Origin of the sequence: Mycolicibacterium septicum DSM 44393 (assembly GCF_000455325.1) — a bacterium.
GTDB classification, from domain to species: domain Bacteria; phylum Actinomycetota; class Actinomycetes; order Mycobacteriales; family Mycobacteriaceae; genus Mycobacterium; species Mycobacterium septicum.
In genome coordinates this window covers 3,343,829-3,397,630 of record NZ_HG322951.1, presented here as the reverse complement: position 1 = coordinate 3,397,630, position 53,802 = coordinate 3,343,829, and the positions used below count along the sequence as shown (strand labels likewise).

Below are 53,802 nucleotides of genomic sequence, written 5' to 3'. Positions count from 1 at the left end.
CGCGCACGTCGAACAACGCCTGCTGCGCCCGGGAGCTGCGATAGGCGGCCAGCACGCCGTCGACGTCCACACCGGTGTCCGCGGCTACACCGGTGGCTTGGGCGGACTCCGGTGAGCCATTCGCACGTAGAACCATCAGTGAAGAACGGTACGCACCCGGCGAAGATCCAGAATTCCGGGCGCGCCGACGTCGGTGGATTGGCGGGCCTGCTTCTCCCTCAGATCCGACAGGTCGATGGTGCCCGGGGTGAATCCGGTCGCTTCGAATCGACGGCCACGCCGCGACTCGGCCTCGACCGCGTTGACGGGCGGGGTGTCGTAGGACCGCCCACCCGGGTGAGCGACGTGGTAGGTGCAGCCACCGCGGGAGGTACCCGTCGCGGTGTCGACGAGTTCGAACCGCAGCGGGGAGTCCACGGTGATGGTCGGGTGCAGCGCGCTGGGCGGCTGCCAGGCACGGAACCGCACGCCGCCCACCTGGATGTCGGGATTGTCGGTGGCCAGCAACGGGATCGGGTAGCCGTTGGCGGTCACGATGTAGCGGTGCCGGTCCGCCCCGACCAGCCGCACCTGGACCCGCTCCACCGACGAGTCCACATAGCGGGCGGTGCCCCCGGCAGTCGACTCCTCCCCCAACACATTCCACGGTTCGATCGCGCCGCGCAGCTCGATCTCCACGCCGTCGCAGACCGTCGTCCCCACCCGCGGGAACCGGAACTCGGTGAAGGGATCCAGCCAGCTGGTGTCGAAGTTGACGCCGTGCGTCCGCAGGTCGGCCGCGACCTGGGCGATGTCCTGAATCAGGAAGTGCGGCAACAGGTATCGGCCATGAAGATTCGCCCCGTGCCGGATCAGCGGGGCCCGCAACGGCTCGTCCCAGAACCTGGCGACCAGTGCCCGCACCAACAGCGACTGCACCATCGCCATCTGGAAGTGCGGCGGCATCTCGAAACCGCGCAACTCCAACAACCCAAGACGCCCCCGCGCGCTGTCGGGGCTGTAGAGCTTGTCGATGCAGAATTCGGCGCGGTGCGTGTTGCCGGTGATGTCGGTGAGTAGATGGCGCAGTGCCCTGTCGGTGACCCAGGCCTGTGAAGACCCGCCTGCGGCGGAAAGCCGCGCGATCTCGGCGAAGGCGATCTCCAGCTCGTAGAGCGCTTCGGACCGGCCCTCGTCCACCCGCGGCGCCTGTGAGGTGGTGCCGATGAACCGGCCGGCGAACAGGTAGGACAACGAGGGGTGCCGCTGCCAATAGGTGAGCAGCGACACCAGCAGATCGGGCCGGCGCAACAGTGGCGAGTCGGCCGGTGTGATGCCGCCGAGGGTGATGTGGTTGCCGCCGCCGGTACCGCCGTGCGTTCCGTCCACGTCGAACGATTCGGTCGACAGCCGGGCCTGCCGGGCCTGCTCGTAGAGGGTCTCCAGCTGGGCCTGCTGTTCTGCGAAGCTGGCGGTCGGTGCGACGTTGACCTCGATGACGCCGGGATCCGGGGTGATCGACATGGACGCGATGCGGGGGTCCGGCGGTGGCCCGTACCCCTCGATCACCACCGGCGTGTCCAGCTTGGTGGCCGCGGATTCGACGCGGGCCACCAGGTCGACGAAATCGTCGAGCTCCTCGGTCGGCGGCAGGTAGACGTAGAGGAACCCGGATCGGATCTCGGCGACCAGCGCCGTGGTGGGCGCGTCGTCGGCGGGCTCGAGCGCGGCCTCGTCGGGTTCGGTGCGCTCATCGGTGCGCCCCGACAGCGGGTCGGCGTCGTAGGACGGGCGCGGCGGACGCCAGCTGATCGCACCCAGCGGCAGCCGCAGCCCGGCCGGCGAATCGCCCTCCGTGAGCACGATCCGCCCGCGCCGCAGCTGCCAGTCCGCGCTGGCCCAGCCGGAGCCGTCGGCGCGGCGGTGCAGGGGCAGGACGTAGGCGGCGGGCTGATCGACCGGGGTGTCGAGCCGGGCCAGCAGCTCGGCCCGGGCGTCGGGGGTGTCATCGGCCAGATCGTCGGCGGTGGCCACCGGCTCGCCGGCCGGCTGCCGCGCCGCGGCCGCCAAGCGGCTCAGCGCGTCCTCATATGCCGGGCGAACCTGACGGGCGGGCAGCCCGAAATCGGCGGCGACCGCGGCGAGGATGCGCTGACCGGCGTCGTCGGCCAGGGCGGGCACGTCACCACCCCACGGATCGGCAAGCAGCGCCGCGTCGTTCCACAGTGGCTGGTCGTCGGTGCGCCAGAACAGGCCGATCTGCCAGCGCGGCAGGGGTTCTCCCGGATACCACTTGCCCTGGCTGCGCTGGATCAGCCCGGCCGGGGCCCACACCGCCTTGAGGCGCGCCGCGAGCACCGAGGCCCGTTCGCGCTTGTGCTCGCCGTCGGCGTCGGTGGTCCATTCCGGGTCGACCTGGTTGTCGATCGAGACGAAGGTCGGCTCGCCCCCGACGGTGAGCCGCACATCGCCGTCGGTCAGGCGCTGATCCACCTCCGCACCCAGTTTCGTGATCGCCGCCCAGGCGGCGTCGGTGTACGGGAGCGTCACCCGCGGGTCCTCGTGGATCCGGGTGACCACGTTGGAGAACTCCAGCGTGGATTCGCACGGCCCGGTGGCGCCGGTGATCGGGGCCGCCGATTCCGGGTGCGGGGTCGCCGAGAGCGGGATGTGGCCTTCCCCGGCGAACAGTCCCGAAGTCGGGTCGAGGCCGATCCAGCCCGCGCCCGGGATGTAGGCCTCGGCCCAGGCGTGCAGGTCTGTGAAATCCGCGGTGGGACCGGAAGGACCGTCGAGGGCCTGCACATCCGAGGTCAGCTGGACCAGGTAACCCGAGACGAAGCGGGCCGCCAGCCCCAGCTGTCGCAGGACCGACACCAACAGCCATGCCGAGTCGCGGCACGAGCCGATTCCGGTGCGTAGCGTGACGTCAGGAGTCTGCACACCCGGTTCCATCCGCACGGAGTAGCCGACATCGGCGTTGACAGCCCGGTTGAGCGCCACCAGATAATCGATCGTGCGGGTGCCCGGCGGCACGGTGAAATTGCTCACCCACGCCTTCACGAGTTCGCCCGGACCGGATCCCTCATCCGCCTCGTCGACCGGGCGCAGGTAGGGCTTCAAATCCTCGAGCAGGGCCTTGGGGTACTCGAAGCCGAAAGTCTCCGCGTAGTCCTCGATGAAGAAGTCGAACGGGTTGATCACCTTGAGATCGGCGATGAGCCCGACAGTGATGGTCAGCGTGCGCGCCCGGTCCGGGAACACCAGGCGGGCCAGGAAGTTCCCGAATGCGTCCTGCTGCCAGTTGATGAAATGGCCGGCCGGCTCGACGGTCAGCGAGTACGCCTCGATGGGGGTGCGCGAGTGCGGCGCGGGGCGCAACCGGATGACGTGTGGATGCAGCTCCACCAACCGGTCGAAGGTGTAGCTGGTGCGGTGCTCCAGCGCCACTTTGATCCCCATCTGCAAATCCCACCACACGGCGCACTCCCCCGCACTGCGTGCGACAGGCGGCCCCCGTCGACACGCCGGGATTCGGCCGGATTCGGTCGGCGCTGGTTGAATTCAGCGGTGGAGTGACTGAGGTGAAGGGATGTGGCCGCCCGCGATGTGGAGCACCGTGCTGGTGATGGCCGCCGTGGCGGCAATCGACCCCCTGAGAATCGGGGTCGTTGCCTTCATGCTGTCGCGGTCGCGGCCGGTGCGGTTGCTGCTCCCGTTCTTCCTCTTCGCCTTCACCGCCAACGTCGCAGTGGGCGCCGCGGTGGTGTTCGTGTTCAAGAACGCCACGGGCGGCGGCGGAAGCACGATGCCACCGGGACTGGAGATCGGCATCGGCGCCGTGGCGCTGGTGATCGCTGTCCTGTCGGCGACAGGACAGCTCGAACGCCTGGTCAACCGGGTGCGCGCGCGCCGGGCCGTACCGGCCGCGGTGGGCGACGGCACCGATGCGCAGCCCACCGAGGACGCGGTGCCGGGACTGTCGAAGCTGCCGGCAGGGATGCAGGCCGCGCTGCGTGGCGAGGCACCATGGGCAGCCGCCCTGCTGGGCCTCATCAACGGTTTCCCCACGCCCTACTACCTGGCGGCGATGGCTGCGGCCCTCACCTCGGGCGCGGCATTGGCCGAGCAGATGGCCGCTCTGGTCGTATTCAACCTGGTCGGTTTCCTGGCGGCGCTGATCCCGATCATCAGCTTCTGGGTCGCCCCGGAAGCCACCCGCTCAGGTGTCGAGCGGCTCTATGCCTGGATGGGGCGGCACCATCGACTCGTGGTGGCCGTGATCGCAGGCGCGGTCGGAGTGTTCTTCGTCGCCTCGGGCGTCAGCCACTTGTGACGGCGCGGCCGATCTTCGCGCGACGGTAGACCGCGAGCGTGAGGACGCCGGCCGAGGTGATACCCACCAGGTTCACCAGCAATTGCAGCACGGATTCGGCGGCGACGTCCCAATCACCCACGGTGGCCGCCACCACGGCGAAACCGGCGGCGGGCACGGTCGTCACCGAGATGAAGACCCCCACCAGCGCCTCGGATTTCGACGACACGAGCGACAGCATTCCGGCGGCGCCGGCCAGAAGTGCGACGACGAACGAGAACGGTCCCACCTGGAAGATGAAGTCGACCTGGGTGAGTTCACTGAACGTGGTCAGCTGCACCCATCCCAGTGCCTCGAAACCCAGCGTCGCGACCGCGGTGACGATCATCGCCAGCGGGAACCCCACCAGCAGCGCTGCGCCGGCCCGCCGCGCCAGCGACATCCGGCGTTGGACAAGGGCGACCGCGAGCGCAGCGAGCGGGCCGAACTCCGGCCCCACCACCATCGCCCCGACCACGGTGATCGCCGAATCGGTCACCACACCGATGGCGGCGAGCAGGCACGCGATGCAGAGGAACATCAGGAACGTCACGCTGAGGCTGGACTCCTCGCGGGTGCGCGCCACCAGTTCATCCCAGATCACCGCATCGGCCGCGTCACCACCCGCGACGTCCTCCGCGTGATGGGCCGCGCTCGACAGCACGGTGTCGAGCGGCTCGAGGGTGATGGCGCCGAAGTGCTGCACATCAAGGGATTTCAACCGCTGGACGATCTCATCGGCCGCTTCGCGGGCGACGTCGGCGGTGATCTGGTCACCGGCGGGGTCAACCGCGGCATCGGCCAACAACACAATGTGGGCGACGCCGGGCTGTTCACGCAGGACATTGAGAATCGGTTCGCGCAGATCGGCCGGCGCTATGACGCGTAAGTGCAGCACGCGCCGAGAGTAGCGCTGATCACGACGTGCGACGCTCGACGCGGACGACGAGTTCGTCCGGCGGCACCTGGTGGCCTTCCTCACAACGGATCTCGACTCCGGCCAGCGCACCGCACCCGTCATGGGCGAGCCGCAGCCCGGTGTCGTTGAGATGCTTGCGACCCCACTCGAACATGGCCCACACCACCGGCATGAAGTCAGTTCCGGATTCGGTGAGCACGTATTCGTCGCGCTCCCGCTGACCGGGCTCGCGATAGGGCCGTTTTGCCAGCAGCCCGGCTGCCACCAGGTCGGACAACCGTGCCGAGGTTGCCGCCTTGGTGATCCCGACCCGGCGGGCGAAGTCGTCGAATCGGGTCGTGCCGTAGAAGGCCTCGCGCATGATCAGCATCGCCGACTTGGTGCCGGCGAACGCCATGGTCCTCTCGATCGGGCAATGGCCCACCGCCGACCAACTGTCCCGGTCGGCGAGCTTGCCCTGCAGCATTCCCACGGAATCAAACCCCATCCCTGAGTTGTTCTTACTATACCCAGGTGTTATACCTGGGTAGCCATAACAATACTCAGCGTCGAGCACCAGGAGGCACGGAATGACCGGATATGCAGACCGGGACGCAGTCATCGTCGGAGCGGTCCGGACCCCGATCGGCAAAGGCAAGGCCAACGGCGCACTGCACGGCGTCCTGCCCGCGGATCTCCTGGCCCACAGCCTGCGCGAGCTGATCACCCGAACTGGTGTCGACCCGGTACTCGTCGACGACGTCATCGCCGGCGCCGTGACCCAGGTCGGCGATCAAGCCGTCAACATCGCGCGCAACGCCCTGCTGGGCGCCGGATTCCCCGAATCGGTACCCGGGACCACCGTCGACCGCCAGTGCGGCAGCAGCCAGCAGGCGATCAGCTTCGCCGCCCAAGGTGTGCTGGCCGGCGCCTACGACATCGTGATCGCCGCGGGCGTGGAGTCCATGTCGCGGGTGCCGATGGGCAGCTCGGTGCTGCCGGGCAGCGACCCCTTCGGCCTTGCCTTCGCCGAACGCTACTCCGAAGGTCTTGTCCCACAAGGGATCAGCGCCGAGTTGATCGCAGCCAAATGGGGCTTCTCCCGTGCCCAGCTCGACGAGTTCTCGGCGGGCAGCCACGAGAAGGCCGCCCGGGCCACCAAGGACGGACTGTTCGAGGCCGAACTCGCGCCGATCGCCGGTCTGAGCACCGACGAGATCATCCGGCCGGGTACCACGGTCGACACCCTGTCCGGGCTGAAGCCTGCGTTCTACAACGAGGCATATGCCGCCCGGTTCCCGCAGATCAACTGGGAGATCACCCCCGGTAACTCGTCACCTCTGTCCGACGGCAGCGCGGCGGTGATGATCACCAGCGGTGCGACGGCCAGGAAGCTCGGGCTCAAGCCGCTCGCGCGTATTCATACCACCACCGTCGTGGGATCCGATCCGCTCTACATGCTGACCGGCGTCATCCCGGCCACCGAAAAGGTGCTGACGCGTGCGGGTCTGACGCTGGCGGACATCGACCTGTTCGAAGTCAACGAGGCGTTCGCACCCGTGGTGCTGGCCTGGGCGCACGACACAGGTGCCGATCTGGGCAAGACGAATGTCAACGGCGGGGCGATTGCGATCGGGCATCCGCTGGGTGCCAGCGGGGCACGCATCATGACCACCCTGGTCAATGCGCTCGAGCAGCGCGGCGGGCGCTACGGCCTGCAGACCATGTGTGAGGGCGGCGGCATGGCCAACGCCACCATCATCGAGCGGCTGTAACCCCGATCCCGCCGAGACGGTATTCCGGCAGCCGAGCTGCCGGAATGCCGTCTCGACTCACGGGTTAAGCGCGGACCAACTCGAACAGCGGGATGGCCCGGGTGGTCTTGGACTGATACTCGGCGAAGACGGGGGCGCGCTCGATGATCTTCGGGTACGCCGCGTCGCGCTCGTCGGCGGGCAGCTCCCGGGCCGTCGCGTCGTAGGCCTCGGTGCCCACCTCGACGCGCACCTTGGGGTTGGCCCGCAGATTGTGCACCCACGCCGGGTCTTTCGGCGCACCGGCGTAGGAGCCCACGATCAGCATCCGGTCGTCGACATCCAGGTAGGCCAGCGGCGACAGCCGGGGCTGACCGGATTTGGCCCCGGTGGTGTGCAACAGGAGCAGCGTGCCGCCCTCGAACGGCCCGCCCACCTTGCCGCCGTTGGCGCGGAATTCCTCGACCACGTTGCGGTTGAAGTCATCGAGAGCCGCCGCGTCGGCGACCAATTCGCTCTTGTCGAAGTCAGGGTCGATATCGCTCATGACTTCTTGAGCTCCTCGGGCTTGGCGTCTATTCCCGATTCCTTGCGCTGCTGCGGGGTGATGGGCGCGGGCGCATCGGTCAGCGGGTCGACGCCGCCGCCCGACTTGGGGAACGCGATGACCTCGCGGATCGAGTCCACCCCGGCCAGCAGCGCGGTGATGCGGTCCCAGCCGAACGCGATGCCGCCGTGCGGCGGCGCCCCGAAGGCGAAGGCGTCCAACAGGAATCCGAACTTGTCCTGGGCCTCGTCGTGGTCGATGCCCATCATGGCGAACACCCGCTCCTGGATGTCGCGCCGATGGATACGGATCGAGCCGCCGCCGATCTCGTTGCCGTTGCAGACGATGTCGTAGGCATCGGACAACGCGCTGCCCGGATCGGTGTCGAAGGTGCCCTCCGATTCGGCCTTCGGCGCGGTGAAGGCGTGGTGCACGGCCGTCCAGGCCCCCGAACCCACGGCCACGTCGCCCGAGGCCGTCGCCACATCGGCGGGCTCGAACATCGGGAAGTCCACCACCCAGGTGAACGCCCAGGCGGCCGGATCGATCAGGTTGAGGCGCTTGGCGATCTCGATGCGGGTGGCGCCCAGCAGCGCTCGCGCCGACCTGGCCGGGCCCGCCGCGAAGAACACGCAGTCACCGGGCTCGGCGCCGACGTGGGCGGCCAGGCCGTCGCGCTCGGCGTCGGTGAGGTTCTTGGCCACCGGGCCGCCCAGCGTGCCGTCCTCGGCCACCAGCACGTAGGCCAGTCCCTTGTGGCCGCGCTGCTTGGCGAATTCCTGCCAGCCGTCGAGGGTGCGGCGCGGCTGCGACGCACCGCCGGACATGACGACCGCACCCACGTACGGCGCCTGGAACACCCGGAACGGGGTGTCCTTGAAGTAATCGGTGCACTCGATGAGTTCGACGCCGAACCGCAGGTCGGGCTTGTCGGAACCGAACCGGCGCATCGCGTCGGCGTAGCTGATCCGCGGCAGCGGCAGCGGCAGGTCGTAGCCGACGAGGGCCCACAACGCCTTGAGGATCTGCTCGGAGATCGCGATGACGTCGTCGGCGTCGACGAAGCTGAGCTCCATGTCCAGCTGGGTGAACTCCGGCTGGCGGTCGGCGCGGAAGTCCTCGTCGCGGTAGCAGCGCGCGATCTGGTAGTAGCGCTCCATGCCGGCGACCATGAGCAGCTGCTTGAACAGCTGCGGGCTCTGCGGCAGCGCGTAGAACGAGCCGGGCTGCAGGCGCGCGGGCACCAGGAAGTCGCGGGCGCCCTCCGGGGTCGAACGGGTCAGCGTCGGGGTTTCGATCTCGACGAAGTCGTGCTCGGACAGCACACTGCGGGCGGCCGCATTGACCTTGGACCGCAACCGGATTGCGTGGCCCGGGCCCTCGCGGCGCAGATCCAGGTAGCGGTACTTGAGCCGGGCTTCCTCGCCGGCGGTCTCGTCGAGCTGGAACGGCAGCGGGGCGCTCTCGGACAGCACGGTCAGCGAGGTGGCGTTCACCTCGATCTTGCCGGTGGGGATGTCGGGGTTCTCGTTGCCCTCGGGACGGACCTCGACCACTCCGGTGACGGCGATGCAGAACTCGGCGCGCAGCCGGTGCGCGGCGGCGAGCACATCGCCTTCGCGGAACACCACCTGAGACACGCCTGATGCGTCGCGCAGGTCGATGAAGATGACCCCGCCGTGGTCACGGCGACGCGCCACCCATCCCGCCAAGGTGACCGTTTGACCGGCATCCGCGGCCCGCAATGAACCGGCGCCATGACTGCGCAGCACGAAAACTCCTGAATGTTGAGTCGAGAGAGACTGGTGGTGACGATTGACCAGTCTAGAGAGTCGGTCTGCGGCGGTAACTTGGCAGCGTGGATGAGCGCTCGCGCGAAGACTCAGCAGCACGGAACTCCCCCATCGCGGTCATCGGCCCGGGCGCCATCGGGGCCACCGTCGCCGCCCTCCTGTATGCCGCGGGCCGACCGGTCCTGCTGGGCGGACGGACCCCGCGCGACGGTGTCGAGGTCCGGCCCGACGGCGGAGAACCAATTCGGGTGCCAGGCCCGGTGCACACCGATCCGGCCACCGTCGACGGCCCGCTCGACGTGGTGTTTCTCGCCGTCAAGGACACCCAGAACGGCCACGCCGCCGCGTGGCTGGACCGGCTGTGCGACGAGAACACCGTGGTGTGCGCGCTGCAGAACGGCGTCGAGCAGGTCGAGCGGGTCAGTGGGATCAGCCCTCGCACCGACGAGGCCCACGTCGTGCCCGCGGCGGTGTGGATCTCGTCGGAGATGCAGCCCGGCGGCTGGGTGCGGTTGCGCAGCGAGGCCCGGTTGGTGCTGCCCGACACCCCGGCGGCGGCGACCGTGGCCGACGCTTTGCGCGGCACCGCGATCACCGTGGAACGCGACCCCGATTTCCGCAGCGCGGCCTGGCGCAAGCTGCTGGTCAACGCCGTGGTCGGGTTCATGGTGCTGGCAGACCGGCGCGCGGGCATGTTCCGCCGCGACGACGTGGCCGCGCTGGCGCGGCGCTATCTGACCGAGTGCCTGGCCGTGGCCCGCTCCGACGGCGCGGATCTGGGTGACGAGGTGGTCGACGAGATCGTCACCATGCTGGCCGCCGCACCCGAGGACCTCACCACCTCGATGCTGACCGACCATCGGGCCAACCGGCCGCTGGAGTGGGACATCCGCAACGGCGTCATCTCCCGCAAGGCGGCCGCGCATGGCCTGCCCACCCCCATCAGTGACGTGGTGGTCCCGCTGCTGGCTGCGGCCGGCGACGGGCCGGGCTGACCCGCCACTAGACACTCTCCCCTAGGGTGTCTACCCATGGCCCGGACCTACCAGTGCGAACGCGTCGAGTTGGACTTCATCGACCGTGCGCCGTTCCGCTTCGTCAGCACCGTCGACCTCGCCATCACCGGAGAGCAGCTGTTCGAGGTGCTGTCCGACGAGACCTCCTGGCCGCACTGGGCCACCGTCATCACCAATGTCGAGTGGACCAGCCCCGAACCTCGCGGCGTCGGCACCACCCGCACGGTCACGATGCGCGGGCACATCGTCGGCGATGAGGAATTCCTGGCGTGGGAACCTTTCTCCCACATGGCTTTCCGATTCAACACCAGCACCTCGAACGCGATCTCGGCCTTCGCCGAGGACTACCGCGTGGTCGAGACGGCCGACGGCTGCCACCTGACCTGGGTGATGGCGATGAAGCCCAGCGGGCTGGCCGGGCGACTCGGGATGACCATGGGCCAGCCGGTGATGGCGTGGCTGTTCCAGCGGTTCCTGCACAACCTCCGCCGCTACACCAACGAGCGCTACGGCAAGTAGGGCGTCAGCCCAGCCCTTCCCACGCCACGCGCCGCACCGCGTCGGGATCGGCGACGGTCTCGTCGCGCGTGGAACGGATCACCCGGGTCAGCCGCCGCTCGATGTCGTACTCCGGCCAGTCGGCGACCTCGGCCCGGGCGAAATCCAGCCAGGTACGTTGCATCCGCCGGCCGACCGACGGCTGCACCCGCCGGCCCAGCGGGTGCAACTTCCGCCCGAGATACGACCCGTAGCTGTGGTGGATGTGCACGATCTCGCTGCCGTGGGTGGCGCCAAGGCCCAACACCTTCAACGTCCAGGTGGTGTGGTCGAACCGGTACACGTGAGTCGGCGCGTGCCCGCTGTAGGCATCGGCGAACGCCCAGGTCGGCGCCCCGAACATGACGTCGGACCCGAAAGCGATCAACGCCCGGCGGCGCGGGAGATCGGGATAGGCGCTCACCACCCGATCGCGGTCGTGCGGAGTGCGGCGGCGCAGATAGTCCTCGACGCCGGCCGGCGTGGTCGGCAGCATCGGTGGCTTACCCCAGGCGAACATCGACGCCTCGTGGCTGTTGGTGCCGATGATCAACGGCACCGCGGACACCGCGCCCGCGCGCGCGGCCTCGGTCGGGTGCAGCGGCAGCAGGTCGACGCCGTGGGTCAGCCCGTAGGCCAACGTCGGTGTCTGCTGCGCACTCTCGAGCTGCAGCTGACCGGCGGCCCGGCGCAACTGGCGCTGCGGCAGCACTTTGAGCTGCTCGGCGCCGACCCCGAGCAGTTGCATGAAGCGCCGCGACTGGCGAGCCCGGTCCTCGCGGTCGGCGATCAGCGGTAGCGCCGGGCTCTGGGCGATGGCCCTGGCGAACAGACCGTCGGCCGCCGGGCTGGCCAACAGTGCCAACACCGATGTGGCACCGGCCGATTCACCGAACACCGTCACCTGTTCCGGATCGCCGCCGAATGCGGCGATGTTGTCGCGCACCCACTGCAGCGCGGCGATCTGGTCGCGCAGGCACAGGTTGTCGTCGAACCCCTCGCCCAGGTCACCGAGTTCGAATCCGCCGAACACGCCGAGCCGGTACGTGACATTGACGACGACCACGTTGCCGTTGGCCGCCAGCCGCGAACCGTTGTACAGCTGCAGCTGACCGGCGCCGTAGACGAAGGCCCCGCCGGGAATCCACACCATCACCGGCAGCGATCCACCCGTGTCGGGCGACCACACCGTGACAGTCAGGCAAGCCTCGTCGCGGACCTTGGGGTCGTCGCGGCCTCCCCCGACGAACGAACGGCCCTGGGGCGGCAAAGGACCGTGCTCGACGGCGTCGCGCACCCCGGTCCAGGGCACCACGGGCCGCGGCGCCAGGAAACGCAAGGCGCCGATGGGCTGCTGGGCGTACTCGACACCCCGCCATACGCTGACCCCGCCTTCGCGGGTGCCGCGTAGCCGCCCATGCGAGGTGTGGGCGATGGTCGAATGTTCCGCAACGACGGACACGTGTGAATCCTAGTGTGGCAAGGCCAACTACCTGGTCGAAGGACCGGGTTTGCAGCTGTAGCCCCTGGCTGGGTGTCAGGTGTCACGCCGCGCTGGGGGCCGTTGACTGGGCCCAGGTGGCGGGGGCTCGGAGCGCGATGTTATCGGCCCCGAGAATGTCTGCGTGTTCTGCGGTGAATCCGCAGTCCCGACAGACGAACTCGGCCTGGCTGGTCCGGTTGCGTTTGTCGATGTGGCCGCAGGCGGTGCATCGCTGGCTGGTGTACGCCGGGTCCACCCGGACGATCGGCACACCAGCTCGGGCTGCTTTATAAGTGAGGAACACCCCGAGTTGGGCGAAAGCCCAACTCGCGTGGGTGGCGCGTTGGGGCTTGCGGAGCCGTACCCGCTCGCGGATCCCAGTCAGGTCTTCGACTGCGATTCCACGTCCGGTGCGTTCAGCCTCGGCCACGATCCTCTTCGAAATTTGGTGGTTGACGTCGGCCGCGAAGCGCGCTTCCTTGCGGGCACGTTTCCGCAGCAGACGTTTCGCCGACTTGGTGTTCTTCCTCTGGAGCTTCTGGCGCACCTCCCGGTTACGGGTACGTCTGTCCTTCACACTTCCTCGCCCCGCGGCCCCATCGGGTGCGCCGGCGCCGTAAGTCGCCAACAACTCCCTGGCCAGCGGCCGATCACTGGTGACCGCGATGTTCTCCACACCCAGATCCACACCGATCCACCCGTCGCTCGAATGCAGATGAGCCCCGGTAGAGGCCAGGGGTTCGGGCACCACGACACTGGCGATCAAAAACGCGGTCAGCGTGCCACGGCAGCGGCGCAGCACCAGGTCGGTTTCCCCTCTGCGGGACGTCCGCAAAAGCGCGATCTGGTCGGGTTTGCCGGTGAACCGGAGGCTCTTCAATCGCCCGTCAACCGTCCAGATAGAGACCGACCCACCCGTATCGGTATCGGCGTCATGGATCCACGACAAACAACGATCGTCGAACGGCTGAGCGCCAAGGGACCGGAACCGGATCGGGTGGGCCTGAACCTTCTGTCGGCGTGTGCTGCCCGGCACCCCGTGGCGCCCGCCGCCCAGATTCGATGCCAGCGTGGTGTAGGCATCCGCAACTTTACGGATGCACAACTGCGCCGCCTGCGCCCCGAGTCCAGCGTGCTGGCGGGCCATGGCGTAGGTGATTGCACGCAGGTCTCGCCGCCTGAACACAGCCTGACGGTGGGCGATGGTCGACACATGGTTCGCTGTCTCGTTACAGGCGATCAGTGTGCGTGCGAGCACATCAAGTTGGGCGGCGTCTGCCTCCAACCGCACCTGCACGGCCAACTTCATGCCCGCACACTAGATCCCGGGTATGACAACGCTCACTCACCCGGACACAGGCACCGGCCTCCGTCGCTATGGTGGTGGCTGCCAAACCCCGATACACGCAGACCTACACAGCCCAGCGCGTCGAGGCTTCACGACGACGCACCGACAATGGGAAGCAATTCCTATCAATGGTCAACGGAGGACGTACCTCGCAAAGGTACGCTGAACGGGCTGTTGAGCACGCACCTACCGGCGAATGCGATGGAGTGACGCGATGACCTTCAACGAGGGTATGCAGATCGACACGAGCACCACCTCCAGTTCCGGCGGTGGCCGTGGCCCCGGCCGTGGCATCGCGATCGGCGGAGGGATGGGCGGTCTGTTGATCGTGGTGCTCGCGTTGTTCCTCGGTGTGGATCCCGGCACCGTGCTCCCCCAGCAGCAGGAGATCTCCACCAACGGTGTCGAGGCCGAAGGTTTCGATCTGAGCCAGTGCAAGACCGGCGCCGACGCCAACTCCAAGGTCGAGTGCCGGGTGGTCGCCACCGGAAACTCCGTGGACGGCGTGTGGCAGCAACTGCTCAAGGGCTACACCCGCCCGCACGTCCGACTGTTCAAGGGGCAGGTCCAGACCGGCTGCGGTCCGGCCACCAGTGATGTCGGGCCGTTCTACTGCCCGGTGGACAAGACGGCCTACTTCGACACCGACTTCTTCCAGGTGCTCGTCGACCAGTTCGGTTCCAGCGGAGGCCCGCTCGCGCAGGAGTACGTGGTGGCCCACGAGTTCGGACACCACGTGCAGGACCTGCTGGGAGTCCTCGGCCGGGCCCAGCGTGACCCCGAGGGCGCCACCGGCGCGGGCGTGCGCACCGAACTGCAGGCCGACTGCTACGCCGGGGTCTGGGCGCACTACGCGTCGATCACCCGGCAGGAGGGCACCGACGTGCCTTTCCTGGAACCGTTGAGCGACAAGGACATCACCGACGCGCTGTCGGCGGCCTCCTCGGTGGGCGACGACCGGATCCAGAAGCAGGCCACCGGCCGGATCAACCCCGAGGCGTGGACCCACGGTTCCTCCGAACAGCGCCAGAAGTGGTTCACCATCGGTTACCAGACCGGTGATCCGAACAAGTGCGACACCTTCGCCGCGAACAACCTTGGCTAGGGCCACCACCGCCGTCGACACGGTAGCCGAGCGCTACCTGGACACCTATGCGCGCCTCGACCCGTGCGCCGCAACGGAAATGGGTATCACCGGTCACGACGACGACGTCACCGACTACTCCCCACAGGGAGTGACCGCACGCGCCGAAGCGGCCCGTGCCACCTTGGCCGAGCTCGACGGGATCGAGCCCGTGGATGACATCGACGTGGTCACCGTGGCCGCCCTGCGCGAGCGCCTCGGCGCGATCGTCGACGTGCATGATGCCGGGCTGGACCTGGGCGAGCTCAACGTCATCGCGTCGCCGCTGCAGACCATGCGCGACGTATTCGACCTGATGCCCACCGAAACCGAGGATGATTGGGCGCTGATCGCCGCGAGGTTGGCGAAAGTACCCGAGCGGGCCGCAGGTTACGCAGACGCCTTGCGCGAAGCCTCGGGCACCGGCCACGCCCCCGCCCTGCGCCAGGTCACCCGAGGGGTCGCCCAGTCCCGCCAGATCGCCGAGCTGTTCGCCGAGATGTGCACCGGCGCGGCACCCGAACACCCGCGACTTCAGGCGGAGTTGCGGCGGCACGGCGAGGCCGCGGCCGACGCCTACCGGCACCTGGGCGAGGTGCTGCGTGAGGAGATCGCCCCGCGTGCCCGCCAAACCGATGCCTGTGGGCGCGACGCCTACAGACTCATGTCACGGCTGTTCCTCGGCACCTCCGTCGATCTCGACGAGGCCTACGAGTGGGGTCTGGGGCTGCTCGATGCCGTTGTGGCCGAGCAGGAATCGATCGCCCAAGAGCTCTATCCCGGTGCCACGGTCGCCGAGACGCTGCGCCGGCTCGACGAGGAGCCGCGATACGTCATCAGCGGGACGGACGCCCTGCAGGCGTGGATGCAGCAGCTCTCCGACCGCGCGGTGGATTCCCTGGCCGGCACCCACTTCGACATCGACGGGCCGCTTCGTACCCTCGAATGCCGGATCGCACCGACCCAGACCGGCGGCATCTACTACACCGGGCCGTCCGAGGACTGGTCGCGCCCCGGACGCATGTGGTGGTCGGTGCCGCCCGGGGTCGAGCAGTTCCACACCTGGCAGGAAACCACCACGGTCTTCCACGAAGGTGTCCCCGGCCACCACCTGCAGATCGGTCGCGCCGTGGCCCTGGCCGACCAGCTCAACCGGTGGCGACGGCTCGGCTGCTGGGTGTCGGGCCACGGTGAGGGCTGGGCCCTGTACGCCGAGCGGTTGATGGCTGAGCTCGGCTGGCTCGACGATGCCGGAGACCGGATGGGAATGCTTGACGCGCAACGATTCCGCGCGGCCCGCGTGGTCCTCGACATCGGCGTGCACTGCGGCTTGACCGCACCAGACGGTGAGGTGTGGGATGCCGAACGGGCATGGAACTTCCTGACGTCGCATTCGGCCATGGCCGAGGAGAACCTGCGCTTCGAGCTGGATCGCTACCTGGGCTGGCCGGGGCAGGCACCGTCGTACGCGATCGGTCAGCGGATCTGGCACGAACTGCGCGACGAGTCCCTGCGCCGGGGATCGTCGTTGCGAGAATTCCACAGCCGCGCACTGGATCTGGGCGGGCTGCCACTCGATGTGCTCAGATCGGCGTTGTCGTCCGGCTGACCGGTGACGGACACTGGTGCCATGGACCCCGCGCTGGAACCCGACGACAAGGACTGGACCTGGGTACTGTCCCGCACCTGCCCTGAGTGCGGATTCGACCCGACCGCGGTGCAGCCACGCGAGGTGGCCGGCCTGATCCGCGACGATGCCGCGCAGTGGGTGCCCCGCCTGCACCGCCCCGGGGTAGCTGCCCGGACGCGCGCGGACCGCTGGTCGATCCTCGAATACGGCTGCCACATCCGTGACGTGCACCGGATCTTCGAGCACCGGGTGCAGTTGATGCTGACCGAGGACGATCCGCGGTTCCCCAACTGGGATCAGGATGCCACCGCGATCGCCGACGACTACGGATCACAGGATCCGGTCACCGTCGCCACCGAACTGTTCGAAGCGGCGAGCGTCATCGCCGACACCTACGATCACGTGCCGGCCGGCGCCTGGTCGCGCCGCGGGCTGCGCAGCAACGGCAGCGAGTTCACCGTCGCGACGATCGCGATCTATCACCTGCACGACATCGTCCACCACGCGCACGACGTCTCCGCCATGTGATGCAGCTCACAGCCCGAGGCTGTCACGGTTCGGCCACCGAGCGGTGTCTGAGAGGGTGACGACCAGGGGCATAGGGGGCTCATCTGAACGCGACCGAAGTATTCGCCGGGCACCGCCCGCTGCTCTTCACGCTGGCGTACGAGATTCTGGGTAGCGCCGCCGACGCCGAAGATGTGGTGCAGGAAAGCTACCTGCGCTGGATCAACGCAGGCGAGGTCAGCCATCCGCACGCGTATCTCGTGCAGATCGTCACGCGGCAGGCCCTGAATGCACTACGCACGAGCAAGCGCCGGCGCGAAGACTACGTCGGCAATTGGCTTCCCGAACCGATCCAGACCGCGTCGGACGTGAGCGAGGACGCCGTCCTCGCCGAGTCCGTGTCCATCGCGATGCTACTGATCCTGGAGACACTCAGCCCCGACGAACGCGTGGTGTTCGTCCTCAACGAGGTGTTCGGTTACAGCCATCCCGAGATAGCGCTCGTGGTCGGCAAATCCGATACGACGGTGCGCCAGATCGCCCATCGCGCACGCGAACACGTGCAAGCCCGACGTCGCCGCTTCACACCGGACAGGCAACTGGCGCGCGCCACCGTCACGAAATTCCTGCGGGCCGCGCGCACCGGGGACATCGACGGCCTCGTCGCGGTGATGGCGCCCGAGATCGTGGCGCTGTCCGACGGCGGCGGGCAGGTATCGGCTGCGCGTCGCCCGGTCGTCGGACCACAACGGGTCGCGCAGTTCATGGCAGGACTCGCCCAGGGCGGCATGGCCGGCTTCGACATCTCGTTCGGCAGCTACAACTCGATGCCGGCCGTACTTTTCCACCGGGACGCAGCACTGGACTCAGTCCTGCTCATCGAGGTGACCGACGGACTGATTGCCGCGCTCTACGCGATCCGCAACCCCGACAAACTGCGCGCCGCCGCCGCGACCCGCGCCCTGACCAGACAGCAGGAGGACTGATGCAGACCATCACCGTCGAACGGACCATCGCAGCGCCGCAGGACGAGGTATTCGAGTTCATGAGCAACGCAGCCAATTTCACGCGCTCGCCGCTGGTACTTCGGCAGCGGCTGGCCGAACCCGGCCTGCAGGCCCGCTACGGACAGGGCGCCGTGCGCATCCTGATCTGGACCATCGGGTGGTTCCGGGAACGCATCACCGCCTACGACGCGCCGCGTTCCTTCGACTACTCCGTCGAACGCAGTTTCCCGCCCTCGGAACACCGCCACGGTCGAGTCGGCTTCGCCGCGGTGGATGGCGGCACCCACGTCACGTGGACCACGACGTTCCGCGTGAAGTTCCCGCTCATCGGCGGGGCCCTGACCCGCTGGGTGGGTCGACCGATGCTGACCAGGGTCTTCAACGACGTGTTGGACGCAGCGACGGCGGATCTGACCAAACGCTGACCACATTGAACAGATTTCGTTAATCTGTTCAAATGCGCGATGCGGACCGGGCGGTGTCACCCGCGTTGCTCGCTGCCACCGCGTCGACGCTGCGACTTTTGGGCCCAAGGCAATTCAGCCTCACCGCGGTCGCAGAGAATGCCGGGGTATCCCGCGGCACCGTCCACAACGCACTGGGTAGTCGCGACAACGCCATCAGGGTTGGACTCGACCACCTAGCCGGTGCGTTCATCGAGACCATCGCGGCAGAGGTAGGCCGGCACGACACCCTGGCCGATCAGGTCGCCGCGGCCGCGGTCGTCATCTGCGCGCACCGCCGGCAATCGGATTCCGTGGCCCCACGCGGCATCAACGAGAGCATCCTGGTACTTCTGCTGCGCAACACGGGTGACGATCTGATGCGGCGGTCGATCGAGCTGTGGAAGCCGTTCGTGCGGGCGGCTCAGGAACGCGGGGAAGTCGGACCCGGTGTTGCGCCGGCGCGGGCCAGCGAGTGGATCGTGCGCCTGCTGCTGAGCTTCGAACTTCTCCCACCGATCGGCGTGAACCTCGACAGTCCACGTGCGGTGAAACGATTCGTGTCCGACCACATCGTCGTCGGCCTGACCGGAAGGCAGTAATGACCGAACCCGATTACGAGGTGGCGATCATCGGCGCCGGACCCGGTGGCATCGCCACCGCACACATGTTGCGCCAGAAAGGTATCCGCGATTTCGTCATCATCGAACGCGGCAACGACTTCGGCGGCACCTGGCGCGACAACCACTACCCCGGTCTGGCCGTCGACATCCCCACCCTGTGGTACCAGCTGTCGTTCGCCCCCAACCCGAACTGGAGCAGATTCTTCGCGCCGGGGCCCGAGATCCACCGCTATCTGCAGGACACCGCCGCCCATCTCGGACTCTACGAACACCTGCGTCCTGACTCCGAGGTGATCCGCCAGCAGTGGGACGACGAACACGGCCTGTGGCGACTGGACATCCGCGACGCAGCGCCGGTGACCGCACGTTTCCTGGTCAGTTCCGTCGGCGGCTACGTCAACGCCAAGAACACCGTCGACATCGAGGGTGTCGAGGACTTCACCGGAACCATCCTGCGCCCCAACGCCTGGGACGACAGCTACGACACCGACGGCAAGCGCATCGCCGTGATCGGGACCGGATCGTCGGGCGTCCAGATCACTGCGGCCCTGTCCGCGAAAGCGGCCAATCTCGATGTCTACCAACGCACCCCGGCATGGGTGCTACCGAAGATCGACTTCGACATCTCGCCGGGGATGCGCCGGCTGTTCCGGCTGCCGGGGGTCGTCCCGGCCGTCAACGCGGCGGGCCGGCTGGCGATGGACATCTTCATGGTCGCGCCCATCGTCCATGTGTTCTCCCGGCTGCCGGACAAATGGCTGCGCCGCCTGATGCCGCTGTACGACGGCTGGTCCCGGCTGTTGTACCGGCTGCTGCTGCGCGCGGTCGTCGACGACCCGTCGACCCGGCGAAAGCTGGTGCCGCGCTACGGCATCCTGGCCAAGCGGCCGGTGATCTCCAGCGCGTTCCTGCCTGCACTGAACAATCCGAGCACCAACCTGATCACCACGCCGATCGAGCGGATCACCGCGACCGGGATCCGCACCGCCGACGGCGTCGAGCACCCGGCCGAACTGCTGGTGCTGGCCACCGGCTACGAACTGTGGATCGACCCGGAGACCTACCGTCCGGATACCATCCTGGGCCCCAACGGATTCGACCTCGCCCAGTACTACCGGGCACACGGCCTGCACAGCTACGCGGGCACCGCCCACCCCCGCCTGCCCAACCGCTGGGAGATCGTCGGGCCGCTCGGCTTCGTCGGCTTCGCCTGGCTGGACTATGTCGAAACCGTGGCCGCACACGCCGTGCGGATCATCGATGAGACGCGCCACCGCGGCGCCCAGGTCGCCAGCGTCAGCCAGGACGCGTTCAACCTGTGGAATGAACGGATGCGCCGCGACGGCCGCGTCGCGCACCTGTACTACACCGCGGCATCGGGCCTGAACTCCTATTTCGTCAACTCCCAGTACGAAACCCCGTACTACCGGCCGCAGACGATCACCGGATCCCGGCAGTTCGCCCGCCGCTCCCCACTGTCCGATTACGAGTTCACCGATGTCCATGTCACCGCGCTACCCGAGGAGCAACCCGCATGAGCCCCACCGATACTCCACTGGCCGGGCGGGTCGCCTACGTCACCGGAGCCGCGCGCGGGCAGGGCCGCTCGCACTGCGTGCGACTGGCCCGCGCCGGAGCGGACATCGTCGCGCTCGACGCCTGCGCCCCCGTCGCCGAGCACAACGGGTATGCCGCCGCCACCCCGGAAGATCTCGCCGAGACCGTGGCACTGGTCGAGGGCGAGGGCCGCAAGATCCTGGCCCGCGAGGTCGACGTGCGCGACGCGGAAGGTCAACGCCGCCTGGTGGCCGACGCGGTCGAACAGTTCGGCCGCCTCGACATCGTCGTCGCCAATGCCGCTGTGCTCAACTGGGGCCGGTTGTGGGAGATTCCGGCCCAGCAGTGGCAGGACATCATCGATGTCAATCTCACCGGACTCTTCCACACCGTGCAGGCGGTGGTGCCGCCGATGATCGAGGCGGGCAACGGCGGTTCGATCATCACCATCAGTTCGGCCGCGGGCATCAAGGCCGTGCCGGGTTGTGCGCACTACTGCGCCAGCAAGTTCGGCGTCGTCGGGCTCACCAATTCACTCGCGGTCGAGCTGGGCGAGTTCGGCATCCGGGTCAACTCGATCCACCCCTACGGCACCGACACCCCGATGGGCAACGACCTGTCGATGTACCAGGTGCTGCAGGACCATCCGAACTACATCCATAGCTTCTCCCCCGGCGCGCTGCCGACGGATTCACTCATCGCACCGGACAACATCTCCGACATCGTGGTCTGGCTGGCCGGCGATGCGTCGTCATTGGTCACCGCCGCTCAGATCCCGGCAGACAAGGGGTATCTGAAGATCTGAGCGGCGGCGCCGGCCTACAGCCGCGAGTGGGCCGAGATGTTGGTATCGGTGGTGCGCAGCGGACGGATCAGCGCGTCCTGGCTGAACGACGCGATGAGTTCACCCTCTTCGGTGTGCACGGCGCCGCGCACATACGACATGCCCGAGCCGACCTGGGTGCTCTCGTGGCTGTAGAGCAGCCAACCGTCCCAGCGGACCGGCTCGTGGAAGCTCACGGTGACGGTCATCGGCGCGGTCGAGACCGTCAGATGAGCCTGGGCGGTGCCGATGCCCTCGTGGGCCCGCATGGTGGTCGAAATACCCAGGTGCCCGGTGAAGTACGCGATCAGCGCCTTGGCCAGGTCGTCGCGGGCCGGGACGGGTTCGTAGTGCAGCCACGCGTACAGCTCGGGCGGACCGACCTCGTCGGGGCTGTTGACGTCCACGACGTCGACGAGCCGGAGCTCGCGGCCGATCATCGGCATGTGCGAGACGTTCGAGTCGGCCGGGCCCGCGACCTCGGGCCGCGGCAGGTGATGACGGATCACGTCACCGGACGGCACGTCGGTGAACACGGTGATGGTGATGCAACGCTTGCCGTTCTGCGATGCGGCGACCACCGCGGTGGCCGTGGACCGGCCCTCACTGATCACGTCGATGTCGAGCTCGACCGGGGGTCCGACCATGACCGCGCGGGCGAACACCGCGTGCACCGAGCGGATCGACTTGTCCGGAAAGCGTTTGGCCGCAGCGACGATGGCGGCACCCACGATCTGGGTTCCCTCCACCACCTGACGCTCGTCGACACCGGCGATGCCGGTCTGCACGGTGAAGCGGTTCTCCCCCGCGGGTTCCGCGTCGAACAGGTCGAGCAGCATCTGCAGCGTCCACTGCGCAGGCTCGGTCCCGGTCTCGGCGGGTGCCTCGTTGGTTCCAGCGGTCATGTCGTTCCTCTCTGTCACGTCTTGATGACTGTCTCGGCGAATTCGGAAATCGTCTGGGGTGCCGCGAAATCGGCGAACCACACGTAGAAGCGTTCGACGCCCTGGGCCGACAGTCCGGCGAAATGGGCGGTGAGTTCGGCAGCGTCGCCGCACACCAACCCGCCGCCGAGGTGCCCGAACAACCGGGTGCTACGTTCGGTCACCGCCGTGCGATCGGCACCGCGCCCCACGAAGCCGACCATCTGTTGCAGGGAGACCCGTGCCGAACCCACGGTGGGCAGCAATGCGGGCAACCGATCCAATTGATGCGACGGAATGTTCCACCAGTCGGCGTGGGCGCGCACCAGGTCCATCATGCGCTTGCCGGTTCCGCCCAGTACCAACGGAATTGGATGGTCAGGACACGGGGTCTGCGCCCGGTCGTCGTCGCCGTCCCAATAGCGCTGCAGCAGCGCCAGATTCTCACCGAGCCTGCTTACCCGGGCCGCGGCGTCACCGGTCTCGACACCGAACCGCTCGAACTCCTGCGGCCACGAACCCGAGCCCAGTCCGAGCTCGAACCGGCCGCCGCTGGCCGCCGACAACGTGACGGCCTGCTTGGCCAGCACCGCCGGATGCCGGAATGCGTCACACAGCACCAGGTGACCGATCCGCAGCCGCTCGGTACGGGCCGCCACCCAGGTGGCGACAGTCATTGCCTCCCAGATGCTTTGGTGCGTCGCACCGGGGGCCTCCAGATGGTCGATGAACGCGATGCCGTCGAATCCGCTGTCCTCGGCCACCCGCGCACGCTCAACGATGTCGTCGACGCCCAACCGCACCTGGGGTAGGAACAGAAACCACTCGCTCAATCGTTGCCTGCCTATTGCCTCTACAAAACCGGTAACGTCATTCTCGCAAGTGCAGCATGACGGAGGTGATGGCGCAATGGTTAGGCCGGCCGAACGACCGTCCGACGGCGCACGCGCCGAGGCGCAGGCGGACCGGGCCCGCCGCTTCATGAAATCGGCGCTGGCCATCCTGGGCGAGACAGGACGCACCGACTTCACCGTGCTGGAGGTGGTGGAGCGCTCCAAGACCTCGCTGAGGTCGTTCTACCAGCACTTTTCCACCAAGGACGAGCTACTGCTCGCCCTCATCGACAAGATCATGGCCGAGTCCACGCAGCGCTGGCGCTCCGACACCGACGGGCTGGCAGGCCCCGAGGCCCTTCGGTCGCTCATCGAGCGCATCACCATGCCGGCATCGTCGAGCACCCAGGACAGCATCAACCGCGGCCTGACGTTCTACAACGATCATCTCGCCGAGTCGCTGCCCCGTGAATACGCCCGGGTTCTGACTCCATTGCACGAGCTCATCGGCGACATCCTGCGGCGCGGAATGAGCTCGGGAGCCTTCCGGCCCGATATCGATGTCCAGAGCAGCTCGGCCCTGATCATGCAGTCGGTGCTGGGTGCGATGCGCCTGCGTTCACTGGGCGTGGAACTCAACGGAACGCCGATCGAAGGCGAGCACATCTACGAGTTCTGCGCACGTGGCCTTCTGATGCCCGCATCCCCGGCCTGACCAGTGCTTTCCCGAGTTTTTGAGCGATCGCCCGAATGCGTTCGTCCGCGCTGGTCATCACGTGGTAACGTCATTACCAGTTTCGAAAATCAGACTCTTCCAGGAGGCGAACATGCCCTCACGCGAGCTTCCCTACCCGGTGTTCGACGCCGACAACCACTTCTATGAGCCCAAGGAAGCGCTCACCAAGTTCCTGCCCGACCACCGCAAGGGCGTCATCGACTACATCGATGTGCACGGCCGCACGAAGATCGTGGTGCGCAACCACATCAGCGACTACATCCCGAACCCCACGTTCGAGGTCGTCGCACGCCCAGGCGCCCAGGAGGAGTACTTCCGTCACGGCAGCGGCGGAAAGAGCTACCGCGAGGTGATGGGCAAGCCGATGAAGGCCATCCCGGCCTTCCGCAATCCCGAAGCGCGCCTTGAGGTTCTGGACAGCCTCGGCCTGGACTACACGATCATGTTCCCGACGCTGGCCAGCCTGGTCGAGGAGCGCCTGAAGGACGACCCGGACCTGATCCTGGACATCATTCACGCGCTCAACGAGTGGATGTACGAGACCTGGCAGTTCAACTACTCCGACCGCATCTTCTCCACCCCGGTCATCAATCTCGGCGTCGTCGACCGCGCCCTCGAAGAACTTGAGTGGTGCCTGGAACGCGGGGCGAAGACCGTGCTGGTCCGCCCGGCGCCGGTGCCCGGCTACCGTGGCAGCCGTTCACTGGGTCTGCCCGAATTCGATCCGTTCTGGGACGCCTGCGTCAAAGCCGGTATCCCGGTGTGCATGCACGCCTCGGACAGCGGCTACTCCCAGTACCTCAACGACTGGGAGCCGGCCGAGGAGTTCACACCGTTCAAGCCGACCTCGTTCCGGATGGTCGCGATGGGCAAGCGGCCCATCGAGGACACCATGGCCGCGCTGGTCTGTCACGGTGCCCTGACCCGCAATCCGGATCTGCGCATCCTGTCGGTGGAGAACGGCGCCTCCTGGGTGCCGTACCTGTTCTACCAATTCAAGGACGTCTACTCGAAGATGCCGCAGGAGTTCCCCGAGGACCCGATCGAGGCGTTCAAGCGCGCCATCTACGTCGCCCCGTTCTGGGAGGACGACTTCAAGAAGATGGCCGACCTGTGCGGCATCGACCGCATCATCTTCGGGTCCGACTGGCCGCACCCCGAGGGGCTGGCCGATCCGATCAACCTGGTCGACGACCTGCAGGCACACGGCCTCGATGAAGAGGGTGTCCGAAAGGTCATGGGCGGCAACCTGGTCGACCTGTTCAAGGTCGAGAACAAGAAGGTGTACCGGCCGGATGTCCCGGCGCTCGTCCTGAACTGATCTAGTCCTCCTCACACCTAAGAAGCTGGGCCGACTCCATGACCGATGTGGCAAATCCCGAACAGATGCTGTTCACCTCCACCGCGCAGGCGTTCCTGGAAAAGGAGGTGCCGCTGACCCGAGTGCGCCGGCTGCACGCCGAGGGTGTCTCGTTCGACCCCCAATGGTGGGGACGCGCAGCGGAATTGGGGTGGGCCAGCCTGCTGGTGCCCGAAGAGCTGGGTGGCGGCAGCCCGTCCGGGGACGGCGTCACCGACCTGGCCCTGCTCGCCGAGCAGGCCGGCCGCACGGTGGCGCCCGGTCCGTTGCACCCGGTCAGCGTCGTGCTGGCCGGGCTGGTCGAAGCACCCGGCGGGCATGAGGAATTGATCGAGGCCCTGGTGTCCGGCGAGACGGTGGCGTCCTGGGCGGCCTACGAGCCGAACCGGCCGTTCGGGGCCCTGCAGTCCGCCACCGGCATCGGCACCACGGCGACCCGCACCGCATCGGGGTACCGGATCGACGGTGTCAAGGACCGCGTCGAAGCCGGCGACCAGAGCGCCACGGTACTGGTGGTGGCCGTGTGTGACGGCCAGATCCGGCAGTTCGCGGTGCCCACCGATGCGGCCGGGGTGACGGTCACCGATCAGAAGTCGGTCGACCTGGTCAAGCGTTACGCCCGAGTGCGATTCGACGGTGTCGAGGTCGGCGAGTCTGCCGCGGTGGGGTCCGCCGAGCAGACGCCGGCCATCATCGAACGCCAGCGTCAGGTGGCGTTGCTGCTGCAGTGCGCCGAGATCGTCGGAATCCTCGACGCCGTGCTCACGATGACCAATCAGTGGCTCTTCGACCGGCACAGCTTCGGTCGTCCGTTGGCCTCCTACCAGGCCCTCAAGCATCGCGCGGCCGACATGAAGATGTGGTTCGAGGCCGCGCGCGCGACCACGGCGGGGGCGGTGGCCGCGGTGGCCGAACGTTCCCCGGAAGCGCAGAAGCTCGTCAGCGTCGCGAAAGCCTATGTGGCCGAACGTGCTCCCGTGATGCTGCAGGACTGTGTGCAGTTGCACGGCGGCATCGGCGTGACCTGGGAACACGACCTGCATCTGTACCTGCGCAGGGTCGCCCTGTACCGGGCCATGTACGGCTCGCCCGAAGACCACCACCGCGCGGTGTACGCGCTGAGCCGCAAGACCCGCGCAGCCGAGGAGGTTGGGGCATGACCGACACCGTGAGCACCCCCGCGACCACAGAGTCCGTGGAAGAGTTCGCCCTGCGTGCCCGGACCTGGCTGGCCGAGAACATGCCGTCCATCGATCCGGAGGACCCGCCGTTCGCGGTGCGTGCCGAAGCCGAATCCTGGGAGCGCGCAAAGGAACTGCAGAAGCGCCTCTACGAAGGCGGATTCGCGGGCATCTGCTTCCCGCGCGAGTACGGCGGCCTGGGTCTGGATTACGCCTACCAGAAGGCATTCAACGACGAGTGCACGGCCTACGAGATGCCGTTGATCCTCAACACCCCCTCGTTCACCATCTGCGGCGCGACGATTCTCGACATGGGCAGCGAAAAGCAGAAGCGCGAGCGCATTTCGGCCGCGATCCGCGGCGACGAGGTGCTCTGTCAGTTGTTGTCCGAGCCCAGCGGCGGGTCGGACCTGGCCGGTGTGATCACCCGCGCAGAGCTCAAGGGCGACACATGGATCATCAACGGCGCCAAGACCTGGAGTACCAGTGCGTTCGCCGCCGACTACGGGTTGATGCTGGCCCGCACCGATTGGACCGTGCCCAAACACGAGGGCCTGAGCATGTTCCTGGTGCCGCTGAACGCGCCGGGTATCACGATGCGCCGGATCACCGAGGTGAACGGCAACGAGGAGTTCTGCGAGGAGTTCTTCGACAACCTGGAGCTTCCCGCGGATGCCGTGGTGGGAGAGGTCAACGACGGCTGGACCGTCGCCTCGCGACAGCTGCACCACGAACGTCGCGCTGTCGGCGGCGGTTCGGAGTTCGCCAGCGGAACCGGGGCCGAGAACGCCAACGAGATGCCGCCCGACCACATCGGGATCGCCGAGGCCACCGGGCAGGGTGATGACGCCCGGGTCCAGGATCTGGCGGGCCGCGCCCTGGTGCGGCGCATCGTCAAGCACCAGCTCATCGACCACGTCGGCAAGTCCATCGGCAATGGATCGCTGCCGCCGAACGCGGGCACCTTGATCCGGCTCTTCCACGCCGAGACCACCGAACTCGAGGTGGACACGGCGTTGGCCATCGCAGGCACGGCAGGTGTGATCGACGAAGGCACCGACGATGCCCCCGGCCTTCTCGACATCGGGGTCCGCTACCTGTCCCGCCAGACCGGATCATTGGGCGGCGGCAGCTCGGAGATGGCGCGCAATGTGATCGGCGAGCGGATCCTGGGCTTCCCGCGCGAACAAGCCGCCGACCGCGGCGTGCCGTTCAATCAGGTCAAGCGCAACAAGAGCTGATCTGCACGAGCCTCCCCGAGGCCTTCACATGATGGCCGTCATGCGATTAGCATGATGGCCATCATGCGAAATGCAGCGACGAAACGCGCCGACAGCAAGCAGGACTCTCAGGGCCGGATCCTCGATGCCGCCGCACGCAGGCTCCGCGAAGAGGGACTGACCGGTGCGGGCATCGCCGCGGTGATGCGCGACGCCGGGCTCACCCACGGCGCCTTCTACTCCCACTTCGACACCAAGGACGAGCTGGCGGGCGCGGCCTTCGCCCACGCCATCGGCACCGGTCGCCCCCGCTGGATCAAGCCGCAGCGCGGTGAGTCCTGGCGAGCCCGCCTGACCGGCCTGGCCAAGCGCTATCTCACCCCGGCACATCGCGACGACCTGGCGACCAGCTGCGCCTTCGCCACCCTGGGCTCCGAGGCGGCCCGTGGATCTGACGAGTTCCGTGCCGCCTACGAGCGTGAGCTGCGCACGTCGCTGTCCGCGATCTGCGGCGACGAAACCGATGACCAACGGCTCGATGAGGCCATCGCACTGATGGCGCTCTGCGTCGGCGGCATGACCCTCTCCCGCGCAGTCGCCGACCCCGAATTCTCCGCGCGCATCCTGCACTGCGCCCGGACCGCCGCCGCCAAAGTTGCCGACGACCAACCAAACCGAGGAGAACGTCATGGTCAGCGCTGAACCGTACGGAAAGCTCCAGTACAAGGAAATCGACGGCAAGCAGATGGCCTACATCGACCAGGGTGAAGGCCCTTCGACCATCGTGTTCCAGCACGGCAATCCCACCTCGTCGTACCTGTGGCGCAACGTGATGCCGCACCTGGAAGGCCTCGGCCGGCTGGTGGCGTGCGATCTGATCGGCATGGGTGGCTCGGACAAGCTCGACGATTCCGGACCGGGCCGCTACCACTATGCGGAGCAGCGCGATTACCTCTTCAAGCTCTGGGACTCACTGGATCTGGGAGACCGCGTGGTGCTCGTCCTGCACGACTGGGGATCGGCACTGGGCTTCGACTGGGCCAATCAGCATCGCGACCGGGTGGCCGGGATCGCCTACATGGAGGCCATCGCGTCGCCGATGACGTGGGCGGATTGGCCCGACCCGGTGCGGGAGGTCTTCCAGGGCTTCCGCTCCCCCAACGGCGAGTCGATGGTGCTGGAACAGAACATGTTTGTCGAAGGCGTTCTGCCGGGAGCGATCCGGCGCACACTGACCGACGAGGAGATGGACCACTACCGCGCGCCGTTCCGCGAACCGGGTGAAGACCGCCGGCCCACGCTCTCGTGGCCGCGGAACATCCCGGTCGACGGCGAGCCGGCCGACGTCGTCGCGATCGTCGAGGGCTACGGCGACTGGCTCAAGACCAGCGATATCCCCAAACTCTTCGTCAACGCCGAACCCGGTGCGATCATGCGCGGGCGCATCCGTGAATTCGTCCGGACCTGGCCGAACCAGACCGAGGTGACGGTTGCCGGTTCCCACTTCATTCAGGAGGACAGCCCCGACGAGATCGGTGCGGCCATCGCGGACTTCGTTCGCGGGCTCGCCGGCTAGTCCGTGGAGCTACCCACAGCCTCGGGAACGAGTGACTCGACTTCGCAGTCATCCCAGTCACTTTCACCACCGGGAGAATGACCGCGGGTCAACACGAACAACGCTGTCGCGGCCAGCGCGGCACAGCTGAACATCACCGTCCCCATCGGTACCGCGCTGTGCTCACCGGCCAGACCGACCAACGGCGACGCCACGGCGCCGAGGCCGTATTGCACGAATCCGATGATCGCCGAGCCGGTTCCGGCCGCATACCGGACCTCCCCGATCGCCAGCGTGGTCGCATTGGCGAAGGTGAAGCCGACGGTAGCCATGAAGCCGGCCATCAGTGCCACCGTCGCCCATGGCAACACCCCACCGACAGTGACATTGAGCAGCATCAGCAGCGTGACGATGACCATGGCCGAGACACCGCACAACAGAAGCTTGCGTGGCGAGGTGGTGCGGACCAGCCTGGCCGACACCACACCCGACACGGCTACCGCCAGGGCGGAGGCACCGAAGGTGAGCGAATACGCGCGTGGCGACATCCCGATGATGTTCTGGAGCACGAACGGCGAGGCCGAGATGTAGGCGAACATCGCAGCCGCGGCGAAGCCGAGCGTCAGCGTGTAACCCATGAACCGGCGGTTGCCGAGCACCGAAACAGCGCTTCGGGCAAAGGCGTTGATTCCGGCGGGACGGCGATTCTCGACGGGCAGCGATTCTCCCGCCAGGAAGAATGCACCGATCAGCATCAGCAGGTTCAAACCCGCCAGTGCGAAGAACACCGCGCGCCAGCCCAAGCCGGCGACCACTTGACCGCCCAGCACGGGCGCCAGGATCGGTGCCAGCACGCCGATGACCATCATCACCGAATACGGCTGCGCAGCCTGGGAACCGCGGGTGCGGTCGGTGATGATCGCCCGGGCGATCACCACCCCCGCGGCGCCGGCGAATCCCTGCACGAACCGCAATGCGATCAGAACCTCGACCGACGGGCTGAACGCGCACAACACACTCGCCGTCAGGCAGGCGACAACCCCGATCAGAAGCGGACTCCGCCGCCCCAGCCGATCCGAGAGTTGGCCGATGAAGAGCTGCCCGACCGCCAGGCCCACCAAAAACGTGGTGAGGGTCAGCTGAATCATCGACGCCGACGTCCCGAACTCGTCGGCCATGCCGGGAAACGCCGACATGTACATGTCGACCGAGAACGGTGTCACGGCGGTGAGTAAGGCCAGCACGATGATCAGTGCGACTGAAGGTGGTGTGGTGGCCGGAGTTGCCGAACGAAAGGCCATGAGCCCCTTACTTCATTTTTGAGCGTTAAGATTACTTATATCAATATACTTATTAACCCATAAGTATTGAAGGGTGATATGGACGACACTTCGCCTCCCGCCGACGGCGGCCGACTCCGCGAACTCGCACTCGTGCTGCACGACCTGTCTTGGCGTATCGCACGGTTGGGGCCGGCCCAGGTCGGAGTGGATCCACTTCCGGCATCTGAACTCGCAGTGCTGCGCTCGATCATGGAGCAACCGGACCGCAGCGTGTCCGAGGTCGCCGACTCCCTGTCGATGCAGACCAGCAACGTGAGCACTGCGATCCGCGCATTGACCGAACGGGGACTGGTCGGCAAACGGGTCGCCGACAACGACCGGCGCGTCTACCTGCTCTCCCCCACGCCCCGGGCCCTTCGTGAGCGCGACCAGATCGAGAACGCGATTGCGGCGACAGTCTCGGCAGCGCTCGACGCCATCCCGAGAAGTCAGCTCAGCGCGCTCCAGAAAGCCGCACCCGCCCTGGAGGCACTGACCCACCAGGTCGGGCCCCACACGTGGTGAGCGCTGACGAATGCCCGCTCAGAACAGTGTCGGCTGCACGGGTGACGCGGCAGTCGTAGCCGAACCGGCGCCGACGACCCGGGGTGCGCCAGTCAACCCATGCCTGGCGACCAAAGGCCGCACCCGGGACCGGAGCATGTCGCGGTAGTCCGCGGGCAGGTACGCCCCACGCCGATACAGCCGCTGGTACTCACCGACCAGGTCAGGACGCGAACGTCCCAACCAATCCATGAACCAGCCCCGCGTGGAACCGCGCAGATGCAGACCGAAAACGGTGACCCCGCTCGCGCCGGCCGCCGCGATCCGGCCGAGCAACGCGTCGAGCTGCTCGACCGAATCGGTGAGGTACGGCAACACCGGGGCCACCATGACGTGACACTCCAGGCCCGCCCCACGGATCGCCGAGATCAGGCCGAGGCGCGCTTGCGGCGAGGGTGTTCCCGGTTCGGCATCGCGGTGCAGATCGTCGTCGCCGATCGCCAGCGACACCGACACACTGACCGGCACCCGAGCGGATGCGCCGGCGATCAGACCCAGGTCCCGGCGCAGCAGCGTGCCCTTGGTGAGGATGGAAAACGGAGTGCCGGATTCCGCCAGCGCCTCGATGATCCCGGGCATCAGCGCATACCGGCCTTCTGCCCGCTGATACGGATCGGTGTTGGTGCCCAGCGCGACCGTCTCCCGGTTCCAGGACGGGCGGCGCAGTTCACGGCGCAACACCTCGGCGACGTTGGTCTTGACCACCACCTGCGTGTCGAAATCCGACCCGGAATCGAGATCGAGGTACTCGTGGGTGGGACGGGCGAAGCAGTACCTGCAGGCATGACTACAGCCGCGGTAGCCGTTGACGGTGAAGCGGAACGGCAGCGCGGATGCGGCAGGCACCTTGTTCAGGGCCGATTTGCACAGCACCTCGTGGAAAGTCATCCCCTCGAACTGCGGCGAGCGGACGCTGCGGACGAAGCCGACCCGCTGCAGGCCCGGCAATGCGCCGTCGTCGACTCCGATCGCCTGCCCATCCCAGCGCACCCATTCATCGAACATCTGTTCGATGTCGATGTCAAGGTAATTCCACCCGTGTCGAGGTTCCGATCCGAATGGGGAACACCGTGCGCCCCGGGCGGGTTCGTAGCAATGGGCCCGCGGACGGCCCGGCCACCGCACACATCCCCGACACGTCACGATTGGACCTGCGCCACAATGACATTCACGCAATCGCAGCCCGGCACGGCCGAGTACCAGCGTGCCGGCACGACGCTGAGCCATCAGGTCCGCCCCGGCACCGGCACTCCCCTGGTGCTCGTCCCGGGAGTGATGGCCGATGCGGCGACGTGGCGCCCGGTCGCGGACGCCATCGAGCTCCCCAATCCGGTGTTCACCCTCAACCGCCGTGGCCGAGCCCCCAGCGGCGCCCTGGGCGCCGACTATTCGGTGGACGTCGAGATCGCCGACCTACGGCATGTCCTCGAAGAGCTCGGCCATGCCCACCTGTTCGGGTGGAGCTACGGCGCGCTCATCGCACTGGAAGCCGCGCTGGACACCCCCCACGTCCGGTCGGTGACCGCCTACGAACCAGTCGGCCGCCCCTTCGCCCCGGGCGTCGTCCCGCGGCTTCGCCACGCCATCGCCGAAGGAGACCTCGACCAGGCAGTCACCCTGATCAATATGGAGGTCTCCGGGTTTTCGGCCGAATACGTCGCCGAACTACGTCGCGGTCCGGCGTGGCCGGTCCTCCGCACGCTCGCCGCCCCGTTGGCCGCCGAGCTCGCCGCGATCAATTCGCACCAACCGGACCTGGACCGCTATCGGCACCTGGATATCCCGGTGACACTCATCCTCGGCGCGCTGAACGAGAACCGCACGCCGTACGGAACCGCCTTTGCGCCGTTCGCGGCCGCGTTACCTCAGGCGGATCTGGTTCGGCTGCCAGGGCAGGGCCACCTGGCACATGTCGAAGCGCCGGCCGACCTCGCGCGCGCCATCACGGCTGCCGTTCGCGGAGCCGAAGCCGGAAGATGAGACTGGGTGCGCCGATGCCGCGGTTTCGGGTACGGCATCGGCGCGCGCCGTGGGCGCTTGCCCAGTCAATCGCGCATCGGATCGGAAGCGGAACCGCCCGACGCGCACTTGACTATCGAACAACAGTTCGAGTGCACCGTCAAGGCAGATCTCAGTTCGTGGGATCAGGTGGTCAGATCACCACTGGCCGAGCTGGCAGCGCGGGCTGTACGGGTGATCGTTCTGGACGGCGATCTGACCGTCGACCGCGATCTCGCAGTGCGCGTTGGGCTGGGCCTGGCCCCCGTGTGTCGTGCTCGCGACGGTGAAGATGGCCCACTGCGGATCGGCGAGGGTGGTCTCGAAGACCCAGGGCGCGTCGGGCCCGACGTTGACCGTCGCCTTCTGCAGGTACTTGTACGCATCCGCGTTGTAGGCGTCTTTACTCGCAGGCTGCGTGGTCAGGTAGTAGAGGTCGAACTCGTAAGGTGCACCCGAGGTGAGGGTGTACTTGACCTGGTGGCCCTGGCCCTGCGGTTCCGCATACGACGTTGCGTTGGAGACCGCCATACCCGCGGCCGCCAGAACCAGCGCCGCACCGACCGTGGTTGTCGCTTTTCGCATGTTCCTCATATCGACGCAGGCTACCGCCTTGTTACAGGTGCGACTAACGAGTCGCGTGACACCGCGCCAACGGCAAACCAACCGGGCCTAGCTTGAGGTTAATTTGTTTGTCACACACAGACATTTCCCAGTAACAGCGGCGCTCTAACGTCCCGATTCGACACCCGCACAGGGTGTTTAACCTCTTGCACGCCGCCGACCCTGATCGGCCGAGAAGCGCTGCAATCAAAGGGAAAGGTCGCCCATGCGAGATCCAGGACGTGCCCCGTTGCGCCGGTCGACGCTAGCCGCAGGGAGTTTGATCGCAGTCGCCGGTTTGCTACTGGCGGGCTGCGGCAGCCGGGCGAGCGACACCGACACAGCAAACGCGGCATCCTGTGTGGACACATCCGGCCCGAAGATCAAGGTCGGATCGTTGAACTCTCTGTCGGGCACGATGGCCATTTCCGAGGTGACGGTCCGCGACTCGATCAAGCTCGCGGTCGAGGAGATCAACGCCAAGGGCGGCGTTCTGGGCAAACAGATCGAGCTCATCGGCGAGGACGGGGCTTCCGAGCCCACGGTGTTCGCCGAGAAGGCCGAGAAGCTGATCAGCAGCGACTGTGTCGCGGCGGTGTTCGGCGGCTGGACGTCGTCGAGCCGGAAGGCCATGCTCCCTGTCTTCGAGAGCGCCAACGCCCTGCTGTACTACCCCGTGCAGTACGAGGGTCTGGAGTCGAGCAAGAACATCTTCTACACCGGCGCCACCACCAACCAGCAGATCGTCCCGGCACTGGACTACCTCAAGGAAAAGGGCGTCAAGTCGCTCTACCTCGTGGGCAGTGACTATGTGTTCCCGCAGACCGCCAACCGGATCATCAAGGCCTACGCCAAAGAGAACGGCATCGAGATCAAGGGCGAGGACTACACCCCGCTGGGCTCGACCGACTTCTCCACCATCGTCAACAAGGTCCGCAGCGCCGATGCCGACGCCGTGTTCAACACCCTCAACGGCGACTCGAACGTGGCGTTCTTCCGCGAGTACAAGAACGTCGGCCTGACCCCGCAGGAGATGCCCGTGGTCTCGGTGTCGATCGCCGAGGAAGAGGTCGGTGGCATCGGTGTGCAGAACGTCACCGGTCAGCTGACGGCATGGAACTACTACCAGACGATCGACACCCCGGTGAACAACTCCTTCGTCAAGGCCTACAAGGACTTCGTCAAGGATCCCAAGAAGCCCACCTCGGACCCCATGGAAGCCGCCTACGTCTCGGTCTACCTGTGGAAGAACACCGTCGAGAAGGCCAAGTCGTTCGACGTCGCCGCGATTCAGGAGAACGCCGACGGCGTCAGCTTCGACGCCCCCGAGGGCAAGGTCACGATCGACGGCGAGAACCACCACATCACCAAGACCGCCCGGATCGGTGAGATCCGGCCCGACGGCCTGATCTACACGATCTGGGAGTCCAAGGGTCCGATCGACCCCGACCCGTACCTGAAGTCCTACCCGTGGGCGGCCGGGCTGTCCGGCTGACGAGCGAAGCGACGGGGAATCAAACACAGCATGGACATCCTCATCGGCCAGCTGGCAACGGGATTGAGCCTCGGCTCAATCCTGTTGCTGGCCGCACTCGGCCTGTCCCTGACCTTCGGCCAGATGGGCGTCATCAACATGGCGCACGGCGAATTCATCATGGCCGGCTGCTACACCGCCTATGTGGTGCAGCAGGTCATCACCAATGCCGGTGCCTCACTGTTGATCTCGCTACTGTTCGGGTTCCTCGTCGGCGGCGCCATGGGCGCGCTGCTGGAGGTGACGCTGATCCGGCGGATGTACCACCGTCCGCTGGACACGTTGCTCGTCACCTTCGGCGTCGGCCTGATCCTGCAACAGGTGGCCCGAGACATCTTCGGTGCGCCTGCGGTCAACGTCGTTGCCCCGGATTGGCTCTCGGGTGGCGTCGAAATCCTCGGCGCCGTGGTGCCCAAGACCCGCATATTCATCCTGGTGCTGGCCGTCGTGTGCGTTGCGGTGCTCGCGACCGTGCTCAAGACCAGCCCGATGGGGCGGCGGATCCGGGCGGTGGTCCAGAACCGCGATCTGGCTGAGACCAGCGGTATCTCATCGCGCAGAACCGATATCACCACATTCTTCATCGGATCCGGGCTGGCGGCGGTGGCCGGTGTGGCCCTGACGCTCATCGGCTCCACGAGTCCGACCATCGGCCAGAGCTTCCTGATCGATGCGTTCCTGGTGGTGGTGGTCGGCGGCCTCGGCCAGATCAAGGGCACCGTGATCGCCGCGCTGGCCTTGGGCTTCCTGAACTCGTTCATCGAATACAGCACCACGGCGTCGCTGGCCAAGGTGATCGTGTTCGCCATCATCGTGATCTTCCTGCAGGTGCGCCCCCAGGGATTGTTCACGGTTCGGACCAGGAGTCTCGTATGACCATTCTCGGCCGCTGGCAGACGTGGGCCGGCTTCGGCGCCGCCGCGGTGGTGCTGTTCGGCGTGGCACCCGCGGTTCTGTCGGACTTCCGGCTCAGCCTGCTGGGCAAGTTCCTGTGCTTCGCCATCGTCGCGGTCGGCATCGGATTGGCCTGGGGCCGTGGCGGAATGCTGGTGTTGGGTCAGGGGGTGTTCTTCGGCCTCGGCGGCTACATGATGGGCATGCATCTCAAGATCGCCGACGCCGAGATCCGCGGGCACGACGTGCCGGACTTCATGCAGATCGCCGGGGTACGCCACCTGCCTGGTTACTGGGAACCGTTCGCCTCCCCCGCGTTCACGTTGTTGGCAATCCTGGTACTGCCGACGGGAATCGCGGCCCTGCTCGGCTTCGGCGTGTTCAAGCGCCGGGTCAAGGGCGCCTATTTCGCGATTCTGTCGCAGGCGCTGGCCGCGGCGCTGGCGATCCTGCTCGTCGGCCAGACCAGCCTCGGCGGCAGCAACGGGTTGACCAATTTCCGAACCTTCTTCGGGTTCAACCTCAATGACCCGGCCAACAAGCGGATGGTCTATTTCATCGCGGCAGCCACTCTCCTGGTCGTGGTCGCCGTGGTGCGGCAACTGATGTACAGCCGCTATGGCGAGTTGTTGGTCGCCGTGCGTGACGGTGAGGAACGCGTGCGGTTCCTCGGCTACGACCCGGCCAACATCAAGGTCGTGGCCTACACCCTGGCCGCCTTGTTCGCCAGCATCGCCGGTGCGTTGTTCGTGCCGATCGTCGGATTCATCGCGCCGTCACAGGTCGGCATCGTGCCATCCATCGCCTTCCTGATCGGGGTCGCGATCGGCGGGCGCACGACGCTGCTCGGCCCGGTCCTCGGCGCCGTCGGCGTGGCCTGGGCGCAAACCCTGTTCTCCGAACGGTTTCCGTCAGGGTGGATCTACGCCCAAGGCCTGTTGTTCATCGTCGTGGTCGGGTTCTTCCCCGCCGGCCTGGCCGGCCTCGGTGTGCTGTTCTCCCGGTGGCGGCGCTCCCGGGCTGCCGCGCCGGATGCCGAGCAGTCCCGGCCCGAGTCCGCGTCGGACACCGATCCCGATACCGAGAAAGTAGGTGCCCCATCGTGACCGGAACCGAGCAAGCCACCGAGGCGCCCGAGCCGGTGGCCGGCGGCAACGCCGGCATGGGTGCCGAATATCTGGAAGTCCGCGGTCTCACAGTCGATTTCGACGGCTTCAAAGCGGTCAGTGAAGTCGACCTGACCCTGTTCCAGGGAGATCTTCGCTTCCTGATCGGACCCAACGGGGCGGGAAAGACGACGGTGATCGACGCCATCACCGGCCTGGTGGGGGCCGCCGGTTCGGTGAACAAGTCGGGTGTGGAACTGCTCGGCAAGAAAGTGCACCAGATCGCGCGCCTTGGCGTGGGCCGCACATTTCAGACCGCGAGCGTGTTCGAACAGCTGACGGTGGTGCAGAACCTGGACATCGCCGCGGGCGCGAGCCGTTCGCCCTGGACCCTGCTGCGCCGGCGGCGCGGCATCCTGCCGGCCATCGAGGAAGCCCTGGAAACCACCGGGCTGTCCGATCTGGCCGACCAGCCGGCGGGCGTGCTGGCCCACGGCCAGAAGCAATGGCTGGAGATCGGCATGCTGCTGGTGCAGAACGCCGATGTCCTGCTGCTCGACGAACCGGTCGCCGGGATGAGCCACGAGGAACGTGAAGAGACCGGAAACCTGTTGCGCCGCATCGGCGGAACCCGCACCGTTGTGGTCGTCGAGCACGACATGGACTTCATGCGGGCGTTCGCCACCTCGGTGACGGTGCTCGCCCGCGGCCAGGTGATCGCCGAAGGTTCGGTGGCCGAGGTGCAGGCCAACCCGAAGGTCCAAGAGGTCTATCTCGGCACCGCCGCGGCCGGCGTGGAAGGAATCTCCTGATGCTCGAACTGCTCGATGTCCGAACCGGTTACGGCCGGTCCGAAGTGGTCCACGGCGCGAGCATCGCGGTGCCGTCCGACGGTGTCGCCGCGGTGATGGGTCACAACGGCGCGGGTAAGACGACCCTGTTGAGGGCAGCCGTCGGGCTGCTCAAATGCACTGCGGGCAAAGTACTTTTCGACGGTGAGGACATCACCAAACTGCGCCCGAGCGCGAGGGTGGCCCGCGGCCTGGCATACGTGCCCCAGGGACAGCAGTCCTTCGGCCAGCTGACCACCGCGGAGAATCTTCAGGTGGTCGCCGACGGCCGGCGGAACGGCAAGGCCCTGATCGACGAGCAGCTGGACCTGTTCCCCGCCCTCAAAGAGCTGCTCAACCGGCGGGCCGGCCTGCTGTCGGGCGGGCAGCGGCAACAGCTCGCGATTGCCCGGGCATTGATCACCAGCCCCAGGTGCCTGATCCTCGACGAGCCGACCGAGGGCATCCAGCCGTCGGTGGTGGCCGAGATCGAGGCCGCGATCACCTCGTTGACCGCACGCGGCGATCTGGGTGTGCTGCTGGTGGAACAGCACATCGGATTCGCGCTGGAATCCGCTCAGCGCTACTACATCCTGGAGGCCGGCCGCATCACCTCAAGCGGCACCGGTGGCTCGACCTCGGAGGCCGACGTCCGCGCCGCCATGGCCATCTGATCTCGCCGGACGTCGGCATTTCCCGCACGCTCGCGGCGTGGCGCAGGCACACTTCGACCATGCCCCAACCCGCGCAGCAACGGGTCCTCGCCGATATCGGTGGAACGGTGGTGGCCGAACAGGGCCCGCTGGTGGTCGTCATCGACCGGGGTACGGGACCGCTCGCGACAACGGCCTTCGTCCTCGGCGTGCTCGCCGTCGTGTTCGGCGGGTTCGGTGCTGTGATGCTGGCGATCGGCCGAGCGCAGATGCCGACCTGGGTCAGCGGATTGTTTCTCATCGCGGGCTTCGCCTTTGCCGCCGCAACGTTGGCAGCGGTGCGCCGCATCAGAGCCGACCGCGCCCGACCGCTGCAGAGCTACCGGCCGGTGGCCGTGTTCGACCGGGCGCACCGGGTCTATCGCGATGACGCAGGTCAGGTCATCGCCCCGCTGGACCAGGTCCGCTTCGAGCGTCGGATGCAGCTGGGCTCCAGCTCACCCAAGCTCGTCGCGAGCACCCCGAACGGCGATCGAATTCTGAAGCGCGGCAACCCGTTCACCGGCGGCATCGGCAACCTCGACGAAGTGCTCACCGTCGTGGTGCACGGCCGCTGAACGAAGCGCGAGCTACCGGGCCAGGCGGGAAAGCACCTCGGCGACAACGGAATCGGCGGCGACATCCACCTGCTCGCCGGTCGAGAGGTCCTTGAGCCCGACGGTGCCGGCCTCGATGTCACGGTCGCCTGCCACCAGCGCGTACTTGGCACCTGAACGGTCGGCCGCTTTCATCGCACCCTTGAGCCCGCGGTCGCCGTAGGCCAGGTCCACCCGCACCCCACCGGCCCGCAGCCGCGCGGCCAGCTTGGCCAGCTCCAGCTTGGCGGCATCGCCCAGCGGCACGCCGAACACCTCGACGCCGCCGGCACCGGTCACCGTCTTGCCCTCGGCCTGCAGGGCGAGCAGGGTCCGGTCGACGCCGAGGCCGAATCCGATCCCCGACATGTCCTGCCCGCCGAGCTGACTCATCAGGCCGTCGTAGCGGCCACCGCCGCCGATACCGGACTGCGCGCCCAGTCCGTCGTGCACGAACTCGAACGTGGTCTTGGTGTAGTAGTCCAGCCCGCGCACCATCCGCGGGTTGATCACGTACGGCACGCCGAGCGCGTCGAGGTGCGCCTGCACGACCTCGAAGTGGGCCTTGGCGCTGTCCGAGAGGTGGTCGAGCATCAGCGGCGCGTCCGCGGTCATCTCCCGCACGTGGGGCCGCTTGTCGTCGAGCACCCGAAGCGGGTTGATCTCGGCGCGTCGCCGGGTGTCCTCGTCGAGGTCGAGCTTGAACAGGAAGTCCTGCAGCAGCTCCCGGTACGCCGGCCGGCAGGTGTCATCGCCCAGCGAGGTCAGCTCGAGGCGGAACCCGTCCAGGCCCAGGGACCGGAAGCCGGCATCGGCCACCGCGATCACCTCGGCGTCCAGCGCCGGGTCGTCGACCCCGATGGCCTCGACCCCGACCTGCTGCAGCTGCCGGTAGCGCCCGGCCTGCGGACGTTCGTAACGGAAGAACGGTCCCGAGTAACACAGCTTGACCGGCAGTGCCCCGCGGTCGAGGCGGTGCTGGATCACCGCGCGGATCACCCCGGCAGTGCCTTCCGGGCGCAGGGTCACCGAGCGGTCACCGCGGTCGGCGAACGTGTACATCTCCTTGGACACCACATCGGTCGACTCGCCCACACCGCGGGCGAACAGCGCGGTGTCCTCGAAGATCGGCAGCTCGACGTCGCCGTAGCCGGCGCGGCGCGCGGCAGCCAGCAGTCCGTCCCGGACCGCGACGAACTGCGCCGACTCCGGCGGGAGGTAATCGGGCACGCCCTTGGGCGCCTGGAATGCAGATGTCACAGAGTCAAACCTTCGAGAAACGGGTTGGTGCGGCGTTCGTGCCCGATGGTCGTGCGCGGGCCGTGTCCTGGTAATACCACGGTGTCGTCGTCGAGTACCAACAGCTTTGTCACGATCGAATCGAGCAGGTCGCGTCCACTGCCACCGGGCAGGTCGGTGCGGCCCACCGAGGACCGGAACAGCGTATCGCCCGTGAATACCGTCTGGTCCACCCGGAACACCACCGATCCCCTGGTGTGTCCCGGCGTGTGGTCGACGGTGACCGAGACGTCGCCGAAATCGAGCGTCTGGCCGTCTTTGTCCAGCTCGACCAGCTGTTTGGGCTCGGAGAACAGCATCCCGAGCGCAACCTGGGCAAGCCGCGGGCCGAACCCCTTGATCGGATCGGTCAGCATGAACCGGTCCTCGGGGTGGATGTAGACGGGGCAGCCGTAGGTGTCGGCCACCTTCTGGGCCGACCAGATGTGATCGATGTGACCGTGCGTCAGCAGGACCGCTGCCGGGGTGAGGCGGTTCTCGTCGAGAATCCGGCGCAGCCGGTCCATGGCCCGCTGGCCGGGGTCGACGACGATCGCGTCGGCCCCTGGCCGCTCGGCCAGGACATAGCAGTTACACGCCAGCATCCCGGCCGGGAATCCGGTAATGAACACGGCCCCAGTTTCCCACGGCCACGCCGCCACCTGCGGTTCCCGCGGGTCGCAGGCCCGGTACCCAGGCCCGCCTGGCAGACTCGTCACCAATCCCGACCGCCCACAAGGAGGACTGCTGCGGTGCCGACCAACAAAGAACGGCGTGAGACCGCCAAGCGCAAGCTGGAGGAACAGCTGGAGCGCCGCGCCGCCCAGGAACGCAAACGACGCATCGTGACCATCGCGGGCTCGGTCGCCGCGGCCATCGTGGTCATCGGGGCCGTCGTGGCCACGTTCGTGTTCACCAGCAAGGACTCGGGCAGCACCACCGCCTCGGCGGACACCACGACGGCAACCTCCGGAGCGCCGGCCCAGCCTGCCGCCAACGGTCAGCTGCCGGCCTTCGTCGCAGCCGCCGACCTCGGCGCCAACTGCCAGTACCCGGCCGCAGGCGCGGCCAGCAAGCCGACCACCCCGCCGCGCACCGGTAAGGTTCCGACCGATCCAGCCACGGTCAGCGTCAGCATGGTCACCACCCAGGGCAACATCGGGCTGCAGCTCGACAACGCCAAGGCACCGTGCACGGTCAACAGCTTCGCCAGCCTGGCAGGGCAGAACTACTTCAACGACACCCCGTGCCACCGGCTGACCTCGGGCGGCCTCTCGGTGCTGCAGTGCGGTGACCCGACCGGCCAGGGCACCGGTGGCCCGGGCTACCAGTTCGCCAACGAGTACCCGACCAACCAGTACCAGCCGGACAACCCGGCGCTGCAGCAGCCGGTGCTCTACCCGCGCGGCACCGTGGCCATGGCCAACGCCGGACCGAACACCAACGGCAGCCAGTTCTTCCTGGTGTACCAGGACTCGCAGCTGCCCCCGGGCTACACCGTGTTCGGCAAGATCGACGACACCGGCCTGGCCACCCTCGACAAGATCGCCGCTGCCGGTGTCGCCGGAGGCGGGCCGGACGGCAAGCCGGCCCTCGACGTCGAGCTGAAGTCTGTGGCCCTGGACTAGGCACGGGAGCAATTTGACTGCCCCGCCCCCTTACGGCGGTTACCAGGGATATCCGGCTGGTTATCCCCCGTCTGCCCACACCAACGGTATGGCGGTCGCGTCACTGGTGTCCGCGGTCCTGTTCGCGCCGCTGGGCATCGTCTTCGGGCACATCTCGCTGTCGCAGCTCAAACGCACCGGCGAGCAGGGCCGCGGTATCGCGATCGCGGGCCTGGTCATCGGGTATGTGATGACGGCGCTGGCGATCGTGGCGACGGTGCTGGCCGTGGTGTTCGCCTTCATCGTCGTCAAAGCGGCCGAGGACATGCCCCGCCGGGACCGCTACACGGCCTCGCCGGGTTCGGAGCAACAACTGCCCGCGTTCGCGGCGCCGGCCAACCTCGGCACCAACTGCCAGTACCCGACCACCACCGAACCGGCCACCAAACCGGTGCGGCCACCGCGCACCGGCCCGGTGCCGACCGAACCGGCGACGGTGGAAGCCGGGATCTTCACCGATCGCGGCAGCATCGGACTGAACCTGGCCAACGGCAAAGCGCCCTGCACGGTGAACAACTTCGCGTCCCTGGCCTCGCAGGGATTCTTCGACGGCACGCAGTGCCACCGGCTGACCACCGGAGACCTCGCGGCACTGCAGTGCGGTGACCCGTCGAGCAGCGGCACCGGTGGGCCCGGTTACCGATTCCCCAACGAGTACCCGACCAACCAGTACCGGCTCTCCGACCCCGCGCTGCGGCAGCCGGTCGTCTATCCGCGCGGCACCGTGGCGATGGCGAACTCCGGGCCCGGTACCAACGGCAGCCAGTTCTTCCTGGTGTACGAGGATTCCCTGCTGCCGCCGACCTACACCGTGTTCGGCACCGTCGACAAGACCGGGCTGGCCACCCTGGACGCGATTGCCGACGGCGGAGTCGCCGACGGCAGCGATGACGGCGAGCCCGCCACACCGGTGACGATCAAATCGGCGAGCCTGGGCTGAGCCCAGACATAGGGTTGGGTCATCGCAGCACAGTATCTGCGGCGGTGAGGAGATGCCGGTGTCGTTCGCGCAACCCGCGCCCGCTGTTCCTCCCTACGCCCCGCCGCGCGGTGGCCTGACACCCGCGGCCAAGTTCCTGGTGCTGCTGGTATTGGCGGTTTTGATCGCAGGCTATGCGCTCGCGGTGTTCCTCACCAGAGGGGTCTGGGCCGACCGGGAAGGTATCCGCCTGACGCTCAGCGTCCAGGCGAAGGACGGCTGGGCGCTGTCCGCCGACACCATCGAACAGGCGATCACCGCCACCGAGGTCCGGTTGGGCGACTACGGGGTCGCCGACGCCCAGATCGGGGCCGACGGCAACGACGTTGTCGCCACCTTTCCCCGGCACGGGCTCGACGCCGAGGCGCTGAAGGAGATGTTCGGTCCCGGCGAGACGAAGACGTTGTACGTCCGACCGGTGATCCATGCGATACCGGCCAAGGCGTCGCCGCCGTCCGGCATCAATCCGACACCCGCGGTTGAACCGGCACAACGCATCGCCGACGAGAAGGAATTACGCCAAGGCACCAATCCGTCGATCCAGATCCTGGCGCTGCAGTACCAGGCCACCCGGTGCGGCAATGACGACGTGCTCGCCGGACACGACGATCCGAACCTGCCGCTGGTCACCTGCTCCGCCGACGGGGAGACGGTGTACCTGCTTGCGAAGTCGATTCTCGGCGGCGACCAGATCGAGACCGCCGAACCCGGCACCGACTCGGCGGGCCGCCACGTCATCGATCTGCAGTTCGACAACGATGCCGCTCAGGCCTGGTCGGACTTCACCGCGGCCAACATCGGCACCCAGGCGGCGTTCGCCATCGACTCCCGCGTCGTGAGCGCACCCGTGATCCGGGAGCGGATTCCCAACGGCGGCACCCAGATCAGTGGTGACTTCGATGAGGGTTCGGCGCGCGATCTGGCCGGCGGGATCAATCGCGGCGCCTCGCCGGTGGCCCTGACGTACTCGTCATCCAGTGACGAAAAGTTGCCGGCGACAATGCTTTCCATGCTGATCCGGGGCGCCGTGATCGTCTCTGGTATGGGTGTCACGGTCGTGGTGATCGGCGCCCTGGTGTATCTCCTGCGTACTCGGCGCAGTCGCCCGGTGTGAGGCAGGAAGCGGTGCACACCGGAAGGGATGGCGGCGGCCGGGACTCGGGGATCTCCCTGGCCGAGTTGCTGGCCGCCTTCTCGTTCGCGATGGATCTCGGCCTGGACCAGCCGATGGAGCACGTGTTGCGGTCGTGGCGGCTGGCCGCACGCCTGGGTGAGCGCGTCGGGCTGGTGGCCGAGCAGCGGGCCGATCTCTACTACACGGCGGTGCTGGCCTGGGTGGGCTGTATCGCCGACGCACCCGAGGTGTCGGCCTGGTTCGGCGACGACATCGCGTTTCGCGCCGACAGCTACCGCGTCGATCTCCGCGGGCTGGGCGGCGCGACTTTCATGCTGTCGCATGCCGGTTCGGCCGGTCCCCTGCTGAACAGGGTGCGCAAGACCGCGACGCTCATCGCAACCGGTGGCCGCGATATCGAGCAAGGGCTGATGTCGCATTGCCTGAACACCTCGACGATGGCCGAGCGGCTCGGTCTCGACGCGGCCGTCGGTGACGCACTGCGCCAGTTCTTCGCGCGGTGGGATGGCAACGGCGTGCCCGCGGGCCTCGGCGGGGAGGCGATTGCCTTGCCGATGAGACTCTTTCACCTCGCCGACGTGGCCGAGGTGGTGCACCGTGATGCCGGGGTGGATGCCGCGGTCCACGTCGCGACGTCGCGGCGCGGCACCCAGTTCGACCCGGCCGTGGTCGACGCGTTCTGCGCGGCGGCGGGCGATCTGCTGTCCGACGACGATGACGAATCGGATTGCCACGCACTGATCGCCGCCGAACCTGCGCTGCAGCGGCGTCTCACCGAGGACCAACTCGACTCGGCACTGGAGGTGTTCGCCGATTTCACCGACCTGCGATCGCCGCACCGCGCCGGGCATTCCCGTGGCGTCGCCGAACTCGCGGAGCGGGCCGCGAAGATCGCCGGGCTGACCGAGGGTGACGCCGTCCTGGTGCGTCGCGCGGCCCTGTTGCACGACATAGGCCTGCACGGCGTACCCGCCACCATCATGGACAAGCCCGGGAAGCTCAGCGCCTCCGACCATGAGCGACTGCGGCTGAGTTCGTATTACACCGAACGGGTTCTGGCCCGGCCCGGCCCGGTGGCGCGCATCGGTGCGGTGGCGGCGCTGGCCTATGAACGCATGGACGGCTCGGGGGCGCACCGCGGCCTGTCGGGTCCGTCGATACCGGTGACCGGACGCATCCTGGCCGCCGCGGATTGCCATCGCGCCATGACTGAGCCGCGGCCGTACCGACCGGCGTTGTCCGCCAAGGCCGCCGGCGCCGAACTGCGGGCCGAGGTCCGCCGCGGACGGCTGGATGCCGCCGCGGTCGACGCCGTCCTCGAAGCCGCCGGCGGCCCCCGGCATCGACGCCGCGTGGGCCCGGACGGGCTGACGCCGCGGGAAATCGAAGTGCTGGGGCTGATCGCCCGAGGCGCATCCACCAGGCAGGTCGCGAGCACCCTGGGGATCAGCCCGAAGACGGCCGGCACCCACATCGAGCGCATCTACACCAAGACCGGTTCGTCGACCCGCAGCACCGCAACGCTGTACGCCATCACGCACGGCCTGCTCGACACGCTGACCGAAGCCGAAAAGTAGGGCGAATGCCCGACGACACCGGGCTCACGGGCTCCTAGCGTTCACCTCACGAGAAGAACGAGAACGCAAAGTGAGGAACCGTGATGTTGGATCTCGCTACTCCCCTGTCGAATCTGCCCGAACGGTGCGGGCAGGCGCCGTGGCCCGGCCATGAGTACGTCAAAGGCTGGGGAGTTTTCGGCCTGCCTTTCGACAGCGGACACGTGCTGGCCCTGAGGGTGTTCCCGGAGAACGACTTCGGGCCGTACCGCACGGTGTGGCACCGTGACCCGTCCGGCCGATGGTCGATCTTCGTGCACGGCGACCACCTCGACACGGCATGTCCCCGCTACTACGGGCCGGCGTGTGCGTACACCGGCTTCGCCGAGATCGCCCTGGATTGGACCGGGCCCGCATCGCTGCGCGTCAGGGTCGACGGCCCGGGACTGGACTGGACGCTGACCGCCACCGCGGGTCCGGCGCTGCGCACCATGAACGCGATCAGCCGGCGCCTGCCGCTGAGCACCTGGCGGCCGCGGCCGCTGGTGCGGGCGCGCGAGATGCTGGCCGCCGGACTGGGGATGGGCCAGGTGCGGATGACGGGCGTCATGCCCAGCGGCCACGTGGGAACCCTTATGCCCCAACAGATGTACCTCATCGAGGAGGCATCTGCCACCCTGGGCGGGGTCGATCTGGGCCGGCCGGCACGGCTGACCACCAACCCCGTGATCGGTGACGTGACACTGCCCGCTCGCGGCGTGCTGGCCATCGGCCAGGCGATGTGGCAGATCCCGGTACCCGATCGGTTGGGTGTCAGGCCGCCGACGTGACGCGGTAGACGTCGTACACGCCCTCCACGTTGCGCACCACGCTCAGCAGGTGGCCGAGATGTTTGGGATCGCCCATCTCGAAGGTGAACCGGCTGATCGCCACCCGGTCGTTGGAGGTGGTGACCGACGCCGAGAGGATGTTCACCTTCTCGTCGGCCAGTACCCGCGTGACATCGGAGAGCAGACGGTGCCGGTCCAGCGCCTCGACCTGGATGGCCACCAGGAACACCGACGACGGCGACGGCGCCCAGTTCACCTCGATGATGCGTTCCGACTGTTGTTGCAGGGAAGCCGCATTCGTGCAGTCGGTGCGGTGCACGCTGACCCCACCGCCGCGGGTCACGAAGCCCATGATGGTGTCGCCGGGCACCGGGGTGCAGCACTTGGCCAGCTTGGTCAGGGTTCCGGGCGCCCCCGGCACCGCGACACCGGTGTCGTCGGTGCTGCGCTGCCGTACCGGCATGGTCAGCGGGGTGGAGCGCTCGGCGAGTTCGTCCTCGGCCGCATCGTCGCCGCCGAACTGGGCGAGCAGACGCTGCACGACATGGCGTGCCGAGACGTGGCCCTCACCGACCGCGGTGTAGAGCGCCGAGACGTCGGTGTAACGCAACTCCCGCGCCAGTGCGCCCATCGAGTCGGCATTGATCAAGCGCTGCAACGGAAGTCCGCCCCGGCGGACCTCCCGGGCGATGGCGTCCTTCCCGGACTCCAGGGCCTCTTCGCGGCGCTCCTTGGCGAACCACTGCCGGATCTTGGCCTTCGCCCGCGGCGACACCACGAAGGTCTGCCAGTCACGCGACGGTCCGGCGTTGGGAGCCTTCGAGGTGAACACCTCGACGACCTCGCCGTTCTCCAGCTTGCGTTCCAAGGCGACCAGCCGGCCGTTGACCCGGGCCCCGATACAGCGGTGTCCCACCTCGGTGTGCACCGCGTAGGCGAAGTCGACCGGGGTCGAGCCGGTCGGCAGGTTGATCACGTCACCCTTGGGGGTGAAGACGAAGATCTCTTGTACCGCAAGGTCGTAACGCAACGACTCGAGGAACTCGCCGGGGTCGGCGGCCTCCCGCTGCCAGTCCAGCAGCTGGCGCATCCAGGCCATGTCGTCGATCTCGGTGGCGGCGTGGCTGTGCGGAACCCCGTTGCGGCCCTTGGCTTCCTTGTAGCGCCAGTGCGCCGCGATGCCGTACTCGGCGGTGCGGTGCATGTCCCGGGTGCGGATCTGCACCTCCAGCGGCTTGCCCTCGGGGCCGACGACCGTGGTGTGCAGCGACTGGTAGACGCCGTAGCGCGGCTGGGCGATGTAGTCCTTGAACCGGCCAGCCATCGGTTGCCAGAGCGAGTGCACGACGCCGACGGCCGCGTAGCAGTCACGGATCTCGTCGCACAGGATCCGCACGCCGACCAGGTCGTGGATGTCGTCGAAGTCGCGGCCCTTGACGATCATCTTCTGGTAGATCGACCAGTAGTGCTTGGGCCGGCCCTCGACGACCGCGTTGATCTTCATGGCGCTCAGCGCCACGCCGATCTCGGCGCGCACCTTGGCCAGGTAGGTGTCGCGTGACGGCGCCCGGTCGGCGACCAGCCGCACGATCTCCTCGTACTTCTTCGGGTGCAGGATCGCGAACGACAGATCCTCCAGCTCCCACTTGACCGTCGCCATACCCAGCCGATGCGCCAGCGGCGCAATCACTTCCAGCGTCTCGCGGGCCTTGCGGGCCTGCTTCTCCGGCGGCAGGAACCGCATGGTGCGCATGTTGTGCAGCCGGTCGGCCACCTTGATGACCAGCACCCGCGGGTCGCGGGCCATCGCGATGATCATCTTGCGGATCGTCTCGCCCTCGGCGGCCGAGCCGAGGACGACCTTGTCCAGCTTGGTCACCCCGTCGACGAGGTGGCCCACCTCGGCCCCGAACTCGGCGGTCAACGCCTCCAGCGTGTACCCGGTGTCCTCCACCGTGTCGTGCAGCAGGGCGGCCACCAGCGTGGTGGTGTCCATCCCGAGTTCGGCCAGGATGTTGGCCACCGCCAGCGGATGGGTGATGTACGGATCGCCGGACTTGCGGAGCTGGTCGGCGTGGCGCTGCTCGGCGACGTCGTAGGCGCGCTGCAGCAGCTGCAGGTCTGCCTTCGGGTAGATCTCACGGTGAACCGCGACCAGAGGCTCCAGAACCGGGTTGACGGCACTGCGCTGCGCGGTCATCCGGCGGGCGAGGCGCGCGCGTACGCGGCGTGAGGCGCTGGTCTTGGTGGCGTCGGGTCCCGTGGCGCCCGGCAACACCGGAGGCGACTGCACCGCCTGGCCCGCCGTCGCGTCCGTACCCGTATCGCCGGCCATCGTCACCTCCCGGTTAACGCTTCAGAATCCGAGGATATCCCTCACACCGTGTGCAGGCTGCTGACCCTCAGCGGTGCCACCACATCCCGGCCGCCCAGGGCCGCCAATTCCAGCACCACGGCCGCGCTCAGCACATTGGCACCGCCGGCCTGCAGCAGCTGGGTCGCCGCGGCCAGCGTCCCGCCGGTGGCAAGGACATCGTCGATGATCACAACGTTGCGCCCGGCGATATCAATCCCGTCGGCCGGGATCTCCAGCGTCGCGCTGCCGTACTCGAGCTGATAGGTGACGCTGTGCACGGGAGGCGGCAGCTTCCCGCCCTTGCGCACGGCCAGCACACCGGTGCCTAGCCGGGTCGCCACCGCGGCGCCCAGCAGGAATCCCCGCGCGTCCAGGCCGGCGACCAGATCGGCGTCGGCCGCGGTGGCGGCGAGCGCATCGGTCACCGCCCCCAGCCCTTCGGCATCGGCCAGCAACGGGGTCAGGTCCTTGAACTGCACTCCGGGCTCGGGAAAATCGGGAACCTCCCGGATCAGTTTCCTGACCAGCTCCGAGATCCCGGCGACGTCGCCGCTCACGTGGACAGCTTCCAACGGTCCATGTTCCAGCCTGCACCCCATCGGGTCGGATTGCTGCTCACGGCATACATCTTGGTCGATGTCAGCACGGTGCGCTGCTGGCGGTACAGCGGCAGGGTCGGCATGTCGTTCCACAGGATCGGTGCGCCCTCCCCCGCCAGCCGGGCCAGTTCCTTCGGGTCGGTCGTGACGGCCTGCGCGTCGATGATTCCGTCGACGCGCTCGTTGCCGTAACCGGGCAGGTTGTTGCCGTTGCCGGAGTGGAATGCGTAGGCGTCGATGGCCGACGAGCCCGAGGAACCGCTGCCCGCGGCCCCGCCGGTGCCTGCCAGCAGTCCGTCGAACTCGTTGTTCCGCAGTGCCACCGGCCCGGCCGTGGCCGACCCGGCGTCCTGAACGGTGATGCCCGCCGCGGCGCACGATTTCGCGATGGCGCCCACGGTCGCCGCCAGCCGGGCGTTGGGCGTCTGATACCCGATGCGAACGGTCAGCGGCTTGTTGTTGAGGGCGGCCCGGGCGGCGTCAGGGTTGGCCACACCGAACTGGGCTGCCTCACCGACGTTCTCCGCCGCGCTGAACGCGTCGTCGGCGACCGGGCTGAGCCGGGAGTTGATGATCGGCGTCGCGGCATTGCGGGCGATCACATCCCGCGGGGTGCACAGCGCGACGGCCCGCCGCGCGGGCGTGGCTGCCAGCGGACCACCGGGCGCGAAGATCAACTGCTCGATCCCGGCCGACGGGGTCTCCGTGCTGACGTAGTCGTCGGGCAGGTTGAGCAGGCCCGAGGACCCGGACTCGATGTCGACGACATCGAAGGACCCCTCGTTGACCCGCTCCTGGATGTCGGCGCCGCGTGGCCACACCTCGATCCGGTTCGTGATCGCCGGCGTGCCCCACCACTTGTCGTTGGCGACCAGGGTGACCACCCCGTCCTTGGACACCGAGTCGATCCGGTACGGGCCCGATGACGGGAACTTCTTGAGGTCGAGGTCCGGCTTGAGATCCCAGACGGTGTTCCACGCCTTGGCGATACGGTCGATGGTCGGCTGGTCACCGTTCTGAAGCGCCGTCGCCACGCCCCCGTCGTCGAGGCCGAGTTCGTCGGCGATGACGTGCGCGGGCATCAGCGAGGTCGCCGCGAACAGATGCCCGTAGTCGAGGAATCCACGATCCTGGGCGAACGACACCCGGGCCCGCTTCTGGCCCGGTGCGCAGTCCACCGAGCCGATGTCGCGGTAGCCCGCTCGGCTGGCGGCGTCGAATCCGGGAAAGCGGCCCGACTGCGCGCCCCAGGCCAGGACCAGGTCGTCACAGGTGATCGGCTTGCCGTCGGAGTAGACCGCCTTGTCGCTGATCACGTAGTCGAGCACCAGCGGGGCGCGGCCCACGACCGACACCGAACCGAAGTCGTTGTCGGCGACCACCTGGCCTTCGGGGCCGTGATAGGCGAATCCGGTCAACGCCCGGGCGAACGCCTGCGGCCCGGCCGACGCGGCCCCGGCCACCGTGTTGGTGTTGTAGGTGGTCAGCGTGCCGTCGACGGCGTAGGCGATCTCGTCGGCCGAGCTGGCCGAACACGCCGCCAGACCCATCGCGGTGACCACGGACAGCGTGGCCGCTGTCACCGCTGTTCGTGCGCGGGCGATGGTCCGCCACTGAACCATGCGGTTTACCGCCGGGTGTTTCGCTTGCCCGACGGACGTCCGGTCCGTGGGCCGGGACGTGCACCCGGTGCCGGCTTGGCCGGAGCAGGTTCGGTGACGACCGAAGCCGACACCGTCTCGGCACCGGACTCGGTGACCTCGGCGTCGGAGGCGCCTGCTGTCTCCTTGGTGGCCGTCGACCCCTTGGCGCCCTTCTCGCGCCGGTTGAGCACCCGCTTGGTGTGCTTGCGCACCAGTTCCGTGCGCTCACGCAGCGTCACGAGGAGCGGCGTCGCGAAGTAGATCGACGAGTAGGTGCCGACGATGACGCCGACCAGCTGAACCAGGGCGAGATCCATCAGGGTCCCGACGCCCAGCAGCCACACCGCGATCACCATCAGGGCGACGATCGGCAACACCGAGATGAGGCTGGTGTTGATCGAGCGCATGAAGGTCTGGTTCACCGCGAGGTTGGCCTGCTCGGCGAATGTTCGGCGAGTGGTGTGTTCGAACCCGTGGGTGTTCTCCTCCACCTTGTCGAACACGATCACCGTGTCGTACAGCGAGAAGCCCAGAATCGTCAGCAGACCGATGACAGTGGCCGGCGTGACCTCGAACCCGACCAGCGAATAGACACCGGCAGTCACGACGAGGTCGAACACCAGGGTGGCCATCGCGGCCATCGCCATGTAGCGCTCATAGCGCCAGGCGATGTAGATCGAGGCCAGCACGACGAAGACCACCAGCGCGATCAGCGCCTTCTGGGTGATCTGACCGCCCCAGGTCTCGGACACCGCCGAGTCGCTAATGACCTGCTTGCTGGGCTGGCCGTCGCTGCCCTTGGGGTGGAACGCGTCGAACAGCGCGGTGCGCAGCTTTTCGGTCTCGTCGTTGGACAACGTCTCCGAACGGATCTGCACCGTCGCCGAGGCACCGCTGCCGACCAGCACGACGGCCTCGGGCGCCTTGTTCAGGGTCTTGCTGAAAACGTCCTCGACCTGCTGGACCGTGACGATCCCCTCGGAACCGGCCGACGGCATCGACACCTTCGTGCCGCCCTCGAAGTCGATCCCGAAGGTGAACCCGCGAAGCACCATGCTGGCGATGCAGATCGCGACGATGATGCCGCTGACCGAATACCAGAGCTTGCGGCGGCCGATCACCTCGAAGGCGCCGGTACCGGTGTAGAGCCGGACGAAGAATCCGTGCTTGGGCAGTGCCGCAGAGGAGGATTCGATGTTCGGCGCCTCCACTGCGGTGTCCTTGACGTCCTCGGCGGCTGTGTCGTCGGTGGTCTTGCTCTTTGCAGCCATGTGCTTATCCCCGTCCCGCGGTCGCATGCGAAGCCTCCCGGCGTTCCCGCGCGATCTGTTGCACCGCGCCGAGACCGTTGAGGGCAGGTTTTGCCATCGTCGGGGACTTGGACGCCAGGTACACCAGCGGCCAGGTCACCAGGAACACCACCACGATGTCGAGGATCGTGGTCAGACCCAGCGTGAAGGCGAAGCCCTTGACCTGGCCGATCGCCAGGAAGTACAGCACCGCGGCGGCCAGGAAGGTCACGGCGTTGCCCGACACGATCGTCTTGCGGGCGCGCGCCCAGCCTCGTGGCACAGCCGACCGGAAGGACCGGCCTTCGCGGATCTCGTCCTTTATTCGCTCGAAGAACACCACGAACGAGTCCGCGGTGGTGCCTATACCGATGATCAGACCGGCGATACCGGCCAGGTCCAGCGTGTAGCCGATGTATCTGCCGAGCAGCACGAGGATGGCGAAAACCATTGCGCCGGCAGCCACCAGGGACAGCGCCACCAGCAGGCCGAGCACGCGGTAGTACAGCAGCGAGTACAACAGCACCGCGGCCAGGCCGACCGCGCCCGCGATCAGGCCGGCCCGCATCGAGGACAGGCCCAGCGTCGCCGAAACGGTCTCGGCTTCAGAGGATTCGAACGACAGCGGCAGCGAGCCGTACTTCAGCACGTTGGCCAGTTCCTTGGCCGAGTCCGACGTGAACTGGCCGGTGATCTGGGTGTTGCCGCCGGGGATGGGTTCCCGGATCTCGGGCGCGCTGACCACCTGCGAATCGAGGGTGAACGCCGTCTGCGTGCCCACGTTCGCCGCGGTGAAGTCGGCCCAGGTCTTGGCGCCCCCGCTCTTGAAGGTCACGTCGACGACGTACTGGCCCTGCTGCTGGTTCAGCCCGGAGGTGGCGTCGGCGATCTCCTCGCCGCTCATGATCGACTTGCTCAGCAGGTAGACCGTCTGGCCGTCCTGGGAGCAGGTGATCAGCGGCAGGTTCGGGTCGTCGTTGCCGGCAAGCACGTCTTCCTCGCCGCACCGGGTGGCCTGGTACTGCAGCGCCAGGATCTGGATCGACGGGTTGGTGCTCTGCCGCAGTTCCTTCTCGTCGGAGATGCGCTGGGCCAGGGCGG

50 protein-coding genes are annotated in these 53,802 nt (G+C 67.5%); 31 read left to right on the top strand and 19 right to left on the bottom strand.

Translation table 11 applies throughout. From position 1 onward, the window contains the following. Nucleotides 1-135: 135 nt before the first annotated feature. On the bottom strand, nucleotides 136-3,441 hold the full coding sequence (locus TX88_RS16110; protein WP_044518118.1) for a transglutaminase family protein: 3,306 nt from the start codon (nucleotides 3,439-3,441) through the stop codon (nucleotides 136-138). 130 nt (nucleotides 3,442-3,571) lie between these two features. On the opposite strand from TX88_RS16110, the gene TX88_RS16105 reads away from it, so the two are divergent. Continuing rightward, complete coding sequence (locus TX88_RS16105) at nucleotides 3,572-4,315, top strand: GAP family protein (protein WP_244438434.1); 744 nt, start codon at nucleotides 3,572-3,574, stop codon at nucleotides 4,313-4,315. On the opposite strand, the gene TX88_RS16100 is transcribed toward TX88_RS16105, so the two are convergent. After that, a complete protein-coding gene (locus TX88_RS16100; RefSeq protein ID WP_044518116.1) occupies nucleotides 4,302-5,231 on the bottom strand; it encodes a DUF389 domain-containing protein in 930 nt (309 codons plus the stop codon). The two genes, TX88_RS16105 and TX88_RS16100, sit on opposite strands and share 14 nt — an antisense overlap. Before the next feature lie 19 nt (nucleotides 5,232-5,250). Then, complete coding sequence (locus TX88_RS16095) at nucleotides 5,251-5,724, bottom strand: winged helix-turn-helix transcriptional regulator (RefSeq protein WP_044518115.1); 474 nt, start codon at nucleotides 5,722-5,724, stop codon at nucleotides 5,251-5,253. Nucleotides 5,725-5,821: 97 nt separating this feature from the next. Here TX88_RS16095 and TX88_RS16090 point away from each other — a divergent pair, with 97 nt between their 5' ends. Next, nucleotides 5,822-7,006 (top strand): thiolase family protein, encoded by a 1,185-nt coding sequence (locus TX88_RS16090; RefSeq protein ID WP_044518113.1) that lies wholly within the window; start codon nucleotides 5,822-5,824, stop codon nucleotides 7,004-7,006. 64 nt (nucleotides 7,007-7,070) lie between these two features. Here TX88_RS16090 and TX88_RS16085 read toward each other — a convergent pair whose 3' ends face one another. Together TX88_RS16085 and aspS are read right to left on the bottom strand one after the other, a co-directional pair. After that, the gene (locus TX88_RS16085) at nucleotides 7,071-7,532 is read right to left on the bottom strand and encodes a nitroreductase family deazaflavin-dependent oxidoreductase (protein ID WP_044518111.1); all 462 of its coding nucleotides are present in this window, start codon (nucleotides 7,530-7,532) and stop codon (nucleotides 7,071-7,073) included. Next, the gene (aspS, locus tag TX88_RS16080) at nucleotides 7,529-9,304 is read right to left on the bottom strand and encodes an aspartate--tRNA ligase (protein ID WP_044518109.1); all 1,776 of its coding nucleotides are present in this window, start codon (nucleotides 9,302-9,304) and stop codon (nucleotides 7,529-7,531) included. Before aspS ends, TX88_RS16085 begins: the two co-directional genes overlap by 4 nt. An 86-nt stretch (nucleotides 9,305-9,390) precedes the next feature. On the opposite strand from aspS, the gene TX88_RS16075 reads away from it, so the two are divergent. Together TX88_RS16075 and TX88_RS16070 are read left to right on the top strand one after the other, a co-directional pair. After that, nucleotides 9,391-10,320 carry an oxidoreductase gene (locus TX88_RS16075; RefSeq protein WP_044518108.1) on the top strand — a complete coding sequence of 310 codons (930 nt, stop codon included), beginning with the start codon at nucleotides 9,391-9,393 and terminating at the stop codon, nucleotides 10,318-10,320. Nucleotides 10,321-10,356: 36 nt separating this feature from the next. Continuing rightward, nucleotides 10,357-10,860, top strand: a complete 504-nt coding sequence (locus tag TX88_RS16070; RefSeq protein WP_044518106.1) for an SRPBCC family protein — start codon at nucleotides 10,357-10,359, stop codon at nucleotides 10,858-10,860. Nucleotides 10,861-10,864: 4 nt separating this feature from the next. Here TX88_RS16070 and TX88_RS16065 read toward each other — a convergent pair whose 3' ends face one another. Both TX88_RS16065 and TX88_RS16060 read right to left on the bottom strand, forming a co-directional pair. Then, nucleotides 10,865-12,340, bottom strand: a complete 1,476-nt coding sequence (locus tag TX88_RS16065; RefSeq protein WP_044518105.1) for a carboxylesterase/lipase family protein — start codon at nucleotides 12,338-12,340, stop codon at nucleotides 10,865-10,867. 82 nt (nucleotides 12,341-12,422) lie between these two features. Further along, nucleotides 12,423-13,670, bottom strand: coding sequence for an RNA-guided endonuclease InsQ/TnpB family protein (locus TX88_RS16060; protein ID WP_044518103.1), 1,248 nt, complete (start codon nucleotides 13,668-13,670; stop codon nucleotides 12,423-12,425). Nucleotides 13,671-13,923: 253 nt separating this feature from the next. Here TX88_RS16060 and ypfJ point away from each other — a divergent pair, with 253 nt between their 5' ends. From ypfJ to TX88_RS16020, 8 genes are all read left to right on the top strand, one after another. Then, a complete protein-coding gene (gene ypfJ / locus TX88_RS16055; RefSeq protein WP_044518102.1) occupies nucleotides 13,924-14,814 on the top strand; it encodes a KPN_02809 family neutral zinc metallopeptidase in 891 nt (296 codons plus the stop codon). Then, entirely contained in the window at nucleotides 14,807-16,441 is a 1,635-nt protein-coding gene (locus tag TX88_RS16050) for a DUF885 domain-containing protein (RefSeq protein WP_044518100.1), read from the top strand. The genes ypfJ and TX88_RS16050 overlap by 8 nt, the downstream gene beginning before the upstream one ends. Nucleotides 16,442-16,462: 21 nt before the next feature. Continuing rightward, nucleotides 16,463-16,990 carry a DinB family protein gene (locus TX88_RS16045; protein WP_044518098.1) on the top strand — a complete coding sequence of 176 codons (528 nt, stop codon included), beginning with the start codon at nucleotides 16,463-16,465 and terminating at the stop codon, nucleotides 16,988-16,990. 83 nt (nucleotides 16,991-17,073) lie between these two features. After that, entirely contained in the window at nucleotides 17,074-17,955 is an 882-nt protein-coding gene (locus TX88_RS16040) for an RNA polymerase sigma-70 factor (RefSeq protein ID WP_044518096.1), read from the top strand. Further along, a complete protein-coding gene (locus TX88_RS16035) occupies nucleotides 17,955-18,401 on the top strand; it encodes an SRPBCC family protein (RefSeq protein ID WP_044518094.1) in 447 nt (148 codons plus the stop codon). The genes TX88_RS16040 and TX88_RS16035 overlap by 1 nt, the downstream gene beginning before the upstream one ends. A 32-nt stretch (nucleotides 18,402-18,433) precedes the next feature. After that, a complete protein-coding gene (locus TX88_RS16030; RefSeq protein WP_044518093.1) occupies nucleotides 18,434-19,021 on the top strand; it encodes a TetR/AcrR family transcriptional regulator in 588 nt (195 codons plus the stop codon). Then, on the top strand, nucleotides 19,021-20,580 hold the full coding sequence (locus tag TX88_RS16025; RefSeq protein WP_044518091.1) for a flavin-containing monooxygenase: 1,560 nt from the start codon (nucleotides 19,021-19,023) through the stop codon (nucleotides 20,578-20,580). Before TX88_RS16030 ends, TX88_RS16025 begins: the two co-directional genes overlap by 1 nt. Next, the gene (locus TX88_RS16020; protein ID WP_044518090.1) at nucleotides 20,577-21,404 is read left to right on the top strand and encodes a mycofactocin-coupled SDR family oxidoreductase; all 828 of its coding nucleotides are present in this window, start codon (nucleotides 20,577-20,579) and stop codon (nucleotides 21,402-21,404) included. Before TX88_RS16025 ends, TX88_RS16020 begins: the two co-directional genes overlap by 4 nt. A gap of 14 nt (nucleotides 21,405-21,418) precedes the next feature. On the opposite strand, the gene TX88_RS16015 is transcribed toward TX88_RS16020, so the two are convergent. After that, the gene (locus TX88_RS16015; RefSeq protein WP_044518088.1) at nucleotides 21,419-22,327 is read right to left on the bottom strand and encodes an acyl-CoA thioesterase; all 909 of its coding nucleotides are present in this window, start codon (nucleotides 22,325-22,327) and stop codon (nucleotides 21,419-21,421) included. Between the two features lie 14 nt (nucleotides 22,328-22,341). Next, nucleotides 22,342-23,178, bottom strand: a complete 837-nt coding sequence (locus TX88_RS16010; protein ID WP_044518087.1) for an LLM class flavin-dependent oxidoreductase — start codon at nucleotides 23,176-23,178, stop codon at nucleotides 22,342-22,344. A gap of 76 nt (nucleotides 23,179-23,254) precedes the next feature. On the opposite strand from TX88_RS16010, the gene TX88_RS16005 reads away from it, so the two are divergent. The 6 genes from TX88_RS16005 (at nucleotide 23,255) to TX88_RS15980 (ending at nucleotide 29,251) form a co-directional block, all read left to right on the top strand. Further along, nucleotides 23,255-23,893 carry a TetR/AcrR family transcriptional regulator gene (locus tag TX88_RS16005; RefSeq protein ID WP_044518085.1) on the top strand — a complete coding sequence of 213 codons (639 nt, stop codon included), beginning with the start codon at nucleotides 23,255-23,257 and terminating at the stop codon, nucleotides 23,891-23,893. A gap of 112 nt (nucleotides 23,894-24,005) precedes the next feature. After that, nucleotides 24,006-25,235, top strand: a complete 1,230-nt coding sequence (locus tag TX88_RS16000; protein WP_044518084.1) for an amidohydrolase family protein — start codon at nucleotides 24,006-24,008, stop codon at nucleotides 25,233-25,235. A gap of 38 nt (nucleotides 25,236-25,273) precedes the next feature. Continuing rightward, entirely contained in the window at nucleotides 25,274-26,434 is a 1,161-nt protein-coding gene (locus TX88_RS15995; protein WP_044518082.1) for an acyl-CoA dehydrogenase family protein, read from the top strand. Further along, entirely contained in the window at nucleotides 26,431-27,696 is a 1,266-nt protein-coding gene (locus TX88_RS15990) for an acyl-CoA dehydrogenase family protein (protein ID WP_044518081.1), read from the top strand. Before TX88_RS15995 ends, TX88_RS15990 begins: the two co-directional genes overlap by 4 nt. 63 nt (nucleotides 27,697-27,759) lie before the next feature. After that, complete coding sequence (locus TX88_RS15985) at nucleotides 27,760-28,377, top strand: TetR/AcrR family transcriptional regulator (RefSeq protein WP_162563147.1); 618 nt, start codon at nucleotides 27,760-27,762, stop codon at nucleotides 28,375-28,377. Next, the gene (locus TX88_RS15980) at nucleotides 28,364-29,251 is read left to right on the top strand and encodes a haloalkane dehalogenase (protein ID WP_044518080.1); all 888 of its coding nucleotides are present in this window, start codon (nucleotides 28,364-28,366) and stop codon (nucleotides 29,249-29,251) included. Before TX88_RS15985 ends, TX88_RS15980 begins: the two co-directional genes overlap by 14 nt. Here TX88_RS15980 and TX88_RS15975 read toward each other — a convergent pair. After that, nucleotides 29,248-30,531 (bottom strand): multidrug effflux MFS transporter, encoded by a 1,284-nt coding sequence (locus TX88_RS15975; protein WP_044518079.1) that lies wholly within the window; start codon nucleotides 30,529-30,531, stop codon nucleotides 29,248-29,250. The genes TX88_RS15980 and TX88_RS15975 overlap by 4 nt on opposite strands. A 78-nt stretch (nucleotides 30,532-30,609) precedes the next feature. Between TX88_RS15975 and TX88_RS15970 the strand changes: the two genes are divergently transcribed. Beyond that, on the top strand, nucleotides 30,610-31,077 hold the full coding sequence (locus tag TX88_RS15970; RefSeq protein WP_044518078.1) for a MarR family winged helix-turn-helix transcriptional regulator: 468 nt from the start codon (nucleotides 30,610-30,612) through the stop codon (nucleotides 31,075-31,077). Between the two features lie 18 nt (nucleotides 31,078-31,095). Here the strand turns inward: TX88_RS15970 and TX88_RS15965 are convergent, their stop codons facing one another. Continuing rightward, nucleotides 31,096-32,121 (bottom strand): Rv2578c family radical SAM protein, encoded by a 1,026-nt coding sequence (locus tag TX88_RS15965; RefSeq protein WP_110917957.1) that lies wholly within the window; start codon nucleotides 32,119-32,121, stop codon nucleotides 31,096-31,098. 156 nt (nucleotides 32,122-32,277) lie between these two features. Between TX88_RS15965 and TX88_RS15960 the strand changes: the two genes are divergently transcribed. Then, nucleotides 32,278-33,096, top strand: a complete 819-nt coding sequence (locus TX88_RS15960; RefSeq protein WP_044518077.1) for an alpha/beta fold hydrolase — start codon at nucleotides 32,278-32,280, stop codon at nucleotides 33,094-33,096. Nucleotides 33,097-33,273: 177 nt separating this feature from the next. On the opposite strand, the gene TX88_RS15955 is transcribed toward TX88_RS15960, so the two are convergent. Then, a complete protein-coding gene (locus tag TX88_RS15955) occupies nucleotides 33,274-33,708 on the bottom strand; it encodes an Rv2576c family protein (protein ID WP_044518075.1) in 435 nt (144 codons plus the stop codon). Nucleotides 33,709-33,943: 235 nt separating this feature from the next. Here TX88_RS15955 and urtA point away from each other — a divergent pair, with 235 nt between their 5' ends. Genes urtA through TX88_RS34695 form a run of 6 tightly spaced genes read left to right on the top strand, consistent with a single transcriptional unit; the run spans nucleotide 33,944 to nucleotide 39,351 of the window. Then, the gene (gene urtA, locus TX88_RS15950) at nucleotides 33,944-35,212 is read left to right on the top strand and encodes an urea ABC transporter substrate-binding protein (protein WP_044518073.1); all 1,269 of its coding nucleotides are present in this window, start codon (nucleotides 33,944-33,946) and stop codon (nucleotides 35,210-35,212) included. 30 nt (nucleotides 35,213-35,242) lie between these two features. Continuing rightward, the gene (gene urtB / locus TX88_RS15945; protein ID WP_044518071.1) at nucleotides 35,243-36,127 is read left to right on the top strand and encodes an urea ABC transporter permease subunit UrtB; all 885 of its coding nucleotides are present in this window, start codon (nucleotides 35,243-35,245) and stop codon (nucleotides 36,125-36,127) included. Continuing rightward, the gene (gene urtC / locus TX88_RS15940; RefSeq protein WP_044518070.1) at nucleotides 36,124-37,251 is read left to right on the top strand and encodes an urea ABC transporter permease subunit UrtC; all 1,128 of its coding nucleotides are present in this window, start codon (nucleotides 36,124-36,126) and stop codon (nucleotides 37,249-37,251) included. Before urtB ends, urtC begins: the two co-directional genes overlap by 4 nt. A 56-nt stretch (nucleotides 37,252-37,307) precedes the next feature. After that, nucleotides 37,308-38,063 (top strand): urea ABC transporter ATP-binding protein UrtD, encoded by a 756-nt coding sequence (gene urtD / locus TX88_RS15935; protein WP_110918079.1) that lies wholly within the window; start codon nucleotides 37,308-37,310, stop codon nucleotides 38,061-38,063. Continuing rightward, nucleotides 38,063-38,755 carry an urea ABC transporter ATP-binding subunit UrtE gene (urtE, locus tag TX88_RS15930; protein ID WP_044518067.1) on the top strand — a complete coding sequence of 231 codons (693 nt, stop codon included), beginning with the start codon at nucleotides 38,063-38,065 and terminating at the stop codon, nucleotides 38,753-38,755. Before urtD ends, urtE begins: the two co-directional genes overlap by 1 nt. 59 nt (nucleotides 38,756-38,814) lie before the next feature. Continuing rightward, entirely contained in the window at nucleotides 38,815-39,351 is a 537-nt protein-coding gene (locus TX88_RS34695) for a hypothetical protein (protein WP_209446991.1), read from the top strand. Nucleotides 39,352-39,363: 12 nt separating this feature from the next. Here TX88_RS34695 and hisS read toward each other — a convergent pair whose 3' ends face one another. Further along, nucleotides 39,364-40,629 carry a histidine--tRNA ligase gene (gene hisS / locus TX88_RS15920; RefSeq protein ID WP_044518065.1) on the bottom strand — a complete coding sequence of 422 codons (1,266 nt, stop codon included), beginning with the start codon at nucleotides 40,627-40,629 and terminating at the stop codon, nucleotides 39,364-39,366. Next, the gene (locus tag TX88_RS15915) at nucleotides 40,626-41,279 is read right to left on the bottom strand and encodes an MBL fold metallo-hydrolase (RefSeq protein ID WP_044518063.1); all 654 of its coding nucleotides are present in this window, start codon (nucleotides 41,277-41,279) and stop codon (nucleotides 40,626-40,628) included. The genes hisS and TX88_RS15915 overlap by 4 nt, the downstream gene beginning before the upstream one ends. Before the next feature lie 120 nt (nucleotides 41,280-41,399). Between TX88_RS15915 and TX88_RS15910 the strand changes: the two genes are divergently transcribed. From TX88_RS15910 to TX88_RS15890, 5 genes are all read left to right on the top strand, one after another. Further along, complete coding sequence (locus TX88_RS15910) at nucleotides 41,400-42,275, top strand: peptidylprolyl isomerase (RefSeq protein ID WP_044518061.1); 876 nt, start codon at nucleotides 41,400-41,402, stop codon at nucleotides 42,273-42,275. A gap of 88 nt (nucleotides 42,276-42,363) precedes the next feature. After that, on the top strand, nucleotides 42,364-43,254 hold the full coding sequence (locus TX88_RS15905) for a peptidylprolyl isomerase (RefSeq protein ID WP_409365865.1): 891 nt from the start codon (nucleotides 42,364-42,366) through the stop codon (nucleotides 43,252-43,254). Between the two features lie 58 nt (nucleotides 43,255-43,312). Beyond that, complete coding sequence (locus tag TX88_RS15900) at nucleotides 43,313-44,407, top strand: SecDF P1 head subdomain-containing protein (protein WP_162563146.1); 1,095 nt, start codon at nucleotides 43,313-43,315, stop codon at nucleotides 44,405-44,407. Next, entirely contained in the window at nucleotides 44,404-46,005 is a 1,602-nt protein-coding gene (locus TX88_RS15895) for an HD domain-containing phosphohydrolase (RefSeq protein ID WP_244438433.1), read from the top strand. Before TX88_RS15900 ends, TX88_RS15895 begins: the two co-directional genes overlap by 4 nt. An 83-nt stretch (nucleotides 46,006-46,088) precedes the next feature. After that, the gene (locus tag TX88_RS15890; RefSeq protein ID WP_209446989.1) at nucleotides 46,089-46,814 is read left to right on the top strand and encodes a hypothetical protein; all 726 of its coding nucleotides are present in this window, start codon (nucleotides 46,089-46,091) and stop codon (nucleotides 46,812-46,814) included. Here the strand turns inward: TX88_RS15890 and TX88_RS15885 are convergent. From TX88_RS15885 to secD, 5 genes are all read right to left on the bottom strand, one after another. Next, on the bottom strand, nucleotides 46,798-49,149 hold the full coding sequence (locus TX88_RS15885) for a RelA/SpoT family protein (RefSeq protein ID WP_044519455.1): 2,352 nt from the start codon (nucleotides 49,147-49,149) through the stop codon (nucleotides 46,798-46,800). The genes TX88_RS15890 and TX88_RS15885 overlap by 17 nt on opposite strands. Before the next feature lie 41 nt (nucleotides 49,150-49,190). Further along, a complete protein-coding gene (locus TX88_RS15880; protein WP_110917956.1) occupies nucleotides 49,191-49,769 on the bottom strand; it encodes an adenine phosphoribosyltransferase in 579 nt (192 codons plus the stop codon). Further along, nucleotides 49,724-51,391 carry an ABC transporter substrate-binding protein gene (locus TX88_RS15875; RefSeq protein WP_044518057.1) on the bottom strand — a complete coding sequence of 556 codons (1,668 nt, stop codon included), beginning with the start codon at nucleotides 51,389-51,391 and terminating at the stop codon, nucleotides 49,724-49,726. Before TX88_RS15875 ends, TX88_RS15880 begins: the two co-directional genes overlap by 46 nt. Nucleotides 51,392-51,396: 5 nt before the next feature. Further along, complete coding sequence (gene secF, locus TX88_RS15870) at nucleotides 51,397-52,683, bottom strand: protein translocase subunit SecF (RefSeq protein WP_044518055.1); 1,287 nt, start codon at nucleotides 52,681-52,683, stop codon at nucleotides 51,397-51,399. 4 nt (nucleotides 52,684-52,687) lie between these two features. Next, nucleotides 52,688-53,802, bottom strand: a 1,115-nt coding sequence (secD, locus tag TX88_RS15865) for a protein translocase subunit SecD (protein WP_044518053.1), incomplete at its 5' end; no start/stop codon positions are given.

Coding starts and splice junctions, on each gene's coding strand:
- TX88_RS15880 (WP_110917956.1), bottom strand. CDS start 49,769: ATGGGGTGCAGGCTGGAACATGGACCGTTGGAAGCTGTCCACGTGAGC.
- TX88_RS16030 (WP_044518093.1), top strand. CDS start 18,434: ATGCGCGATGCGGACCGGGCGGTGTCACCCGCGTTGCTCGCTGCCACC.
- TX88_RS15975 (WP_044518079.1), bottom strand. CDS start 30,531: ATGGCCTTTCGTTCGGCAACTCCGGCCACCACACCACCTTCAGTCGCA.
- TX88_RS34695 (WP_209446991.1), top strand. CDS start 38,815: ATGCCCCAACCCGCGCAGCAACGGGTCCTCGCCGATATCGGTGGAACG.
- TX88_RS15990 (WP_044518081.1), top strand. CDS start 26,431: ATGACCGACACCGTGAGCACCCCCGCGACCACAGAGTCCGTGGAAGAG.
- TX88_RS16070 (WP_044518106.1), top strand. CDS start 10,357: ATGGCCCGGACCTACCAGTGCGAACGCGTCGAGTTGGACTTCATCGAC.
- ypfJ (WP_044518102.1), top strand. CDS start 13,924: ATGACCTTCAACGAGGGTATGCAGATCGACACGAGCACCACCTCCAGT.
- TX88_RS15955 (WP_044518075.1), bottom strand. CDS start 33,708: ATGAGGAACATGCGAAAAGCGACAACCACGGTCGGTGCGGCGCTGGTT.
- TX88_RS15965 (WP_110917957.1), bottom strand. CDS start 32,121: ATGTTCGATGAATGGGTGCGCTGGGATGGGCAGGCGATCGGAGTCGAC.
- TX88_RS15905 (WP_409365865.1), top strand. CDS start 42,364: ATGGCGGTCGCGTCACTGGTGTCCGCGGTCCTGTTCGCGCCGCTGGGC.
- TX88_RS16015 (WP_044518088.1), bottom strand. CDS start 22,327: ATGACCGCTGGAACCAACGAGGCACCCGCCGAGACCGGGACCGAGCCT.
- TX88_RS15985 (WP_162563147.1), top strand. CDS start 27,760: ATGCGAAATGCAGCGACGAAACGCGCCGACAGCAAGCAGGACTCTCAG.
- TX88_RS15970 (WP_044518078.1), top strand. CDS start 30,610: ATGGACGACACTTCGCCTCCCGCCGACGGCGGCCGACTCCGCGAACTC.
- TX88_RS16105 (WP_244438434.1), top strand. CDS start 3,572: ATGTGGCCGCCCGCGATGTGGAGCACCGTGCTGGTGATGGCCGCCGTG.
- secF (WP_044518055.1), bottom strand. CDS start 52,683: ATGGCTGCAAAGAGCAAGACCACCGACGACACAGCCGCCGAGGACGTC.
- urtD (WP_110918079.1), top strand. CDS start 37,308: ATGGGTGCCGAATATCTGGAAGTCCGCGGTCTCACAGTCGATTTCGAC.
- TX88_RS16000 (WP_044518084.1), top strand. CDS start 24,006: ATGCCCTCACGCGAGCTTCCCTACCCGGTGTTCGACGCCGACAACCAC.
- TX88_RS16110 (WP_044518118.1), bottom strand. CDS start 3,441: ATGGGGATCAAAGTGGCGCTGGAGCACCGCACCAGCTACACCTTCGAC.
- TX88_RS16060 (WP_044518103.1), bottom strand. CDS start 13,670: ATGAAGTTGGCCGTGCAGGTGCGGTTGGAGGCAGACGCCGCCCAACTT.
- TX88_RS15960 (WP_044518077.1), top strand. CDS start 32,278: ATGACATTCACGCAATCGCAGCCCGGCACGGCCGAGTACCAGCGTGCC.
- TX88_RS15875 (WP_044518057.1), bottom strand. CDS start 51,391: ATGGTTCAGTGGCGGACCATCGCCCGCGCACGAACAGCGGTGACAGCG.
- urtB (WP_044518071.1), top strand. CDS start 35,243: ATGGACATCCTCATCGGCCAGCTGGCAACGGGATTGAGCCTCGGCTCA.
- TX88_RS16085 (WP_044518111.1), bottom strand. CDS start 7,532: ATGAGCGATATCGACCCTGACTTCGACAAGAGCGAATTGGTCGCCGAC.
- TX88_RS16090 (WP_044518113.1), top strand. CDS start 5,822: ATGACCGGATATGCAGACCGGGACGCAGTCATCGTCGGAGCGGTCCGG.
- TX88_RS16025 (WP_044518091.1), top strand. CDS start 19,021: ATGACCGAACCCGATTACGAGGTGGCGATCATCGGCGCCGGACCCGGT.
- TX88_RS15890 (WP_209446989.1), top strand. CDS start 46,089: ATGTTGGATCTCGCTACTCCCCTGTCGAATCTGCCCGAACGGTGCGGG.
- TX88_RS16005 (WP_044518085.1), top strand. CDS start 23,255: ATGGTTAGGCCGGCCGAACGACCGTCCGACGGCGCACGCGCCGAGGCG.
- TX88_RS16035 (WP_044518094.1), top strand. CDS start 17,955: ATGCAGACCATCACCGTCGAACGGACCATCGCAGCGCCGCAGGACGAG.
- urtC (WP_044518070.1), top strand. CDS start 36,124: ATGACCATTCTCGGCCGCTGGCAGACGTGGGCCGGCTTCGGCGCCGCC.
- TX88_RS15995 (WP_044518082.1), top strand. CDS start 25,274: ATGACCGATGTGGCAAATCCCGAACAGATGCTGTTCACCTCCACCGCG.
- TX88_RS15885 (WP_044519455.1), bottom strand. CDS start 49,149: ATGGCCGGCGATACGGGTACGGACGCGACGGCGGGCCAGGCGGTGCAG.
- TX88_RS15980 (WP_044518080.1), top strand. CDS start 28,364: ATGGTCAGCGCTGAACCGTACGGAAAGCTCCAGTACAAGGAAATCGAC.
- TX88_RS16045 (WP_044518098.1), top strand. CDS start 16,463: ATGGACCCCGCGCTGGAACCCGACGACAAGGACTGGACCTGGGTACTG.
- urtA (WP_044518073.1), top strand. CDS start 33,944: ATGCGAGATCCAGGACGTGCCCCGTTGCGCCGGTCGACGCTAGCCGCA.
- TX88_RS16020 (WP_044518090.1), top strand. CDS start 20,577: ATGAGCCCCACCGATACTCCACTGGCCGGGCGGGTCGCCTACGTCACC.
- urtE (WP_044518067.1), top strand. CDS start 38,063: ATGCTCGAACTGCTCGATGTCCGAACCGGTTACGGCCGGTCCGAAGTG.